Origin of the sequence: Bacillus cereus group sp. N8 (assembly GCF_016483685.1) — a bacterium.
Taxonomy (GTDB): Bacteria; Bacillota; Bacilli; order Bacillales; family Bacillaceae_G; genus Bacillus_A; species Bacillus_A proteolyticus.
This window is the reverse complement of sequence record NZ_JAEHBK010000024.1, coordinates 1-56,518: the sequence shown is the minus strand read 5'-3', so window position 1 is coordinate 56,518 and position 56,518 is coordinate 1. Positions and strand designations below refer to the sequence as shown.

Sequence of the window (56,518 nt, the reverse complement as noted above, 5' to 3'; positions counted from 1 at the left end):
AGACGATGACCGAAACATCCCTAATCCAAAACGATGGATCGTTAAATACGCAAAGAATCCCATTTGACTTATAACACTAAAAATAAATCCTACGCCCATCAACCAAAAAGAAATTGCTAAAATCTCTTTTCCGTCGAAATTTTGAAAAAATTTAGCGTACTTGTCCCATTCTAAAACAAATCCAATAAAGACTGTGCTAATCCCACCCAGAAACAACGTCGTAAAAAATAGTCGTACCCACTTGCGGCTATTCACAACACATCCCCCATTATTCTTATATTTCTAATTAAATTGTATCAATGACAATTTCAAAAAGCTAGCCATGTTAATGTATAAATTCCTTAAAGAGATTTATATTAAAAAAAGAGAACTGTGCTGAAAGGAGCTCCAATTTATGAAACGGCTGCTGCTCGTTTTGATTTCTTCTTTTCTATTTATCGCACTAGTGGCATGTGCACAAGAAAAAGAAGCAAAATCCGAACTTGATTATGATCAAACAAAAAAAATGATTGTTGATATTTTAAAAACAGACCAAGGAAAAAAAGCGATCCAAGATGTATTAACTGATGAAAAAATGAAACAAGCACTCATACTAGATGAAACAGTAGTAAAGAAAACGATTGAAGATGCAATGGTATCCGAAAAAGGGCAACAATTCTGGGAAAAGCTCTTTAAAGACCCTGAGTTCTCATCGAAATTTGCTAAAAGTATGGGAAAAGAACAAACAAACTTAATGAAAACTTTACTAAAAGACCCTGAATACCAATCAGGTGTTATAGAGATTATGAAAAATCCTGAAGTAGAAAAAATGATGTTACAAACAATGAAGAGTAAAGAGTATCGTCTATATTTACAACAAGTACTAACCGAAACTGCCGAAAGTCCACTCTTCCAGACTAAGATGATTGACATCATTAGTAAAGGTGTACAAAAAGCCGAAAAAGGCGGGTCTGATAAAAAAGGTGCAGGCGGTGAAGGTGGTTCTCAAGATGGGAACAAAGAACAACAATAAAAATTATAGTAATGAGTGGACAATGTATATATTGTCCACTCATTTCTACTTTATTTTTGCGCGACAGCTGTTTTATCAATAACTGTCTCAGCTATCGAACGATAAATAAGACCAGTAGTATGTGTATCTTCATATACTGACGGCGCAAAGTCCTCCTTATTCCAATCCGGTTGTTGAAGTGGAATTCGGCCAAGCACATCCGTTTGGAGTTCCGTAGCTAATTTATCTCCTCCACCTCTTCCAAACACATACTCTTTTTCACCAGTTGCTTTACTTTCAAAATACGCCATATTTTCAACAACGCCAAGAATACTATGTTCTGTACGTAAAGCCATAGCCCCAGCACGCGCTGCTACAAACGCTGCTGTTGGATGCGGCGTTGTTACAATAATCTCTTTGCAAGCTGGCAACATCGAATGCAGATCTAGAGCCACATCACCCGTACCTGGCGGTAAATCTAATACTAAGTAATCTAAATCACCCCATTCTACTTCTGTGAAAAAGTGATTTAACATTTTCCCAAGCATCGGTCCTCTCCAAATAACGGGTGCGTTATCTTCTACAAAGAATCCCATTGAGATTACTTTCACACCTAGACGCTCCACTGGTATTATCTTATCACCTCTTACGATTGGGCGTTTTTCGATGCCCATCATATCAGGTACACTAAAACCGTAAATATCCGCATCAATGATACCAACCTTTTTCCCTAAACGAGCTAAAGCAATTGCAAGGTTAACAGAAACAGTCGATTTCCCTACTCCACCTTTTCCACTTGCCACTGCTAAAAATGTTGTATTTGAGTTCGGTGATAATAAGGATTCACTTTTCTCTTCCTCTTGCGGTGGTGCAAACTGAGCTAATTCCTCTTCTGTAAATTCTGCAAAACGAAGTCCAACTGTTGTTGCCCCAAGTTCTTTTACTAACTTTACAATTCCAGACTGCAACTGCATTTGTTCCGCTGTACCTGTTTTTACAATTGCAATTTTAACACTTACATGTTCCTTCTCAGGCTTGACCGTTACCTCTTTAATTGCATTTGTTTCTTTTAACGTTTTATGTAAAAACGGATCTACAATCCCTTCCAACGCTTCCACTACCTGCTCTTTTGTTACCATAATTAGCCCAGCCCCCTGTATGAAAAATAACGTAATGTTAATTGAATTTATCTCTCTTTATTTTTGAAATAAATGCGTTTACATTTTCAGTATAACATATTTTCGGAAAACTTCGTTAACGAGAGAAACTCGAAAAATCCTCCTTATTCCGGAGGATTTCCTTTTTCTGTGAAGTAACGTAATATACCACGATATATTGCAGCTGCTACTTTTTGCTGATACTTCTCCGAATTTAGCATATACCTTTCATTCACATTCGACAAAAAGCCAGCCTCAATCAAAGCACCCGGTTTTTTAGCATACTTCAATAAGTACACGTGAGGAATTGTTTTAGCAGAACGATTCGTATTTTCTAAGCTTGTTCTCAATTCAGCCTGTATAAATTTCGCAGCCCGTTCATTTTCAATTAAAGAACGGTAATAAAACGTTTGTGCGCCTTTAGATCCACCGCTAGTTAGAGCGTTTAAATGAATGCTTGCAAAAAAGTCTACATCAGGCTTATTAATAATCTCTACACGCCTTTTTAAGTCCTCTGCTTTACGCCTACTATATGACTTTGTATCTTTGTTAGCTAAATCATAATCTCCTTCACGAGTTAAAATAACTAACGCACCTTGTTCTTGTAAATAATCTTGTACTTTTTTTGTAATTTCAAGCGTAATATCTTTTTCTACAATATCCTTTCCACCAACAGCCCCTCCGTCTGGACCACCATGCCCAGCGTCTAGTACGATCACTTTCCCTGATAAGGGCAAATTCCAGGCTCGCCACGATTTTGTAATTTGAAATTCTTGTTTGACTAAAAAAAACAAAACAACCGCAGCGAGCGCAAAAGAGATAATTCGAATTCTCTTCATACCTTTCCTCCTCCAGCTAGTCCCTCTAATTACTTATATGGGACAAGAGGAAAGTTTATGCTTGTCTTAGTGTAGCTTTAATCGATATCTTCGTTCACCTTTTTCATACCCTTCCTGCCACCACAGGCCGATAAACTGCTGGCAAGATTCAAAAAGTAATTCCTCGTCTTGCAGTTTAATTTCACGCATAGTCATACTTGTTAAAAATTGAAATAATGTTTCAGTTAATTGTTGCTCTTCTTCCAAGGCTCTATATTTCACATCAAAGAATGATTCACCATAATAACCAAATTTACTGTATCTCGCTCCTAATAAATAAGATTCTATCCCTAGTTCAATACAATAATCTTCATACTGACGATGAAGTTCTTGCATCTGAAAGGCATCACGAATATTTGAGCGCAATGTTTTTAATGATAATTCTCGCAGCATCTTCCGCTCGTATTTCAACTGCTTTTCTTTTTGTTTTTCTTGTAAGCTGACAATGACATTCATAGTACTTATAAACCTCCCTAATACGTATTAGTCTAAACTTCTAAAGAAGAAGCATACGCAAGGCGGTGGCACTAAAATATTCCAAACTACAAAAATTACAAAAGAGGAATTAAACATAAAAAAACCCCAACCAAAATGGTTGGGGTTTGTAGTTCGCAAAAATTAACGTTTTGAGAACTGAGGTGCACGACGTGCGCCTTTAAGACCGTATTTTTTACGCTCTTTCATACGTGCGTCACGAGTTAATAGACCTGCACGTTTTAATGTTAGACGGTATTCTGGATCAGCTTTTAATAAAGCGCGAGAAATACCGTGACGAATAGCACCAGCTTGACCAGTGTATCCACCACCATTTACGTTTACAAGTACATCGTAGTTACCTAAAGTTTCTGTTGCAACTAGAGGTTGTTTCACTACTTCACGTAATGCAGCAAATGGGATATAGTTTTCAAAATCACGACCGTTAATGATAACGCGTCCTTCGCCTGGAACTAGGCGCACGCGCGCTACTGAACTCTTACGACGTCCAGTGCCATAGTATTGAACCTGTGCCAAAGTAAGCCCTCCTTTAATTAATTATCCGCGAAGTTCGTAAACTTCTGGTTTTTGTGCTTGGTGTGGATGCTCTGCTCCAGCATACACGTTTAATTTCTTAGATACTTGACGTCCTAAACGTCCTTTTGGAAGCATCCCTTTAATTGCAAGCTCTAACATTTGTACAGGGTAGTTTGTACGCATTTCTAGAGCTGTTCTTTGCTTAAGTCCACCTGGGTGGTTAGTGTGACGGTAGTAAATTTTATCGTTTAATTTATTACCTGTTAAATGAATTTTCTCAGCGTTAATAATAATTACATGATCACCCGTGTCAACGTGTGGTGTAAATGTAGGTTTGTTTTTACCACGTAAAATGGATGCTACTTCAGTAGATAGGCGACCTAAAGTTTGACCTTCAGCATCAACCACATACCATTTACGCTCAACTTCGTTAGCTTTTGCCATAAAAGTCGTACGCATGTGTTTCCCTCCTCGTTATCTTTTCCATAGAAAAAATCTATTGTTTATCTTAAACACGATTTCCTTCCGGGGCTAATCGTGGTTTTAGAAACAATACCATATGTTATGATATACTTTTGAGTTTCTAATGTCAAGCAAATGTTACACCAGGATTAGTTGTTATAGTTTACCTGCCATAAGTAAAGTCCATGGCCTGGAGCCATCTTTCCAGCAAACTGGCGATTTTGTTTCGCTAAAATCTCTGGAATGCTATCAGGATCAAGCTTTCCTTGCCCTACGTTAAGTAACGTACCAACAATAATTCTGACCATATTATATAAAAATCCATTACCTACAAAACGAAAAATTAATTCATCGTCTTGCTCAATTAACTCAATTTCATAAATTGTTCGCACTTTATCTTTTTTGTCAGTTTTTGCCGAACAAAAAGAAGTGAAATCATGCGTTCCAATAAAATAAGGAATCGCTTTTCTTATAGAGTTTATTTCAAGTGGATATGGATATTGATATACATAATTTCTACGGAATACATCCGCAGTCTTTGATAATAATACACGATAACGATATTCTTTTTTCTCGACACCGTAACGCGCATGAAATTCTTCTGTTTTTTTCTCTACCTGTCTGATAACAATATCATCTGGCAACATCGTGTTTAAAGCATTACTCCATTGCCACTCTGCAAGAGACAAAGGGGTATCAAAGTGTATCACTTGTCCTTTTGCATGAACGGTAGAATCTGTTCTACCCGATGCTTGAACACGAACAAGTTCTCCTTTATGCAATTTCTGCAATGCTTTCTCTATCTCTTGTTGAACAGTACGATGCTGCGGCTGAATTTGATAACCACAAAAATGCATGCCATCATATGCAACCGTACATTTTATTCTATCCATTTCTTTATTCTCCATTACGATCGCACCCATGCCAAAATACAAGCTAAACAAAGTAAGCTTATAATCGTTACTGTATCACTTGTTTTCCAGCGTAGTTGCCTAAATTTAGTACGTCCTTCGCCACTTTGATATCCACGCGCTTCCATCGCAATCGCTAAGTCCTCTGCACGCTTAAAAGCACTAATAAATAACGGAACGAGTAGTGAAATAATAGCTTTCATCCTATCTTTTATCGGTCCCCCGGCGAAATCAATGCCACGTGACGCTTGTGCTTTCATAATTTTACTCGTTTCATCCATTAATGTCGGGATAAAACGTAGTGAAATTGACATCATTAATGCGATTTCATGAACAGGAACTTTTATACGCTTCAACGGCTTTAATAACGTCTCCAACCCATCTGTAATTTCAATAGGTGTCGTCGTTAACGTTAATAATGTCGTCATTAAAATAATAACGAAGAATCGTATAGAAATGTATATCCCTTGCTCTAATCCTTTTTCATGTATCGAAAACCAACCAAGCTGGAATAGTACTTCCCCTTCTTTATTTGTAAAAATATGCAGGAAAAATGTAAAAAGAAAAATCCATAGAATTGGTTTTAAGCCCGAAAGTACATAACGAATCGGCACTTTTGCAAAAAATAAAGCAATGAGTGCATACAAAAATAAAAATCCATATGAAATCGCATTATTTGCTAAAAAAACAACAAATACATATAAAAAGACAATCAACAGCTTCGTACGAGGATCAAGTTTATGAATGACTGACTGACCTGGAATGTATCTCCCAATGATCAACTGCTGCATGATTCATGACCACCTTTTCGTAACACCTGTACAACTTCATGAGTAAGATCCTCTAAAGATAAGGTAGCCTTCGAAATTGAAATACCAAACTTTTCTTCAATTGCACGTTTATACTTTAAAGACATCGGAAGATCCACACCAATTTTCTCTAATTCATCTCCATGTGAAAATACTTCCTCTGCTCTTCCTTGCAAAAAGACCGTTCCTTTATGCATGACCACAATTTGATCTGCATACTTAGCAGCATCCTCCATATTGTGGGTGACAAGAATGACTGTAAGCCCCTGTTCCTTATGAAGCTTGTAAAACATCTCCATGAGCTCGTGCTGTCCTTTAGGATCAAGCCCTGCTGTAGGTTCATCTAATACAAGCACTTCGGGTTCCATCGCAAGTACGCCTGCTATTGCAACGCGCCTCATTTGCCCACCGCTTAACTCAAACGGAGAACGTGCTAATAACTCTATGTCCAATCCAACAAGCTGGATTGCATCTTTCGCCTTTTGTTTTGCCTCTTCTTCAGATACACCAAAATTAGTAGGTCCAAAACAAATATCCTTCTCAACTGTCTCTTCAAATAGCTGATGTTCTGGGAACTGAAAGACAACCCCTACTTTTTTTCGTAGTGGTTTAAGTTTCTTTTCTTTCTTCCCTGCTGAAATTAAATGTTCGCCAATTTGAACCGTACCATTTGTCGGCTGTAATAAACCATTTAAATGTTGAATCATCGTCGACTTTCCTGAACCAGTATGACCAATAATGGCATAATAGCCCCCACTTGGAAACGACACGTCTACATCATAAAGTGCGCGTCTTTCAAATGGAGTTTTATATTGATAACGATGTTCTACTTTTTGGAATGTAATCTCCAAAGTTCGTTCACCAAGCTTTCCATTGTAAGATGCGTATTTTGCAAGTGAATTTCATTTCTTTTTAATAATTCTGCTATTTTCACCGAAAAAGGTACATCTAATCCAATCTCTTGGAGCATATGAGAGGATTTGAAAATTTGCTCTGGAGTACCTTCCTCTAATATTTCTCCCTTGTTCAAAATAATAATACGGTCTGACTGTGCCGCTTCTTCTAAATCGTGCGTAATCGATAACACCGTAATACCCTTTTGATTAACAAGTTGTCTAACCGTTTCTACTACTTCAAGTCTCCCCTGAGGGTCTAACATTGAAGTTGCTTCATCTAGTATTAAAATAGATGGCTGAAGTGCTAAAACACCTGCTATTGCGACTCGCTGTTTTTGTCCGCCAGATAACGAATGGGGTTCATCATTAAGAAAATCTTCCATACGGACCAGTTGCAGGGCTTGTTCTAATCTTTCTATCATCTGCTCCCTTGGCATTCCGATATTTTCTAGACCAAATACAACGTCATCTTGTACTGTCGTTCCAACAAATTGATTATCAGGATTTTGAAATACCATCCCAATTTGTTTTCGAACATCCCATACCGTTTCCTCTGATAAAACCACTGTATCATTTACAGTAATGGTCCCTGATTCCGGTAAAAACAAACCATTCAATAATTTTGCAAGTGTAGATTTACCTGAACCATTTTGTCCAATAACAGATACCCATTCTCCTTCATATAAGGAAAATGAAACACCTTTTAATGCATAAGAGGCTGCCCCAGGATATTGAAATGATATATTTTCTGTCCGAAGTTTCTCTTTTTTCAATACAAGGCACCCTTTCCTTCGCCAAGTTAGCCTATTTTTTATATTTAAAAAAAAAGGGCCATGACCAGTTACTTGAAAAGAACTGTCCTGCCCTTTTAATCATCATTATACTAACTCGATAATTACCATTGGTGCTGCGTCTCCGCGACGTGGACCAATTTTTGCAATACGAGTGTATCCGCCTTGGCGCTCAGCATAGCGTGGAGCTACATCAGCGAATAATTTTTGAAGTGCATCTTGACCAGTCTCAGCGTTAGCAACTTCATTGCGAATGAAAGCTGCTGCTTGACGACGAGCATGAAGATCTCCGCGTTTACCTAAAGTGATCATTTTTTCCACTACAGAACGAAGTTCTTTTGCACGAGTTTCTGTCGTTTGGATGCGCTCGTTGATAATTAAATCAGTAGCTAAATCACGTAACATAGCTTTACGTTGCGCACTTGTACGGCCTAATTTTCTGTATGCCATTCGTAGTTCCCTCCTTTGTTGATGGGTTTAAATCCTCAGTCGTCTTTACGTAAACCTAAACCTAATTCCTCAAGTTTATGTTTAACTTCTTCTAAGGATTTACGTCCTAAGTTACGAACTTTCATCATATCTTCTTCTGTTTTGTTCGCAAGCTCTTGTACAGTATTAATTCCTGCACGTTTTAGGCAATTATAAGAACGAACAGAAAGATCTAGTTCTTCGATAGTCATCTCAAGAACTTTCTCTTTTTGATCTTCTTCCTTCTCGACCATAATCTCAGCATTTTGTGCTTCATCAGTTAAACCAACAAAGATATTTAAATGCTCAGTTAAGATTTTGGCACCTAAAGAGATAGCTTCTTTTGGCCCGATGCTTCCATCCGTCCATACATCAAGCGTAAGCTTATCATAATTAGCCACTTGTCCGACACGTGTCTTTTCCACTTGGTAAGTTACACGTGATACTGGAGTATAAATAGAATCAATAGGAATTACTCCTATTGGTTGATCTTCGCTTTTATTTGCATCAGCTGGCGTATACCCACGGCCACGCTTTGCAGTTAAACGCATGCGGAAATGCGCATTTTTTGCTAACGTTGCAATGTGTAAATCTGGATTTAAGATTTCTACATCACTATCGTGAGTAATATCAGCAGCTGTGACAATACCTTCGCCCTGCACATCAATTTCCAACGTCTTCTCTTCTTCAGAGTAGATTTTAAGAGCTAACTTTTTCAAGTTTAAGATGATCGTCGTAACGTCTTCTACTACGCCCTCAACTGTTGAAAATTCATGTAATACGCCATCGATTTGGATAGCAGTAACAGCGGCACCAGGGAGTGAGGATAAAAGAATACGACGTAAGGAGTTACCCAAAGTAGTACCATATCCACGCTCAAGCGGTTCAATTACGAATTTACCATATTTAGCATCTTCGTTAAGTTCAACCGTTTCGATTTTCGGCTTTTCGATTTCAATCATTAACTAAACCCTCCTTCAAAACGTCGAAACCCCGGTTAAACAAAGGGATACCCCCTGTCTAACCGAAAGTCCCCCTTAGGCAGTTCCCGATTGTGCACAACAAGCGATGTTTCTGTACGAAATTTCTCGATAATGCATCATATCCATTATAGACAAAAGGGAAAATTCTATACAGAAAAATTACACACGACGACGTTTTGGTGGACGACATCCATTATGAGGAACTGGAGTAACATCTCTAATTGCTGTTACTTCTAGACCTGCAGCTTGAAGAGCACGAATTGCAGCTTCACGACCAGCACCAGGACCTTTAACAGTAACCTCTAATGTTTTTAAACCGTGCTCCATTGCAACTTTAGCAGCAGCTTCAGCAGCCATTTGCGCAGCGAATGGAGTAGACTTACGAGATCCACGGAAACCAAGTGCACCAGCACTAGACCAAGAAAGTGCGTTACCATGAGTATCTGTAAGTGTTACGATTGTGTTGTTGAAAGTAGAACGAATATGAGCTATACCAGCTTCAATATTCTTTTTCACACGTTTTTTACGAGTGTTTGTTTTACGTGCCATTGTTAGTTCAACCTCCTTTACTTATTATTTCTTTTTATTTGCTACTGTACGACGTGGACCTTTACGTGTACGAGCATTGTTTTTAGAGTTTTGACCACGAACTGGTAAACCACGACGGTGACGAAGACCACGGTAAGAACCGATCTCCATTAGACGTTTAATGTTAAGAGATACTTCACGACGAAGGTCTCCCTCAACTTTAATACGATCGATGATATCACGGATACGTCCTAGTTCGTCTTCCGTTAAATCACGAACTCGTGTTTCTGAAGAAATACCAGCTTCAGTAAGAATTTTTTCAGCAGTTGTGCGACCAATGCCGAATACGTAAGTTAAAGAAATAACAACGCGTTTGTCTCGAGGAATATCTACACCTGCGATACGTGCCATTCTGAATGCACCTCCTTCTGATTAACCTTGTTTTTGTTTATGTTTAGGGTTTTCACAAATAACCATTACTTTTCCACGTCTACGAATAACTTTACATTTTTCGCAGATTGGTTTAACTGACGGTCTTACTTTCATGTCTCGAACCTCCTTAAAGATTACGGAGTGCTATATTATTTAAAACGGTACGTAATACGACCACGATTTAAATCGTACGGAGATAATTCTACCGTAACTTTGTCTCCTGGTAAAATACGAATGAAGTTCATACGGATTTTACCAGAAACGTGAGCCAATACGACATGCCCATTCTCTAATTCTACTTTGAACATAGCATTTGGCAACGTTTCAAGAACGGTACCTTCGACTTCAATTACATCATCTTTAGCCATTCAATAGTTCTCCCTTCTTCAAATCAGTAACATTTTACACTGCTCTGAAATCCCGGAGAGCCAGCTACTTATAAAGTGGTAAGGATTTCGTATCCTGCTTCTGTAAGAGCAATCGTGTGCTCAAAGTGGGCACACCATTTACCATCTACCGTTACCACTGTCCAGTCATCAGATAGTGTTTTTACATATCGTCTTCCTTGATTCACCATCGGCTCAACACAGATGACCATTCCCGGCTTTAATCTAGGGCCTCTATTTGGTGGACCATAGTGCGGGATTTGAGGGTCCTCATGTAAGTCTTGCCCGATTCCGTGACCAACATACTCCCTAACGATCGAGAACCCATTCTCTTCAGCATGGGTTTGAACCGCATGTGAGATATTTGATAATCTTTCGCCTGGTTTTACTTGTTCTAGACCAAGATACAACGATTTTTCTGTGACATCAAGTAGCTTTTGAACAGATTCAGAAATGTTTCCAACTGGATACGTCCATGCAGAATCTCCATGGTACCCATTGTATTTCGCACCAATATCGATACTGATGATATCGCCCTCTTCGAGCTTGCGCTTCCCTGGAATTCCGTGTACAAGCTCTTCATTTACAGAAGCACATATGCTCCCCGGAAATCCGTTGTATCCTTTAAAAGATGGCGTAGCACCATATTTTCGAATCGTCTTTTCCGCTATTTGATCGAGCTCTTTCGTTGTAATTCCTGGAGTAATGTGCTGTTTCAACTCTTGATGAGTTAAAGCAACGATCCTGCCGGCTTCTCGCATGATTTCTATCTCGCGAGGAGTTTTGCAGATGATCATTACGCTAAGCCTCCGATGAGAACATCGATATCAGCAAATACTTTATTGATATCTTGCTCACCATTAATGCTTTGTAAGTAACCAAGCTCCTCGTAGAAATCAAGCAAAGGTTTTGTTTGCTTAATATTTACATCTAAGCGATTTGCCACAGTTTCTTCATTGTCATCAGAGCGTTGATATAATTCGCCACCACATTTATCGCACACATCAGCTTTTGCTGGTGGATTGAATTCTAAGTGGTAAGTCGCACCGCACTCTTTACAAATGCGACGGCCTGTAAGGCGTTTTAATAACAACCCTGAATCCACATTAATGTTTAAAACATAGTCGATTTTTTTGCCAAGATCTTTCATAATCTCTTCAAGAGCTGATGCTTGTGCAACAGTTCGTGGGAAACCGTCTAGTAAGAAACCTCTTACGCAGTCTTCTTGACTTAAACGTTCACGAACGATTCCGATTGTAACTTCATCTGGAACAAGCGCACCTTTATCAATAAAAGATTTTGCTTGTAGACCCATTTCAGTTTCAGCCTTCATAGCTGCACGGAACATATCTCCTGTTGAAATGTGAGGGATGTTATACTTGGCAACAATCTGTTCGGCTTGTGTACCTTTACCAGCACCAGGAAGCCCCATTAAAATTAAGTTCATCCTTGTTCCCCCTCAGAGTACATGAGCATGTAGGGAAGACAATTCTTCCCACTTACTCACTGCTTGATAAACCCTTTGTAATGGCGTTTTACCAGTTGGCTTTCTAGCTGCTTCATTGTTTCTAAAGCAACGCCGACAACGATTAACATACTCGTTCCACCAATCTGTGCAGATGGGGGAAGATTTCCCAGTTTCGTAAAGATAACTGGTAAGATTGCAATCGCTGCTAGGAAAATTGATCCTACAAAGGTCAAACGATACAAGATTTTTGTTAGATATTGTTCCGTATTCTTACCCGGACGAATACCTGGAACATATCCACCTTGTTTGTTTAGATTCTCTGACATTTGCTCTGGATTAACCTGAACAAACGCATAGAAATATGTGAAGGCTACAATGAGCGCAACATATATGATCATTCCCACTGGGTGAGAATAGTTAAAGTTTGCAATGATCCACTGCGATACATCATGATTCGGGAAGAACTGTGCAATAGTTGGAGGCGTAATTAAGAATGAAACAGCAAAAATGACTGGAATAACACCCGCACTATTTACCTTAAGCGGTAAATGTGTGTTTTGTGCTCCAGCATGATTCCCATTTCCTCCTGTTACACGCTTCGCATATTGAATTGGGATCTTTCTAACAGCCTGTTGAATGAAAATAACACCAACAATAACTGCTAGCACAGCTAGTAAGATCAATGCAACTTTAACGATACTCATGAACAATTGATCTCCGATATTTTGAAACTGTTGTTGATACACTTGAGATATAACACTTGGGATCGCTGCGGCAATACCGCCAAAGATAAGGATGGAAATACCATTACCTACACCTTTAGCTGTAATCTGTTCACCTAACCACATTAAAAATGCAGTACCAGCAGTCAGTACCGTAGCAATGTATAAATAAGTGCTCCAACCAGGATTCAAAATTAATTGCCCACCTACCATACCGTTAAAACCGATTGACATACCAAACCCCTGAATGAACGCAAGAACAATTGTAAAGTAACGCGTGAATTGCGTTAGTTTACGACGGCCCATTTCACCTTGCTTCGACCATTCCGAAAATTTAGGAACAACATCCATCTGCAATAATTGCACGATGATGGATGCTGTAATATACGGCATGATTCCCATCGCGAAGATGGAGAAGTTTTTCAAGGCGCCACCGCCAAATGTATTTAGGATACCTAAGGCATTTAATTGATCTTGTGCTTTCAGTACGTCTCCATTTGTAAATGGCACTGGGATAAACGTGCCAATCCTGAATACGACTAACATCGCTAAAGTGAATAATATTTTACGTCTTATCTCAGCAACGCGCATAAAGTTGGAGATTGTACGAAACATTAGATCACCTCAACTGATCCGCCAGCTGCTTCAATTGCTTCTTTAGCACTTGAAGAGAACTTGTGCGCTTTAACAGTTAATTTTTTCTCTACTGCTCCGCTTGCAAGAATTTTAACACCGTCGTTTAACTTGCTGATAACGCCAGTTTCCAGCAATAATTCAGGTGTTACTTCTGTACCATCTTCAAAACGATTTAACGTTGATAAGTTTACAATAGTAAACTCTTTACGGTTAATGTTTGTGAAGCCGCGTTTTGGTAAACGACGGAATAATGGAGTTTGACCACCTTCGAAGCCAAGACGAACACCGCCGCCAGAACGTGCGTTTTGTCCTTTATGACCTTTACCAGCAGTTTTACCGTTACCAGAACCGATACCACGACCGACACGGTTACGTACTTTACGAGAACCTTCTGCAGGTTTTAATTCATGAAGTTTCATTCCCAGGCACCTCCTTATATTAATGAGTTATCCTTAAGCTTCTTTTACAGTTATAAGGTGAGAAACTTTGTTGATCATACCAAGAATAGCAGGAGTTTCTTCCTTAACTACAGTTGAATTCAACTTTTTAAGACCTAAAGCTTCTACCGTCGCACGTTGATCTTGTGGACGACCAATTACACTACGAGTGAGGGTAATTTCTAACTTTTTCGCCATTTGTTTTCCCTCCTTAACCTAGTAGCTCTTCTACAGATTTACCGCGTAATTTTGCAACATCTTCAGCGCGCTTAAGTTCGCTTAATCCGTTCACAGTAGCGCGAATCATGTTGATTGGTGTGTTAGAACCAAGAGATTTCGAAAGAATATCTTGTACACCAGCTAATTCAAGTACCGCACGAACAGGTCCACCAGCAATAACACCAGTACCTTCAGCAGCAGGTTTTAAGAATACTTCACCAGCTCCAAAGTGACCGTTGATTGTGTGTGGAATTGTTGTACCAACTAATGGTACAGCGATTAAGTTTTTCTTAGCGTCTTCGATAGCTTTGCGAATTGCGTCTGGTACCTCTTGTGCTTTACCAGTACCGAATCCAACATGACCGTTTTTATCGCCAACTACAACTAGTGCAGCAAAGCGGAAACGACGACCACCCTTAACAACTTTCGCGACACGATTTATCGTAACTACACGTTCTTCAAGTTCTAATTTACTTGGGTCAATGCGATGCATCAATTTTCCCTCCTTTGACCATTAAAATTGTAATCCAGCCTCACGAGCAGCTTCAGCTAGAGCTTTAACACGGCCATGGTATAAATAACCACCGCGATCGAATACTACTTCTTTAACGCCTTTCTCTACAGCACGCTTAGCAACTGATTCTCCAACTTTCGTAGCAGCTTCAGTATTGCTAGTACCGTTAAGAGCAAGGTCTTTATCAAGAGTAGATGCACTTACTAACGTTACACCATTTACATCATCAATAACTTGAGCGTAAATATGTTGGTTAGAACGGAACACGTTTAAACGTGGACGTTCTGCAGTACCAGTAAGCTTAGCACGTACACGTGCATGTCTTTTCTTACGAGTCGCATTTTTATCAGCTTTAGTGATCATTCTTGTCACTCCTTTCTCTCACCTAACGGGTTTACTTAGCAGTTTTACCTTCTTTACGACGAACAACTTCGCCTTCGTAACGAATACCTTTACCTTTATATGGCTCAGGAGCACGTACAGCACGGATGTTAGCAGCAAATTCGCCAACACGTTGCTTGTCGATACCTTTGATTACGATTTTAGTTGGTGCAGGTACTTCAACTTCAAGACCTGCTTCCGGAGTCATTTCTACTGGATGAGAATAACCTACGCTTAAAACAAGTTTATCTCCTTGTTTTTGAGCACGGTAACCAACACCGACTAATTCAAGTCCGCGTGCGAAACCTGCAGTTACACCTTCAACCATGTTTCCGATTAAAGCACGAGTTGTACCGTGTAATGCACGGTGTTCCTTCTGTTCAGATGGACGCTCAACTGTTAGTGTATTTTCTTCAATTTTGATAGACATATCAGCATTGAATTTACGAGTTAATTCACCTTTAGGGCCTTTTACTGTTACAGTATTGTCTTCTGCAATTGTAATAGTAACACCTGCAGGGATTTCAAGAATCTTTTTACCAATACGAGACATGTGGTCACACCTCCGTTCGTTTTAAATATATATTACCAAACGTATGCTACTACTTCTCCACCAGTTTGTAATTGACGAGCGTCTTTGTCTGTCATTACTCCCTTAGATGTAGAAACAAGAGCGATACCTAATCCGTTAAGTACACGTGGTACTTCATCAGCTTTAGCGTAAACGCGTAAGCCAGGTTTACTGATACGTTTTAATCCAGTGATTACACGTTCATTGTTTGCACCATATTTCAGGAAAATACGAAGGATACCTTGTTTGTTATCCTCGATGTATTCTACATCACGAATGAAACCTTCACGTTTTAAAAGTTCAGCGATCTCTTTTTTGATTTTAGAAGCAGGAACCTCTAATTTCTCATGACGTACCATGTTCGCATTACGGATGCGAGTAAGCATGTCTGCAATTGGATCTGTCATCACCATGTGTTTTACCTCCTTCCCATTTGTGGGTTTTACCAACTAGCTTTTTTAACACCAGGAATTTGACCTTTATATGCAAGTTCACGGAAACAAATACGGCAAAGCTTAAATTTGCGGTATACAGAATGCGGACGACCGCAGCGTTCGCAACGTGTATACTCTTGTACTTTAAACTTAGGAGTACGCTTTTGTTTCGCTATCATAGATTTTTTAGCCACGTTTTCGCCTCCTCTACTTAGCGTTGGCTTCCATTATTTTTGGAATGGCATACCGAATTGTGTTAAAAGTTCACGAGCTTCTTCATCAGTTTTCGCTGTAGTAACGATTACGATGTCCATACCGCGGACTTTGCTTACTTTATCATAATCGATCTCAGGGAAGATAAGTTGCTCTTTAACACCTAATGTGTAGTTCCCACGACCATCAAATGATTTCTTAGAAACACCACGGAAATCACGTACACGTGGTAAAGAAACTGATACTAATTTGTCGAAGAACTCATACATGTGCTCGCCGCGTAAAGTTACTTTCGCACCGATTGGCATACCTTCACGAAGACGGAAACCAGCGATTGATTTTTTAGCACGAGTTACAACAGGCTTTTGACCTGCGATTTGTGTTAATTCTTCTACTGCATTGTCTAAAGCTTTTGAGTTAGATACCGCGTCACCAACACCAGTGTTGATTACGATCTTTTCGATTTTCGGTACTTCCATCACAGATTTATAGTTAAACTTGCTCACTAGAGCAGGAGTAATTTCCTTTTGGAACTTCTCTTTAAGGCGATTCAATGAAGTGACCTCCTTTCTTAAGAAAATTATTTATCTAATAATTCACCAGATTTTTTTGCAATACGAACTTTTTTACCATCTTCTACTTTGAAGCCTACGCGAGTAGGTTCACCTGTTTTCGGATCTAAAATCATAACGTTAGAAACGTGAATAGGTGCTTCTTTAGTAATAATTCCACCTTGTGGATTTAATTGAGATGGCTTAGAGTGTTTTTTAACGATGTTAACACCCTCAACGATAACACGGTTTTGCTTTGGGAAAGCCACAAGGATAACGCCTTGTTTTCCTTTGTCTTTTCCAGTGATTACCTGTACTTTATCACCTTTTTTTACATGCATCTTAATTCTGCACCTCCTTAGCAAGGCAATACCTTAAATTATAGAACTTCTGGAGCTAAAGAAACGATCTTCATGAAGTTGCTATCACGTAATTCACGAGCTACTGGTCCGAAGATACGAGTACCACGTGGGCTCTTATCGTCTTTAATGATAACCGCTGCGTTTTCATCAAATTTGATATAAGAACCGTCCGGACGACGAGCTCCGCTCTTCGTACGTACTACTACTGCTTTAACAACGTCACCTTTTTTAACAACGCCACCTGGTGTTGCTTGTTTTACCGTAGCAACGATAATATCACCAATGTTAGCATATTTACGACCAGAGCCGCCTAATACTTTAATTGTTAAAAGTTCACGTGCACCAGAGTTGTCAGCAACTTTCAAACGAGATTCTTGTTGGATCATGTTATGAAACCTCCCTTCGGACTAAAAATTCCGATTCGTCTATTTAGATAATAACCGCTTCTTCAACGATTTCAACTAAACGGAAACGCTTAGTAGCAGAAAGCGGGCGAGTTTCCATGATTTTAACGATATCGCCAAGTTTCGCTTGGTTTTGCTCATCATGGGCTTTGTACTTTTTAGAATACTTAACACGTTTTCCGTACAAGGAATGAGTTTTGTAAGTTTCAACTAAAACTGTAATCGTTTTGTCCATTTTATCAGACACAACACGACCAGTATAAACTTTGCGTTGGTTACGTTCGCTCACTATGCAAACCTCCCCTCAATTTATCGATTAATTCCGATCTCTCTTTCACGAACTACAGTTTTCATACGAGCAATCGCTTTACGCACTTCACGGATGCGAGTTGGATTCTCTAATTGTCCTGTAGCAAGTTGGAAGCGAAGATTGAATAATTCTTCCTTTAAAGCTTTAACTTTTGTTTCGATTTCGGCAGTGGTTAGTTCACGAATATCATTAGTTTTCATTAGATTCACCACCATTTTCTTCACGTTTTACGAATTTACATTTCACAGGTAACTTGTGAGCTGCAAGACGTAATGCTTCGCGTGCTACCTCTTCAGATACACCCGCGATTTCAAACATAATTTTCCCAGGTTTTACTACTGCTACCCAGCCTTCTGGTGCCCCTTTACCGGAACCCATACGTACTTCTAGAGGTTTTGCAGTGTAAGGTTTAGAAGGGAAAATTTTAATCCATACTTTACCGCCACGTTTCATGTAACGAGTCATTGCACGACGAGCAGCTTCGATTTGACGGTTTGTAATCCATGAAGCAGCTTGTGCTTGTAAACCGAATTCACCGAAAGCAATTTCAGTTCCACCTTTTGCACGACCACGCATTTTACCACGATGCTCTCTACGATATTTTACGCGTTTTGGCATTAACATATTATTTTCCTCCTTCCTCAGAAGCTTTCTTTTTTGTAGGAAGGACTTCTCCACGGTAGATCCATACTTTTACGCCTAATTTACCGTATGTTGTATCAGCTTCAACTGCTGCATAGTCAATATCAGCGCGAAGTGTATGAAGTGGAACAGTTCCTTCACTGTAAGATTCTGCACGAGCGATATCAGCTCCGCCAAGACGACCAGAAACCTGTGTTTTAATACCTTTAGCACCTGCACGCATAGCACGTTGAATAACTTGCTTTTGTGCACGACGGAATGATACACGGTTTTCTAATTGACGAGCGATGTTTTCGCCTACTAATTTAGCGTTAAGATCAGCTCTCTTAACTTCTAAAATATTGATGTGTACACGCTTGCCTGTTAATTGGTTAAGAGCTTTACGAAGTGCTTCAACTTCTGTACCACCTTTACCAATTACCATACCAGGTTTTGCAGTGTGAATTGTAACATTTACACGATTTGCTGCACGTTCGATTTCTACTTTAGCAACAGCAGAATCTTTTAAGCGTACAGTAATGTACTCACGGATTTTGATGTCTTCATGTAATAATGTAGCGTAATCTTTCTCAGCGAACCAACGAGATTCCCAGTCACGGATAACACCGACACGAAGACCAATTGGATTAACCTTCTGACCCATCGATTATCCCTCCTTCTTTTCTGATACCACAACTGTGATGTGGCTTGTGCGTTTGTTAATTTGGCTTGCACGACCCATTGCACGTGGACGGAAACGTTTCAACGTTGGACCTTCGTCAACGAAAACTTTTTCAACAACTAAGTTGTTAATATCCATCTCATAATTGTGCTCTGCATTTGCGATTGCAGATTTTAAAACTTTTTCTACAACTGGAGAAGCAGTTTTTGGTGTGTGGTTAAGGATAGCAATCGCTTCACCCACTTGCTTACCTCGGATTAAGTCTACTACTAAACGAACTTTACGAGGAGCAATACGAACTGTTCTCGCTACTGCTTTAGCTTGCATTGAAGTGCCTCCTCTCATTATCTTCTAGTTTTCTTATCGTCAGCAAGGTGACCTTTATACGTACGAGTTGGTGCGAATTCACCTAACTTATGGCCAACCATATCCTCAGTGATGTACACAGGTACGTGTTTACGACCATCATATACAGCGATTGTGTGTCCGATGAACTGAGGGAAGATAGTTGAACGGCGAGACCAAGTTTTAACAACTTGTTTTTGCTCAGATGCAACTAATTTTTCCATTTTGCTCATTAAGTGATCATCGACAAATGGTCCTTTTTTTAAGCTACGAGCCATTTTGGTGCCTCCCTTCGTGATTGGCGTACGGTTCTTGAAACGAACCGTACTACAATCCCATTATTTTTTACGACGACGAACGATAAATTTATCAGACGCTTTGTTTTTCTTACGAGTCTTGAATCCAAGAGTTGGTTTACCCCATGGAGACATTGGAGACTTACGTCCGATTGGAGAGCGTCCTTCACCACCACCGTGTGGGTGATCAACCGGGTTCATTACAGAACCACGAACTGTTGGGCGCTTACCTAACCAGCGAGAGCGACCTGCTTTACCGATTTTGATAAGTTCGTGTTGTTCGTTACCAACTTGACCGATTGAAGCGCGACAAGCAGATAATACAAGACGTACTTCACCAGAAGTTAAACGTACAAGTACGTATTTTCCTTCTTTACCAAGTACTTGAGCAGATGTACCAGCAGAACGAACTAATTGTCCGCCACGACCAGGTTTAAGCTCGATGTTATGAACAACAGTACCTACTGGAATGTTGATTAATGGTAATGCGTTACCGATTTTAATGTCAGCTTCAGGGCCAGACATAACTTCCATACCTACTTCTAAAGTTTTAGGAGCAAGAATGTAACGTTTTTCACCGTCAACGTAGTTAATTAATGCGATATTCGCAGAGCGGTTTGGATCGTATTCGATCGTAGCAACGCGTCCTGGAATTCCATCTTTGTTACGCTTAAAGTCGATGATACGGTATTGACGCTTATGTCCGCCACCTTGATGACGTACAGTAATTTTACCTTGGTTATTACGACCAGCCTTTTTGCTTAAAGGAGCAAGTAAAGACTTTTCCGGTCTGTCAGTCGTGATTTCAGCGAAATCATTCGTAGTCATGTTACGACGACCGTTAGTAGTTGGATTATACTTTTTAATTCCCATCTCAATTTCCCTCCTTCTTTAGTAAGAATTAAACGCCTTGGAAGATTTCGATTTCTTTGCTGTCAGCAGTTAGCTTAACGATTGCTTTACGACGACGGCTAGTAAAACCAGCGTGACGACCAACACGTTTTGCTTTCGGCTTGTAGTTCATGATGTTTACTTTGTCTACATTAACACCAAAGATCGCTTCGATAGCGTCTTTAACCTCTGTTTTATTAGATTTAACGTCCACGTCGAACGTGTATTTTTTTTCAGCCATCATTTCCATAGAACGTTCAGTGATAACTGGGCGCTTAATGATATCACGAGGATCTCTCATTATGCAAGCACCTCCTCTACTTTTTCCACTGCCGCTTTTGTCATGATTAGCTTATCATGATGAAGCACATCTAGCACATTTACGCCATCAGCAGTGATTACTGTTACTCCAGGGATATTGCGAGCAGATAACTCTACAGATTCGTTTGCATCAGCAGTTACGATAAGAGCTTTCTTCTCAACAGTTAATCCTTTAAGTACTGCTACCATGTCTTTTGTTTTTGGTGCATTTAACACTAGGTCTTCAAGAACTACAATGTTGTTCTCAACTACTTTAGTAGCTAATGCAGATTTGATCGCTAAACGACGAACTTTCTTAGGAAGTTTGTACGCATAGCTTCTTGGTGTAGGTCCGAATACCGTACCACCACCACGCCATTGAGGAGAGCGGATAGAACCTTGACGAGCACGTCCAGTTCCTTTTTGACGCCATGGTTTACGACCACCACCGCGAACTTCAGAGCGAGTTTTTACTTTGTGTGTACCTTGACGTAAAGATGCACGTTGCATCATTACAGCTTCGAAAAGTACAGCTTCATTTGGTTCGATACCGAAAATAGCTTCAGCTAATTCGATTTCACCAACCTGTGAACCAGTTTGGTTATATACAGTAACTTTTGGCATTGGAATTCCTCCTTCCTATTGTGAATTATTTGCTAACCTTCACAGCGCCTTGAACAACTACAAGAGATTTCTTAGCACCTGGAACGTTACCTTTTACTAGTAATAAGTTGCGCTCAGTGTCAACTTGAACGATTTCTAAGTTTTGGATAGTAACTTGGTCTCCACCCATACGTCCAGCAAGTTTTTTACCTTTGAATACACGGTTCGGAGCAACTGGCCCCATTGAACCTGGACGACGGTGATAGCGAGAACCATGAGACATAGGTCCGCGAGATTGTCCGTGGCGTTTGATAACACCTTGGAAACCTTTACCTTTAGAAATTCCTGTTACGTCAACGATTTCACCTGCAGCGAAAACTTCAACTTTTACCTCTTGACCAACCTCTAATCCGTCCACGTCTGCATCGCGGATTTCGCGAATGAAGCGCTTAGGAGTTGTAGATGCTTTAGCAGTGTGGCCTTGTTCAGGTTTGTTAGTTAACTTTTCACGTTTGTCTTCAAATCCTAACTGAATTGCGTTGTAGCCATCAGTTTCAGTTGTTTTCTTTTGAAGAACAACGTTTGGATTAGCAGCGATTACCGTTACTGGGATTAACTCACCGTTCTCAGCAAATACTTGAGTCATACCGATCTTTCTTCCTAAGATTCCTTTGGTCATGAGTTACACCTCCTACATTTTTAAGTTATATAATTTATAGTTTGATTTCGATATCTACACCAGACGGTAAGTCTAAACGCATTAATGAATCTACTGTTTGTGGAGTAGGACTCACGATATCGATTAAACGTTTGTGTGTGCGCATTTCGAATTGCTCACGAGAATCTTTGTACTTATGAACAGCACGAAGAATTGTGTAAATAGTCTTCTCAGTTGGTAATGGGATCGGACCAGAAACTGTTGCCCCAGAACGCTTAGCTGTTTCTACAATTTTCTCAGCTGATTGATCAAGAATACGGTGATCATAAGCTTTTAAACGGATACGAATTTTTTCTTTTGCCATTATTTTCCCTCCTTCGTTCGCCTATTTCTAAAATAGACCTTCTCCATGGAAATTTCCCCACACCATGCCATGGCAAAGCGGCCGGGTGTGTCAGCAACCTTCCACTTCATCGCAGTCAAAGACCAACATTGTCTATTATACAATGTTATTCGTCTAGATGCAAGCATCTTTTTGTTTGCATCTGCTTTTCTCTACTTTTGCTATTATACATGGCACTTTAAAGAATTTCAAGTTTTCATCTCACAGAATTCATTTTACAGTTTCTGGATTTCGGTTTTATTGATTTTGTATTACTATAGAAGAAACTCGTCAAAATATAAAAATATCATTTCATTCATTATATAAATACAAACAAAAAACCCAAGGGAAAATCCCTTGGGTTTTTTTATATCAGTTAAGATTACTCAACGATAGTAGCAACTACACCGTAACCTACTGTACGTCCACCTTCACGAATAGAGAATTTAGTTCCCTCTTCGATAGCGATTGGAGCGATAAGTTCGATAGTCATTTCGATGTTGTCACCAGGCATTACCATTTCAGTACCTTCTGGTAATTGGATGATACCAGTTACGTCAGTTGTACGGAAGTAGAACTGAGGACGGTAGTTAGCGAAGAATGGAGTATGACGTCCACCTTCTTCTTTAGATAATACGAAAACTTCAGCTTTGAATTTAGCGTGTGCTTTTACAGAGCCAGTTTTAGCAAGAACTTGTCCACGTTGGATGTCTTCACGAGCAACCCCACGAAGAAGAGCACCGATGTTGTCTCCAGCTTGAGCTTGGTCAAGAAGCTTACGGAACATTTCTACACCAGTTACAGTTGTAGAAGCATTCTCTTCAGCAAGACCGATAATTTCTACTACGTCACCAACTTTAACGATTCCGCGCTCTACACGACCAGTTGCAACTGTACCACGACCTGTGATAGAGAATACATCCTCGATAGGCATTAAGAATGGTTTGTCAGTTTCACGTTCTGGAGTTGGGATGTAAGCATCAACTTCAGTCATTAATTCGATGATTTTTTCTTCCCACTCAGCTTCTCCTTGAAGAGCTTTAAGAGCAGAACCTTTGATTACAGGAATATCGTCGCCTGGGAATCCGTATTCAGATAATAGGTCGCGAACTTCCATTTCTACTAATTCTAATAATTCTTCGTCGTCTACCATGTCGCATTTGTTTAAGAATACAACGATGTAAGGAACACCTACTTGACGAGAAAGAAGGATGTGCTCACGTGTTTGAGGCATTGGGCCATCAGCAGCAGATACTACTAAGATACCGCCGTCCATTTGAGCAGCACCAGTGATCATGTTTTTAACATAGTCAGCGTGACCTGGGCAGTCAACGTGTGCATAGTGACGAGTTTCAGTTTCGTACTCAACGTGTGCAGTTGAGATTGTGATTCCGCGCTCTCTTTCTTCTGGAGCAGCGTCGATTTGATCGTATCCGCGTGCTTCAGCACCACCAGCTTTTGCAAGAACTGTAGTGATCGCAGCAGTTAATGTAGTTTTACCATGGTCAACGTGGCCGATTGTACCGATGTTAACATGGGGTTTAGAACGTTCGAATTTAGCTTTAGCCATTCTAAATTCCTCCTTAGTTTATATGGGTTATTTTATATTTAGACTAGAAAGTGAAACTTACGTCCCACTTTCTAAGCTTACATAAGTAGTTATACTTGAACAATCGATAAAAATCAATTATTCACCTTTATTTTTTTTAATAATTTCTTCAGAAACAGACTTCGGTACTTCTTCATAATGATCAAATGTCATTGAGAATGTTCCGCGTCCTTGAGTGTTAGAACGTAATGCCGTTGCATAACCGAACATTTCAGAAAGTGGAACCATAGCGCGAACAACTTGAGCGTTACCGCGAGCTTCCATACCTTCTACACGTCCACGACGAGATGTTACGTCGCCCATAATGTCACCCATGTACTCTTCAGGAATTACAACTTCAACTTTCATCATTGGCTCAAGAATTACTGGGCTACATTTAGAAACCGCAGCTTTAAGTGCCATAGATGCAGCGATTTTGAACGCCATCTCAGATGAATCGACATCATGGTAAGAACCGTCAACTAACGCAGCTTTAATGTCAACTAGTGGATAACCAGCTAGTACACCATTTTTAAGTGAGTCTTCAAGACCCGCTCCAACAGCTGGGATGTATTCACGTGGAACTACACCACCGACGATTTTGTTTTGGAATTCAAAACCTTTACCTTCTTCATTAGGTTCAAACTCAATCCAAACGTGACCGAATTGTCCACGACCACCAGATTGACGAGCGAACTTACCTTCAACTTTCGCAGCAGCGCGGAAAGTCTCACGGTATGCTACCTGAGGAGCACCAACGTTTGCTTCCACTTTGAATTCACGACGCATACGGTCAACGATGATATCAAGGTGAAGTTCACCCATACCAGCGATGATTGTTTGGCCAGTTTCTTGGTCAGTGTGAGCACGGAATGTTGGATCTTCTTCAGAAAGCTTAGATAATGCTGTACCCATTTTATCTTGGTCAGCTTTAGATTTTGGTTCGATAGCTACAGAGATAACTGGCTCTGGGAATTCCATAGACTCAAGGATAACAAGACTCTTCTCATCACAAAGAGTATCACCAGTAGTAGTATCTTTTAAACCTACAGCAGCAGCGATATCACCAGCGTAAACTGTTGAAATCTCTTCACGGCTGTTAGCGTGCATTTGTAGGATACGACCTACACGCTCACGCTTACCTTTAGTTGAGTTTTTCACGTATGATCCAGAGTTTAACACACCAGAGTACACACGGAAGAACGTTAACTTACCAACATAAGGGTCAGTCATGATTTTGAATGCTAAAGCTGCGAATGGTTCTTCATCGCTAGACTTACGTTCGATTTCTTCCTCTGTATCCGGAAGAGTACCTTTGATAGCTGGTACATCTAATGGAGACGGTAGGTAGTCGATAACTGCGTCTAACAGAATTTGAACACCTTTGTTTTTGAATGCAGAACCACAGATTACTGGGAAGAATTCTACAGAAGTTGTAGCCTTACGGATACCAGCTTTAAGCTCTTCTATAGTGATTTCTTCACCTTCTAGGTACTTCATCATCATTTCTTCATCAAGCTCAGCTACCGCTTCAATAAGTTTTCCACGGTATTCTGCAGCTAATTCTTTGTGCTCTTCAGGAATTTCGACACGCTCGATGTCTGTTCCTAAATCGTTACCGTACATGTAAGCACACTCTTCAACAAGGTCAATGATACCATTGAACTCGTCTTCAGCACCGATTGGTAACTGAATTGGATGTGCGTTTGCTTGTAAACGATCGTGGATTGTTCCTACAGAGTATAAGAAATCTGCACCGATCTTATCCATTTTGTTAACGAATACGATACGAGGTACACCGTAAGTAGTAGCCTGACGCCAAACAGTTTCTGTTTGTGGTTCTACACCAGATTGTGCATCAAGTACTGCTACCGCACCATCAAGTACGCGTAAAGAACGTTCTACTTCTACTGTGAAGTCTACGTGTCCTGGAGTGTCAATGATGTTTACACGGTGACCTTTCCATTGAGCTGTAGTTGCAGCAGAAGTAATTGTGATACCACGCTCTTGCTCTTGCTCCATCCAGTCCATCTGAGATGCACCTTCATGAGTTTCACCGATTTTATGAATACGTCCTGTGTAATACAGAATACGCTCAGTTGCTGTTGTTTTACCAGCATCGATGTGAGCCATGATACCAATATTACGAGTGTTTTCTAAAGAGAACTCTCTAGTCATTTGGTGTCTTGCTCCTTCCATATATGGATTGGATTATTTTATTTTAAGTAGCAAAAAAGCCACTTTATATTGTTACATATGCCAGTGTCTTGTACCCTCATTATGTAAAACGAGCGCCCAACGAAAGGGAGAGGCATTCTCCCTCTCCACACTTCCATAAGCGACAAATAAAGCGGTTTATGCTTACATTTATTTTACGTTGAATCCTACCAACGGTAATGAGCAAATGCTTTGTTAGCTTCTGCCATTTTATGAGTGTCTTCACGTTTCTTAACAGATGCACCAGCATTGTTAGCTGCATCTAAGATTTCGTAAGCTAGACGCTCTTCCATAGTTTTTTCACCACGAAGACGAGCATAGTTTACTAACCAGCGAAGACCTAAAGTTGTACGGCGTTCTGGACGAACCTCAACTGGAACTTGGTAGTTAGCACCACCAACACGACGAGCGCGTACTTCAAGAACAGGCATGATGTTCTTAAGAGCTTGCTCGAATACTTCCATTGGTTCTTTATCTGAACGTTCACGAACGATATCGAAAGCGTTATAAAGAATTGTTTGAGATTTACCTTTTTTACCGTCAACCATCATTTTGTTGATTAGGCGTGTTACTAGTTTCGAATTGTACATTGGATCTGGTAACACGTCACGTTTCGCAACAGGTCCTTTACGAGGCATATTGAGTTCCTCCTTTCATTATAAGTTTATTATTTTTTAGCAGGTTTTGGTCGCTTAGTACCATATTTAGAACGTCCTTGCATACGTTTGTCAACACCAGCTGTATCAAGCGCTCCACGAACGATGTGGTAACGTACCCCTGGTAAATCCTTTACTCGACCACCGCGAATTAATACTACGCTATGCTCTTGTAGGTTATGACCGATACCTGGGATGTAAGCTGTAACTTCAATACCGTTTGTTAAACGTACACGAGCGTATTTACGTAACGCTGAGTTAGGTTTCTTTGGAGTCATTGTACCAACACGAGTACATACACCACGTTTTTGAGGTGCAGAGATATCAGTTGATTTTTTCTTTAAAGAGTTAAAACCTTTGTTTAACGCAGGTGATTTAGATTTCCATACTTTATCAGTACGACCATTTCTCACTAATTGGTTAATAGTAGGCATTTGATTATCCTCCCTTCGCATGTTTGTATGACCACATATCCAGGTGGTTCATTATTAGTTGAAAACAAAGTTTTTGCAAGGAAGAGCAAATGCTCTCTCCTCACAAAAACAGTTTTAACTTATTATTCCTATTGCTGAAGCTCCCACTTGAATCCCCGAAACTTTTCCAAGCTTACGAACTGATTCAACTTTGGTTATGGGTATGTTATGTTGCAAGGCGGTACGAATGATAACATGGGTTAACCGCACGTCAGCATCTTCCGCAATAACAACTTCTTTAACTATACCATTTTTGATTGCTTCCAATGTTCGTTTATGACCAACGACTACATTTTCAGCATTTGACACTTTTTGATAAGACATATAAATATCCTCCAAAGCATCGTTCAGGAGCAACCTTGATTATAGTAACATTTTGACTCATACAATGTCAACTAGGATTAGATGTTTTTATACAAAATTTACGACGGAAAATTTTACTGTTCCACATAAATCTCATCGTTTTCTACATTCATGTCATCTTGTGTTGTTTTTACAAGATCCACTTTGCGATAACGATTCATACCTGTTCCAGCAGGAACAAGTTTACCGATAATAACGTTCTCTTTCAATCCTAGAAGCTCATCACGTTTACCTTTAATTGCTGCATCAGTTAAGACACGAGTTGTTTCTTGGAATGATGCTGCAGATAAGAATGAATCAGTTTCAAGTGAAGCTTTTGTAATACCAAGTAAAACAGGTCTAGCTGTCGCTGGCTGTTTACCTTTTAGTAACACCTTCGCATTCGCATCAGTAAACTGATGGATATCTAGTAATGTTCCTGGTAATACATCTGTTTCACCCGCATCACTTACACGAACTTTACGTAGCATTTGACGTACCATTACTTCTACGTGTTTGTCACCAATTTCTACCCCTTGCATACGGTATACTTTTTGAACTTCACGTAATAGGTATTCTTGAACTGCCGTAATGTCCGTTACTTTTAGTAATTCTTTCGGATCAATAGAACCTTCTGTTAACTCTTTACCGTGGCTAATTGGCTGTCCTAGAATTACTTTCAGACGAGCACCGTAAGGAATAGCATACGTACGAGCTTCAACCTCACCCTGTACAACTACTTCTTGACGATCTTTAACATCGTTGATCGCTGCGATAACACCGTCGATTTCACTGATAACTGCCTGACCTTTCGGATTACGAGCTTCAAAGATCTCTTGGATACGAGGTAAACCTTGTGTGATATCATCTCCGGCAACCCCACCTGTATGGAACGTACGCATCGTTAACTGTGTACCTGGCTCACCGATAGATTGAGCTGCGATAATACCTACCGCTTCTCCTACTTCTACGTCTGTACCAGTTGCTAAGTTACGACCGTAACACTTCTTACATACACCATGGCGAGTATTACACGTAAACGCTGAACGAATGTTTACAGTTTCGACACCCGAATTTTCAACAATATGAGCGATATCTTCAGTAATCAATTGATTTTCAGCAACTAATACTTCACCTGTTTCAGGATGTTTTACAGTTTTTCTTGCAAAACGTCCAACAAGACGATCATATAATGACTCAATTACTTCATTACCCTCTTTAATCGCACCGATTAGTAAACCGCGATCTGTTCCACAATCATCTTCACGAACAATTACATCTTGTGCAACGTCTACAAGACGACGTGTTAAGTAACCAGAATCGGCAGTCTTAAGTGCTGTATCGGCAAGACCTTTACGAGCACCATGCGTAGAGATGAAGTACTCAAGTACTGTTAAACCTTCACGGAAACTTGATTTGATCGGAAGTTCAATGATACGACCAGATGGATTGGCCATCAGACCACGCATACCAGCAAGCTGAGTAAAGTTAGATGCGTTACCACGGGCACCGGAATCACTCATCATGAAGATTGGGTTGCGTTTATTCAAGGACTTCATCAGTTTTCCTTGGATAACATCTTTTGCATTACTCCAAATAGAGATAACGCGATCGTAACGTTCTTCTTCCGTGATTAAACCGCGACGGAATTGTTTAATTACATTATCTACTTTTGCTTGTGCTTCGTGGAGAATTTCATCTTTTTCACCTAATACAAGAATGTCAGATACCCCAACTGTAATACCAGCTTTTGTAGAGTATTTAAATCCTAAGTTCTTCATACGGTCAAGCATGCGAGACGTCTCTGTAATCTTGAAACGCTTGAATACTTCCGCAATGATGTTACCAAGGATCTTCTTGCTAAATGGCGCCACTTCTTCGCGACTAGCAATAATTTCTTTAATGTTCGCACCTTTTTCAACGAAATATTCCGCTGGTGTTTCTTTTTCAAGGTTTGAATTTGTTGGTTCATTAATATAAGGGAACGACTCTGGTAAGATTTCGTTAAATATTAATTTACCAACTGTTGTTAATAGAAGCATACTCTTTTGCTCTTCAGTAAACGTTACATTATTTACTGAACTTGCAGCAACTGCAACACGTGTGTGCAGATGTACATATCCGTTTTGGTATGCAAGTATTGCTTCGTTTGCATCTTTGAAGACCATACCTTCACCGATTGCACCTTCACGCTCAAGCGTTAAGTAGTAGTTACCTAATACCATATCCTGAGATGGAGTAACAACTGGTTTTCCGTCTTTTGGATTCAAGATGTTTTGTGCTGCTAACATAAGAATACGAGCTTCTGCTTGTGCTTCTGATGATAACGGAACGTGAACCGCCATTTGGTCACCGTCAAAGTCCGCGTTGTATGCAGTACATACAAGTGGGTGAAGACGGATTGCACGACCTTCTACTAGTGTAGGTTCAAACGCCTGGATACCAAGACGGTGAAGTGTTGGTGCGCGGTTTAGAAGTACTGGATGTTCTTTGATCACAGATTCTAAAACGTCCCAAACTTCAGGTTGTACACGCTCGATTTTACGTTTCGCACTCTTAATGTTGTGTGCTAATCCTTTTTCCACTAACTCTTTCATAACAAAAGGTTTGAACAGTTCAAGTGCCATTTCTTTCGGTAATCCACATTGGTACATCTTTAAGTTCGGTCCTACAACGATTACAGAACGGCCAGAGTAGTCAACACGTTTACCTAATAAGTTTTGACGGAAACGTCCTTGTTTACCTTTAAGCATGTGAGATAGTGATTTTAATGGACGGTTACCTGGTCCAGTAACTGGACGGCCACGGCGACCATTATCGATTAATGCGTCTACAGCTTCTTGTAACATACGTTTTTCGTTTTGAACGATGATGCTTGGTGCACCTAAGTCCAATAGACGTTTTAAACGGTTGTTACGGTTAATTACACGACGGTATAAGTCGTTTAAATCAGAAGTAGCAAAACGTCCACCATCCAACTGTACCATTGGGCGTAGTTCCGGTGGGATAACTGGAAGAACATCTAGGATCATCCAAGATGGGTGATTTCCAGAGTTACGGAATGCTTCTAATACTTCTAGACGTTTAATAGCACGAGTACGTCGTTGTCCTTGTGCTGTTTTTAATTCTTCTTTTAAGAAGTCTACTTCTTTATCTAAATCGATGTCTTGTAATAGCTTTTTAATCGCTTCTGCACCCATAGCAGCTTGGAATGTGCTGCCATATCGATCACGATATGCACGGTATTCTTTTTCAGAAAGTAATTGCTTCTTATCAAGTGGTGTATCTCCACTTTCTGTTACAACATAAGAAGCGAAATAAATTACTTCTTCAAGCGCGCGAGGGGACATGTCTAAGACAAGTCCCATGCGGCTCGGGATACCTTTGAAATACCAAATATGAGATACAGGAGCAGCTAATTCGATATGACCCATACGTTCACGACGAACTTTTGCACGCGTTACTTCAACGCCACATCGATCACAAACTACACCTTTATAACGTACACGTTTATATTTTCCGCAATGACATTCCCAGTCCTTTTGTGGTCCGAAAATACGCTCACAGAACAAGCCGTCTTTCTCAGGCTTTAACGTACGATAGTTAATCGTTTCTGGTTTCTTAACTTCACCGTATGACCAAGAACGAATCTTGTCAGGTGAAGCAAGTCCAATCTTCATATATTCAAAGTTATTTACATCTATCAAGGGGCCTACCTCCCTTTTAGTCTACAGGTTATCCCAATTATTCCTTAGTTGTCTCAACTTCGACATTCAATTTATCTGCTGATTGATGATCATCGTCATCTTCCGTATCACGCATTTCAATTTCTGTATCGTCGCTAGACATCATTTTAACGTCCATACCTAAACTTTGCAGTTCTTTAATCAATACTTTGAATGATTCTGGAACGCCTGGTTCTGGAACATTTTCGCCTTTAACAATTGCTTCATACGTCTTAACACGTCCAATAACATCATCAGACTTCACTGTTAAGATTTCTTGAAGAGTATAAGCAGCACCGTAAGCTTCAAGTGCCCAAACCTCCATCTCACCGAAACGCTGTCCACCGAACTGAGCTTTACCTCCAAGAGGTTGCTGCGTTACAAGTGAGTATGGTCCAGTAGAACGAGCATGAAGTTTATCGTCAACCATGTGCGCAAGTTTGATCATATACATGACACCAACAGATACACGGTTATCGAATGGTTCACCAGTACGTCCGTCATACAGGATTGTTTTCGCGTCATTTGCCATACCAGCTTCTTCAATTGTGCCCCATACATCTTCCTCACGAGCACCATCGAATACTGGTGTTGCAATGTGAATACCAAGATATCTTGCTGCCATACCAAGATGAAGCTCTAATACCTGACCGATATTCATACGAGATGGTACCCCTAATGGGTTTAACATGATATCGATTGGCGTACCGTCTGGTAAGTAAGGCATATCTTCTTCTGGTAAAATACGAGAGATAACACCTTTGTTACCGTGACGTCCGGCCATCTTGTCACCTTCAGAAATTTTACGTTTTTGAACGATATATGCACGTACAAGTTGATTCACGCCTGGTGGCAATTCATCGCCATCTTCACGGTTGAATACTTTTACGTCTAAGATAATACCGCCACCACCGTGTGGTACACGTAGTGATGTATCACGTACTTCACGTGCTTTTTCACCGAAGATTGCATGTAATAGACGTTCTTCTGCCGTTAATTCTGTTACACCTTTTGGTGTTACTTTACCAACAAGTAGGTCTCCATCTTTTACTTCAGCACCGACGCGAATAATACCGCGCTCGTCAAGGTTACGAAGTGCATCTTCTCCAACATTCGGGATATCACGTGTAATTTCTTCTGGTCCAAGCTTCGTATCACGAGCTTCTGACTCATATTCTTCAATATGAATAGAAGTGTACACATCATCTTTTACAAGGCGCTCACTCATGATGATCGCATCCTCGTAGTTATAACCGTCCCATGTCATGAAGCCAACAAGCACGTTACGTCCAAGTGCTAATTCGCCTAGTTCCATAGAAGGACCATCCGCAAGGATTTCACCTTTTACAACTTCATTTCCAACACTTACGATTGGACGTTGGTTGTAACAAGTTCCTTGGTTAGAACGAATGAATTTCTGCATTTTGTAGCGATCTAAGTCGCCTTTTACTGTTTGACCGTCAACTTCTACATAACGACGTACCCAAATTTCACGTGCTTCTACGCGCTCAACAACACCAGGGTGTTTACAGATTACTGCAGCACCTGAGTCTTTTGCTGATACGTACTCCATACCTGTACCTACAATCGGAGATTCCGGATTCATTAACGGAACCGCCTGACGTTGCATGTTCGCTCCCATAAGTGCGCGGTTAGAGTCATCGTTTTCTAAGAACGGAATACAAGCTGTCGCTGCCGACACTACTTGTTTTGGAGATACATCCATGTAGTCGATGCGCTCTTTATTTGTGACAATGTTTTCACCACGGAAACGAGCTACGATATCTTCATCAAGGAATTCCCCTTCTTCAGATAATTTCATATTCGCTTGGGCTACAACATAATTATCTTCTTCATCTGCTGTTAAATAATCAACATGCCCTGTTACAAGACCAGTTTCTGGGTCAACACGACGGTATGGTGTTTCGATGAAACCAAACTCATTTACTTTCGCGAACGAAGATAATGAGTTAATCAAACCGATGTTTGGTCCCTCTGGTGTTTCAATTGGACACATACGACCATAGTGAGAGTAGTGAACGTCACGTACTTCAAAGCCTGCGCGCTCACGCGTTAAACCACCGGGTCCTAATGCAGATAGTCTTCGTTTGTGAGTTAACTCTGCTAATGGGTTTGTTTGGTCCATGAACTGAGATAACTGAGAACTTCCGAAGAACTCTTTAATAGATGCAATAACAGGACGAATATTGATTAATGCCTGTGGTGTAATTGCATTTGTATCTTGAATCGACATTCTCTCACGAACAACACGTTCCATACGAGAAAGACCGATACGGAATTGGTTTTGTAATAGTTCTCCTACTGAACGCAGACGACGGTTCCCTAAGTGGTCAATATCATCTGTATCCCCTACTTTGTATAGTAAGTTGAAGAAGTAACTAATAGAAGCCAGAATATCACCTGGTGTGATGTGTTTTACATCGCGAGTAATATTTGCATTCCCAATTACGTTGATAGAACGTTCGCCTTCTGATTCTGGAGCATAAATCTTAATAGATTGCAGCTCAACATCGCCTTCTACCACTCCACCCATTGGTTTCGCTGTTTTGAATCCAATGTTCTTCTCTAAGTAAGGTAAAATGCGATCCAGTGTACGACGATCTAAGATTGTTCCTTCTGCCGCTAAAATTTCACCAGTTTCTGGATCCACTAATGTTTCAGCTAAACGTTGGTTAAACAATCTGTTTTTAATGTGTAGCTTTTTGTTGATCTTATAGCGACCTACATTTGCTAAATCGTAGCGCTTTGGATCAAAGAAACGAGACACAAGTAAGCTCTTTGCATTTTCTACTGTTGGTGGTTCACCAGGACGTAGACGCTCATAAATTTCAAGCAATGCTTTTTCTGTGCTATCTGTGTTGTCTTTTTCTAACGTATTGCTTAAGTATTCGTTATCACCTAAAAGCTCGGTGATTTCTTGATCAGAGCCAAACCCTAATGCGCGTAACAAAACAGTTACAGGAAGTTTACGCGTACGGTCAATACGCACATATACAACATCCTTAGCATCTGTTTCATACTCTAACCAAGCTCCGCGGTTTGGAATTACAGTAGCAGTAAAACCACGTTTTCCGTTTTTATCCACTTTGCCACTATAGTATACGCTTGGAGAGCGAACTAACTGGGAAACGATAACACGTTCTGCACCGTTAATTACGAATGTTCCAGTCTCTGTCATGAGTGGGAAATCTCCCATGAACACATCTTGTTCTTTTACTTCACCAGTTTCCTTGTTGATTAGACGCACTTTTACACGAAGTGGTGCTGCATACGTCACATCACGCTCTTTGCATTCGTCTACAGAGTATTTAGGTTCACCTAAGCTGTAGTCGATAAATTCAAGCGATAGATTTCCCGTAAAGTCTTCGATCGGAGAAATGTCTTGGAACATTTCTCGCAAACCCTCATCAAGAAACCACTGATAAGAAGAGGTTTGAATTTCGATAAGATTTGGTAACTCTAATACTTCACTAATACGGGCATAACTTCTTCGTTGGCGGTGGCGTCCGTATTGAACTAGTTGACCTGTCAACTGCTTCACCCCTCAAATCATGAGTATTATAAATGCACAAAAAAATTTGTGCAAAATCACAAATAAATACAACTACTGCTATTAGCGTAGTTTTTTCTCTTAAAGATAGATACGTTGAGTCTTTCTACCTGCTCAAAAAAGAAAAATGGCTTCTTTAAGAAAACCATCATTCTGTTTCATAATCTGCTGATTTTACTATCTTTTCCAAGAGAAACAAAAATATACATCTTTCTCAACGCAGAAAATCATATATTGGCATTGTATAATGTTAACATAGCCAAAAATAACCGTCAACGCTTTTTTGATTTTATGATATAATATCCTTTTTTCTTTTCTACAACTTCAACTTCAGAAAATACTTCTTCTAGTTTCTTCAGCGCAGATGGTGCACCTTGTTTCTTTTGAATAACAATCCACAATTCTCCACCTGAAACCAAATACTCCACAGCCTTTTCTAAAATCTCGTGCACGACATCTTTACCAGCACGAATTGGAGGGTTAGATAGAATAGCAGCATACTTGCCATCTACATTTTCATAGACGCTACTTTGAAAAATACGTATATTCTCGATTCTGTTATTAGCGGCGTTTTCTTTCGCAAGCCCAAGCGCCCTTTCGTTCACATCCACCATGTGAACGTCGCGACCTTGAAACTCTTTCGCTAACGACAAACCAATAGGACCGTATCCACAACCTACGTCTAATATATCACCTTTAATATCCGGCATTTGAAACGCTTCAATTAAAAGACGAGAACCAAAGTCCACTTCGTTTTTCGAGAACACCCCGTGGTCAGATAAAAAAGTAAATCGAGATTCACGAAGTGTAAATTCCCATCGTTTACGATCACTTTTACTAGAAGGGTCGTTAGAAAAATAATGGTCTGCCATATGGCCACCTCTTTTCTTTACAGTTAAAAAAAAAGCTCGCATGAGAGCGAGCTTTTTTTAAAGCATCAAAAGTTAATTACTTAACTTCTACAGCAGCGCCAACTTCTTCAAGTTTAGCTTTCATTTCTTCAGCTTCCTCTTTAGAAACGCCTTCTTTGATTGCTTTTGGAGTGTTGTCAACTAATTCTTTAGCTTCTTTTAAGCCAAGACCAGTGATTTCACGTACAGCTTTGATAACTTTGATTTTTTGAGCGCCAGCACTTGCAAGTACTACGTCAAATTCAGTTTTCTCAGCAGCAGCTTCACCAGCGCCACCAGCTACAGCTACAGGAGCAGCAGCAGTTACGCCGAATTCTTCCTCGATAGCTTTTACTAAGTCGTTAAGTTCTAATACAGTCATAGATTTAACTGCTTCAATGATTTGTTCTTTAGTCATTGTAAATATCCTCCCTTAAATAGGTTTGTATTGTTTTATAGATAACAAGTAATTATCTTTTAAAAAATTAAGCGCCTTGCTCTTCCTTTTGCTCTGCAACTGCTTTAGTAGCAAGTGCAAGGTTACGGATTGGAGCTTGAAGAACGCTAAGAAGCATAGAAAGTAAGCCTTCACGTGATGGAAGAGTAGCGATAGCTTTAACCTCATCAAGTGTCACAAGTTTACCTTCGATTACGCCCGCTTTAATTTCTAAAGCTTCATGTTTTGTAGCGAAGTCGTTTAATACTTTCGCAGGAGCAACTACATCCTCGTTACTGAACGCGATTGCGTTTGGTCCTGTTAAGAATTCGTTTAACTCAGCCATTTCAGCAGACTCTGCAGCACGACGAGTTAAAGAGTTTTTGTAAACTTTGAACTCAACGCCAGCCTCACGTAAGTTTTTACGTAATTCTGTTACTTCAGAAACTGTTAAACCACGGTAGTCAACAACGATTGTAGATTTACTCTCACGAAGTTTTTCAGCGATTTCAGTTACAACTTGTTGTTTAGTTTCGATTACTTTGCTCATGTTATTACACCTCCTGTAGATTATATAGAAGATGTACCGAAAGTGCACTAAAAACCTCCATGCCCAACTTGTAGACATGGAGGCATATAGTCACAGAAAAAAGATTCCGCTTCGTATATTAACACCTAGGTAGGAAATTAAGTCGAATGACACCTACTGTCTACGGTACACTATTTAAATTCACAACATAAATAATTATATTAAAACTTCTTTATGAAGTCAACTTCCAATTTTTACGCAAGTGTAGAAACGTCTACGCGTACGCCAGGTCCCATTGTAGAAGCAACAGTTGCATTCTTCATGTAAGTACCTTTTGCAGCAGCTGGCTTAGCTTTTTGTAGCGTTTCAGCAATTGTTTTGAAGTTTTCTACTAGTTTAGCATCTTCGAAAGATACTTTACCGATTGGAACGTGGATGTTACCAGCTTTATCAACGCGGTATTCAACTTTACCAGCTTTGATTTCGTTAACAGCTTTAGTTACATCGAAAGTAACTGTTCCAGTTTTAGGGTTTGGCATTAAACCTTTAGGTCCTAATACGCGACCAAGTTTACCAACTTCACCCATCATGTCAGGAGTTGCTACTACTACATCGAAATCGAACCAACCTTGTTGGATTTTACCGATGTAATCAGCATCGCCTACGAATTCAGCGCCAGCAGCTTCAGCTTCTTTTGCTTTTTCGCCTTTAGCGAATACTAATACACGTTGTACTTTACCAGTACCGTGTGGAAGAACAACTGCGCCACGAATTTGTTGGTCAGCTTTCTTAGGGTCAACGCCTAAACGGAATGCAGCTTCTACAGTTGCATCAAATTTAGCTGTGTTTGTTTTCTTTACTAATTCTACTGCTTCTGTTGCAGAGTAAGCAGCTGCACGATCAACAAGCTTCGCAGCTTCTACGTACTTTTTACCTCTTTTAGCCATTTTTATTTCCTCCTCGAATGTGGTTTTAGCGGAATAACCTCCCACGTTTACGCCTTTTTTTCAGGGTTAACCTGAGGATGCGCGCCATCCTTTTATTTAAAAAACGATAATCATTTACGATAATAAAGGTTGCGAATTGGAATTCCAGACCCGCAACCTTTTTTAAAAACAAATCGAATTAGTCTTCGATAACGATGCCCATACTGCGTGCAGTACCTTCAACCATACGCATTGCAGCTTCTACGCTAGCAGCGTTTAGGTCAGGCATTTTAGTTTCAGCGATTTCGCGTACTTTATCACGCTTAACAGTTGCCACTTTATTACGGTTTGGTTCACCAGAACCAGACTCAATACCAGCTACTTTCTTAAGAAGAACAGCAGCAGGAGGAGTTTTAGTAATGAAAGTGAATGAACGGTCCTCAAATACCGTAATTTCAACAGGGATGATAAGACCAGCTTGATCTGCTGTACGAGCGTTAAACTCTTTACAGAAGCCCATGATGTTAACACCTGCTTGTCCTAATGCTGGACCAACTGGTGGAGCTGGGTTAGCTTTACCTGCAGGAATTTGAAGCTTTACCATTTTAATTACCTTTTTAGCCACGAGACACACCTCCTTAAGTCCGTGATGTGGTCAATTGGACAGTGATTTGCCCTCCCACGTCATATTTTATCTGTAACGATAAAATCTTTCAAAAAACGTCTCCGATAACGAAGACGTACTGACTTAAAAGATATTATCACTTTTTACAATTCATTTCAAGTTTCATTTTATAATTTTTCAATTTGATGGAAGTCAAGTTCAACTGGAGTCTCGCGACCAAACATGTCTACAAGCACACTAACTTTCTTCTTCTCCACATCAATTTCTTCAATAGCACCTGTATAATCTGCGAATGGACCCTCATTTACACGTACTGTCTCATGAAGTTCAAAGTCGAAATCAACCACTTCGTTGTCCATTCCCATATGTTTCATAATGGTAACAACTTCCTCTTCTAATAGAGGAGATGGTTTAGATCCAGAACCCGAAGAACCAACAAAACCTGTTACACCCGGTGTATTACGAACAACATACCAAGAGTCATCAGTCATGATTAGTTCCACTAACACGTAACCTGGGAACACTTTTCTTTTCATTAATTTTTCTTTACCATTTCTCATTTCTACTTCTACTTCTTCCGGGACAACAACACGGAAAATTTTATCTTGCATACCCATTGATTCTACACGTTTCTCTAGGTTTGCTTTTACTTTATTTTCATATCCAGAATAAGTATGGACAACATACCAACTTTTTTCCATTCATTTAGGACGAGCGTCCTTCCCTCCCTGACGTACATTTTTTTGCGCAAATGAAAAAACCCGTTCACCGGGCTTTTACACAGTTCTTATAAATAACATTATATCATGGATAAGTGCTTCTTATTCAAGAATTAACCAAGAATTAACCGAATTAAAGAAGAAATGCCCATATCAACTACTGCGAAGAAAATCGCAAAGAACACAACTGTAGCGATAACAGTCGCTGTTGAGCGGAGTAATTCATCTTTTTTAGGCCAACTTACTTTTTTCATTTCGCGACCTACATCGCCGAAAAAGTTCGTTAAACGCATCTACGGGACCTCCAGTTTATTATTTCAATTATTTATTTTGTTTCCTTGTGAACTGTATGCTTATTGCATGTTTTACAAAACTTCTTTATCTCAAGTCGCTCTACTGAGCTCGTATCTTTCATCGTAGAGTAGTTTCGATTTTTACACTCTTCACATGAGAGTACAACGTTTTTCCTCATTAGTTACACCAGCCTTGTAACGTTATGTCCCTAAAAATGTATCATACAACAAAAGACAATGTCAATGTCATGACTCTCACTCTCTTTACAAAAAGAAAACAGGTGAATTAATTTACACCTGCGGTATTTTCTATGAATTTAAATTTGTACTCTCTCTCATTTCCATATATCGTTCCAACTTCCTTTTCACACGCTGCAATGCATTATCAATGGATTTCACATGCCTGTTTAACTGTTCTGAAATTTCTTGATAGGAACGCCCATCTAAGTATAAAGAGAGTACTTTTCTTTCTAAATCGCTTAATAATTCAGATATTTTTGATTCTATGTCGGTATATTCTTCCTGACTTATAATCATTTCTTCAGGATCAGTTACTTTCGCTTCCGAAATAACATCTAACAGTGTTCGATCAGATTCCTCATCGTAAATCGGCTTATCTAAAGACACATACGAATTTAATGGAATATGTTTTTGCCTTGTTGCTGTTTTAATAGCGGTAATAATTTGTCGAGTGATACACAGTTCAGCAAATGCTTTGAACGAAGATAGCTTGTCCTCTTTATAATCACGAATAGCTTTAAACAATCCAATCATACCTTCTTGAACAATATCTTCTCGATCGGCACCCACCAAGAAATACGATCTTGATTTCGCGCGAACAAAGTTCTTATATTTGTGTATTAAATATTCTAGAGCGTCAGTATTACCTTTTCGAACTAACTCAACGATTGCCTCATCCTCTAAATCACGAAATGTAACGTCGCCTACACTTACGAAGCCTGCTTCCACCTTGATCCCTCCGACCGCTATTTATTTAGCAATATTATACAGTAAAAAGATAAAGAGCGTCAATGCTTCAACGCTCTCCTCTTCTTAATTTTTCTAACTTTTCTGTAATATCCTTACTAAATATCTTTCGCATGGCTGGTTGATTTTCTTTCGTGTCTTTCGTGCGTCTTCTTACTTGTTGCTCCATCGCTTGTACTTCTAACTCTAATTCACGCGCAGATTTCCGAAGGGCACCTTGCGCAAATATAACCCATTGTTCCGTATAATCAGAAGTCGCAACATATATTTGTGTATTAATATTTCTAAGCTCGATTGCAAGTTTCTCTATCTTTTCGTCCGCAGTTTGATTCTTACGCGTGAATATTACTTCCACCCGCGATTGTTTCATCTTTTTTTCAATTCCATGGACTGTATAGGCATCAAAGACTATCATTACTTTCGTTCCTGTATAACCTTGATAATCCGCCATCTTATCAATAAGCGCGTCTCTTGATGATTGCAAATCTACATCCCGTAGTTCCTTCAAGTCTCCCCAAGCCCCGATAATGTTGTAACCGTCAACGATTAAAATATCGTTCATTTTTTATTTACCAATTTCGTGACGTTTACGATATACCTCATACATTAACAAACTTGCGGCTACTGAAGCATTTAAGGATGTAACTTTACCAACCATTGGTAAAGTAATTAGGAAATCACATTTTTCACCAATAATACGACTCATACCTTTTCCTTCACTACCGATTACTAATCCGATTGGCATTTTACCATCTAAATTACGGTAATCTGTTTTCCCTTTGGCATCTGTACCAGCAATCCAAAGTCCACGTTCTTTTAATTCATCAATTGTACGAGATAAATTTGTTACACGCGCAACAGGAATATATTCAATTGCCCCAGTCGACGCTTTCGCAACTGACGCTGTAAGTCCTACTGCTCTTCTTTTCGGAATAATAATTCCATGAGCTCCCGTCGCATCAGCTGTACGCATAATAGAGCCTAGATTATGCGGATCTTCAATTTCATCTAAAATTAAGAAGAACGGATCTTCATTACGTTTTTCTGCTAGTTTAAATAAATCTTCTAGCTCAGCATATTGATATGCAGCTACTTGAGCAATTACACCTTGATGATTCCCCTCAACTAATTGATCTAATTTCTTCTTCGGTGCATGTTGCAAAATAACTTTATTTTCTTTCGCTAATGCCAGTACAATCTGTACTTGCCCTTTGGCAGCACCTTCTGCGATCCAAATTTTATTAATATCTCTCCCTGATCGTAACGCTTCAATTACAGGGTTACGTCCGATAATATATTCACTACTCATGATGATGTGCTCCCTTCCTTTTCTTCTAAAACAGCAATTGCCTTATATACAATTTCGTCTAATCTTTCACGATTATTTAATAAGTGATGATAACCGATTAGAGCTTCCAAAGCTGTACTATATCGGTATGTTTGTACATCCGTATTCTTCGGAACAGTACCCGAATTCGCATTGCGCCCTCTTCTTAGTACTGCCTCTTCTTCCTCTGTCAAAAATGCCGTCTCTAATAAATGATAAACAACTTTCGCCTGTGCTTTTGCCGAAACAAAGCTCGTCCCTAAGCGATGTAATTGATTAGGGCGAACTGTTCCTTTTTGAAGAAGGTGATAGCGGATATATTGTTCGTATACCGCATCACCCATATATGCTAACGCTAAGCTGTTCAATTGCTTTGCATCAATCATTTTTATCCTCTTTTCCATCTTGTACCTTGAGCGGTATCTTCTAAAATAATATTACGTTCTTTTAAATCATCACGGATTTGATCAGATAATGCGAAATCACGATTTTTACGAGCTTCAATACGCTTTTGGATAAGCGCCTCAATTTCTTCATCAAGTAATTCTTCTTGCGCTAATTCTAATCCTAAAATATCAAATAATGTTTCAAGTTGTTTCACGTATGCTCCAATTACAACTTTAGAAGTATGTTCTTCTAATAAATATTGATTTGCGTGATTTGCTACATTATATAATTCAGTAATCGCATTAGCCGTATTGAAATCATCATCCATTGCTTCTTCAAATGCAGCCTGGAATTTTTCCATTTCAGCTAACCATTTCTCATTATGATCTGTTAAATCTGCACTACTCTCCATACGATGCTTTAAATTACCGTAAGCTGTTTTAATTCTTTCTAGCCCATTATTCGTACTTTGTAATAACTCTTCGCTAAAGTTAATTGGATGACGGTAATGCACTGATAACATAAAGAATCTAATTAACTGCGGATCATATTGCTTAATGATATCGTGAACTAAAATAAAGTTTCCAAGTGACTTAGACATTTTCTCATTATCAATATTAATATATCCATTATGCATCCAGTAACGTGCAAATGTTTTTCCAGTCAACGCCTCAGACTGTGCGATTTCGTTTTCATGATGAGGGAATGCCAAGTCTTGACCACCAGCATGAATATCAATTGTATCCCCCAAATATTTACGCGCCATCGCTGAGCATTCAATATGCCATCCTGGGCGTCCTTTCCCCCATGGGCTTTCCCAGAAGATTTCTCCTTCTTTCGCAGCCTTCCATAAAGCAAAGTCAAGAGGGTCTTGTTTCTTTTCTCCTACCTCAATACGTGCACCGTGACGTAAGTCTGCGATTGGTTGATGCGATAATTTACCGTAACCCTCGAATTCTTTCGTTCTAAAGTACACATCACCTTCTGATTCATATGCATACCCTTTATTCACAAGTTCTTGAATAAATTCAATAATGATATCCATATTTTCCGTTACACGCGGATGAACCGTCGCATGTTTGCAACCTAGCGCTGTTACATCTTCAAAGTACGCTTCAACAAAACGATCAGCAATTGTCGGTACATCTTCACCTAATTCGTTTGCCGCCTTAATTAATTTATCATCCACGTCAGTAAAGTTAGATACATACTGCACTTCATATCCTTTATATTCTAAGTAACGACGTACTGTATCAAATACCATAGGTGGTCTTGCATTCCCAATGTGAATGTAGTTATACACTGTAGGTCCGCACACATACATCTTTACCTTATTTTCTTCTAATGGCATAAACTCTTCTTTTTGACGCGTTAACGTATTATAAATGTGAATAGTCATTTTTATCCTTCCTTTCTACCTTCACTTCAAGTTGCTTTCTCAATTTATCAAGTTCTGCTTCCATAACCTTTAATTTATCAAAAATCGGATCCGGAAGATCAGAATGATTTAATTCTTGACCAATCTTTACTCCATTTTGAATAACGACTCGGCCAGGTATACCTACAACTGTAGAATGCGCAGGAACTTCCTTTAACACGACAGATCCTGCTCCAATTTTAGAATTCTCTCCAACAGTAATAGAGCCTAGTACTTTAGCACCTGTTGCAATTAATACATTATCCTGAATTGTAGGATGCCTCTTTCCTTTTTCTTTACCTGTACCACCTAATGTGACACCTTGATAAATTGTTACATTTTCGCCAATTTCACACGTTTCGCCAATTACAACCCCCATTCCATGATCAATGAAAAAACGACGACCAATAGTTGCTCCTGGATGAATCTCAATGCCAGTAAAAAAACGACTAACCTGCGAAATCCAACGTGCCATAAAGAAAAAATTCCTTTTATAAAAAGCATGTGCAATTCGATGGGCCCAAACTGCATGTAATCCAGAGTAAGTTAAAATGACTTCGAAATAACTTCGTGCCGCTGGATCCTGTTCAAAAACGACTTCAATATCTTCCCGAAGCCTCTTAAACATCGATGTTCCCTCCCCTTTATGGGCTGCTTTTTTCGAGTGAACTAAATCCCCTAAATCCCCACTTACTCCTAAATCTTTATACAAGGGGATAAAACTTATACTCACACCCATTTACATGGTATAAAAAAAAGACGCCTCTGTCATATAGACAGAGACGCCTTATAAGCGCGGTTCCACTCTGTTTAGGCTAAAGAAGCCTCAAACTCATCCATGATAACGGTTTACACCGCTTCTGTTTACTTTGCGCCCTAAGACGTTCCGCGAAATGCTTCGCTGTTCAACAGAAGACTCGAAGGGGCATTTCAAAAATCCGCTTATAAACCACTTCCAGCCTAAGGGTGGTTCTCTCTGTAAAAAGCCTGATTTTCTACTTCTCCTTCTCGTCGCTTTTCCTTATTAGATTTTAGGTATACTTATTATATTGCTAAACCTAGAAAATGTTAACCAATTACTTTTTGAATACGATTTAAAACTTTTTCTTTTCCAAGAAGAGCAATCGCATTAGGAAGTTCTGGACCATGTGTTTGTCCAGTAGTAGCAACACGGATTGGCATAAATAAGTTTTTACCTTTATGTCCTGTTTCCTTTTGAACTGCTTTAATAGCCGCCTTAACTGCTGCTGGCTCCATTGCTTCTAGAGCTTCTAATTGATTGGCAAATGTACGAAGTACTTCAGGTACTTGTTCACCTTTCAATACTTCTTGTCCTTCTTCTTCATGATCAACATGATCTTTAAAGAACATTTCAGAAAGCTCTACAATTTCAGCTCCAAAACTCATTTGGTCATGATATAAAGCAATTACATCACGAACCCAAACTTGTTCTTGTTCGCTTAAGTTTTCACCTACGCGACCCGCTTTTACTAAATGCGGTAAGCTTAGTTCAACAACCGCATCTAAATCTTGCTTTTTCATATATTGGTTGTTCATCCATTTTAGTTTTTGAGAATCAAATAATGCAGGTGATTTTGATAAACGAGCTGCATCAAACATTTTGATAAACTCATCTTGAGAGAAAATTTCTTCTTCTCCTACTGGTGACCAACCTAATAGTGCAATAAAGTTAAAGATTGCTTCTGGAAGATACCCAAGCTCTTTATATTGCTCAATAAATTGAATAATAGATTCGTCACGCTTACTTAGCTTTTTACGGCTTTCATTTACAATTAAAGTCATATGACCGAACCTCGGGATATCCCAACCGAAAGCTTCATAAATCATCATTTGTTTTGGCGTGTTTGAAATATGATCATCACCACGAAGTACGTGTGTAATTTCCATTAAGTGATCATCTACTGCTACCGCAAAGTTATAAGTTGGAATTCCATCTTTTTTCACGATAACGAAATCGCCAAAATCATTTGAATGGAATGCAACTTCATCTTTTACGATATCTTTAAACGTGTAATCGCGATTAGTTGGTACACGGAAGCGAATGCTTGGAATGCGGCCTTCAGCCTCAAACTCTTTCATTTGCTCTTCAGTTAAATCACGGTGATTTCCTGCATAACGCGGTGTTTCACCACGAGCGATTTGACCTTCACGCTCTGCTTCTAGCTCTTCTTCTGTCATATAACATTTGTAAGCTAAACCACGCTCTAATAAATCTACATATAATTTTTTATAAAGATCTAAACGCTCTGTTTGACGATATGGTCCGAATTCACCACCAACATCAACACCTTCATCCCAGTCCATACCGAGCCATTTCAAGTATTTTAATTGGCTTTCTTCTCCACCAGCAACATTACGTTTTACATCAGTATCTTCAATACGAATAATAAACTTACCATCTTGATGACGAGCAAATAAATAATTAAATAATGCCGTACGCGCATTTCCGATATGTAAGTGTCCTGTTGGACTTGGCGCATAGCGCACTCTCACTTGCTTTTCCATAATTGGTACACCTTCCAATCTTAATGTCAACACATTCTATAATTGTACACCAAAAAAACGTGATTATCCATCTTACGAATTAAAAACCACTATTTTTTCTGTAATAAAACAACCGCTTGAGAAGCAATCCCTTCTTCTCTACCTGTAAATCCTAATTTTTCTGTTGTTGTTGCCTTTACATTAATATTATCAATAGACGTTTCTAATAGTTCACTAATGCGTTTACGCATACATTCAATATGCGGTGCCATTTTTGGCTTTTGGGCAATAATTGTACAATCTAGGTTCCCTAGCTCATAACCTTGTTCACGCACAAATTCCCAAACCTTTTGTAACAATACAGCTGAATCCGCATCTTTAAAGGCAGGATCTGTATCAGGAAAATGCTTTCCAATATCTCCTGCTGCAATTGCCCCTAGACATGCGTCAGCAATCGTATGTAACAATACATCTGCATCCGAGTGACCGATTAATCCTTTTTCATGAGGAATTGTAATTCCGCCGATAATTAACGGTCTACCTTCCGCAAATTCATGTACATCAAAACCTTGTCCAATTCGAAACATTCTTTACATCCTCCTCAATCTAAACTACTTTATGAATTCTATATTATATTGCTATCCCTATAAAGAAAAGCTCGGCAACTGCCGAGCTTTTCTTTACTATAATACCATCACTTCTATTTCTTCTGAACATGAAGGAAACTTTCAGCAATTAGTAAATCCTCTGGAGTCGTCACTTTAATATTATAGTAACTCCCCTGTACTACGCCTACTTGCTTCCCGACACGTTCTACGAGACTTGCATCATCTGTACCAAGAAAACAACTTTGCTTTGCACTTCTATGGGCCTCTAATAAAAGAGGAACAGAAAATCCTTGCGGTGTTTGAACCGCTTGAAGCTGAGAACGTTCTACCGTTTCAACAACAACACCCTGTTCTACTTTCTTAATGGTATCCTTCACTGGCACCGCACAAATGGAAGCACCATATTTCTCTGCTGTAGTTAATACATCTTGTATCATTTTATTCGTTACGAACGGGCGCGCACCATCGTGTACGAGAACATACTCGACTCCGCTCACATGCTGAAGCGCATTATATACGCTATCTTGCCTTTCAGCCCCGCCTTGAATAAATTGCACCTGTTTTTCAACTGGGTACTTCTGCATTAACTCCTCAAAATACGGGCGTTCTTCTTCGTTAATTGCCATAATAATACTTTTGCATGCTCTATCTTTTTCAAAAGCACGTAATGAATGCACAATAATCGGCACTCCATTTATAAGTAAGAATAACTTATTTTTGTCAGCACCCATCCGTTTTCCTTGTCCCGCTGCTGGAATAATTAATGTATACATATTAATAATCCTCTACTTATAATGCTTTTTCTAATAATTTACGTTTGGCGAAAATCATACGACCAGCCGATGTTTGCAACACACTCGTAACAAGTACATTAAGTTGCGAGCCGACATATTCTCTACCGTCTTCTACTACAATCATCGTGCCATCATCTAAGTATGCAACACCTTGATTTTGTTCTTTACCGTCTTTCACAACATAAACACTTAATTCTTCACCAGGGAGTACAACTGGTTTAATTGCATTCGCTAAATCATTAATGTTTAACACAGTTACTCCTTGTAATTCAGAAACTTTATTTAAGTTGAAATCATTCGTTACTACAGTTCCACCAGTGACTTTCGCTAACTTTACAAGTTTGCTATCAACTTCTTGGATATCCTCGAAATCGCCTTCATAAATTTCTACCGGAATTGGCATCTCTTTTTGAATACGATTTAAAATGTCTAATCCTCTGCGACCACGATTACGCTTTAAAGCATCGGAAGAATCGGCAATATGCTGAAGCTCTTCTAATACGAATTGTGGAATCACAATTGTTCCTTCTAAAAATTTCGTTTGACAAATATCAGCAATACGTCCATCAATAATTACACTCGTATCGAGAATTTTCCAATGAGTTGTAGATTTTTCTACCTCTACCTCTTCGTTCTCGCTATTGTTTTTCTTCTTACCTCCGCGTTGGGGTAATGTAAATAACCCTAGCAATTCATTCCTCTTTTTAAATCCTACTTGGAATCCTAAATACCCAAGCAAAAGAGTAAAGAACACTTGCAACACTGTGCTAATAACTGGAATTGTAAATTCACGAATTGGTATTAAAATTAAATATGCAACAATAAGACCAGAGATCAACCCTAATGTACCAAATAAAACATCTGCTACAGGCGCCTTTACAAGTGCCTCTTCAATATGCTTAATAAGTTGAACAATATAATCTACAAGCCAAAATGTTGTTAAAAATAAAATAATTGCACCAATAATTGCACGAACATACGATCCCTCCAATAAAGGAACAGCACCGATGTCTAATACATTAATAACTTTTGGGATTAAGTAAATCCCTAACGCTCCCCCGATCACTAAAAAGAAGAGCTGTACGATCCGTTTTAACATCCAACCACCTCCTACTCATTATTAACCATTGTTTTGCTAATCAAAACGCCGAATGCAAAAGCGGACGTGTTTTTTTGTAAATAGTTTTATTTACAAATATACCATATCATATACCAAAAATGTTCTAGTGTCGTTATATTATGGAATCAATGTAATATTCTTAATTGTGTCTACTCATATAGAGATGCTCTTGAATTCTTTTTAGGCCCTCTCGTATTTTCTTCGCCCTAACTTCTCCAATTCCTTCCACATCATCCAATTCATTAATAGTTGCACGACAAACACCTTGCAATGTTTTAAATCGATTAATTAAATTTTCAATGATAAGTGGTGGAACACGAGAAATTTTGCTTGTGATTCGGTATCCCCTCGGTGTCACACTTTCTTCTAAGCTCGTTTGCCCTGGATAGCCAAGCAATTTAACTAAATCGCTATCCTCTAAAAGCTGTGTATTTGCAAGATCTTGTAACTTTTTCAAAATTTGATGGTGATCCTGCGTTTTTTCTTGATAATAATCCTTAATTAATAACGCTGCCTCTGCTTCTAAGTCGGCCAGTAATTCTGTAAGTTGTAAACGAATTAACCTTCCTTCCGTTCCTAACTCATGAATGTAGCTCAATATTTCATTTTTAATACGCAGTACCATTTCAACACTATGTAAAACGTGAACTACTTCGGACATTGTAACGACCTCTTCAAATTCTAGAATGCCCAAATTCGTAATCCCATCATTCCATACAGCTTTATATTTTTCTAACGTTTGAATAGCTTGGTTTGCTTTTGTTAAAATTACACCTATATCTTTTAGTGTATAACGTAAATTCCCTTGATATAGTGTAATTACGTTACGTCTTTGTGAAATAGCAACAACAAGGCTAGCCGTCTGCTTCGCTACACGCTCTGCCGTTCGGTGACGCATACCTGTTTCAATAGAATCAATGGATGGATCTGGAACTAATTGTGCATTTGCAATTAAAATTTTGCTCCCAGTTTCATTTAAAATAAGTGCTCCATCCATTTTTGCTAATTCATATAAACTAGCCGGGGAGAATGCACAATTAATGTGAAATCCTCCATCAACAATACTTTTAATCTGCTCATTATACCCAAGAACAATTAGCCCTCCAGTTTGCGCACGAAGTACGTTATCTATCCCTTCGCGTAGTGGTGTTCCCGGGGCAACAAGCTGTAGAATGTTAATCATACTTTTAACACGTTGCTTGTTTTCCTCCATAGCCTAGCCTCCTAATGTCAAACGAAGCGCTTCTCCTAAATTAGAAACACCTACTACCTCAATCCCATCTGGAATTGTCCATCCTCCCAAATTTTTTCTAGGAATAATAGCACGTTGAAATCCTAATTTCGCTGCTTCTTGTACACGTTGTTCAATTCTTGATACTCTTCTTACTTCTCCAGTTAGGCCTACTTCTCCTATTACCGCATCGGTTGGTGCAGTAGCTTTATCTCTGAAACTTGAAGCAATACTTAAGGCGACAGCTAAATCGATTGCTGGTTCATCTAATTTCAAGCCACCCGCAACTTTTAAATATGCGTCTTGATTTTGCAACAATAAACCTGTTCTTTTTTCTAGCACTGCCATAATAAGTGAAACGCGGTTATGATCAATTCCCGTCGCCATTCTTCGAGGATTCCCAAAACTAGTAGGGGAGATTAATGCTTGTATTTCTACTAAAACCGGTCTTGTTCCTTCCATTGAAGCGACCACTGTGGATCCTGCAACTCCAACTGGTCGTTCCTCAAGGAAAATTTCAGAAGGATTTAGTACTTCTGCAAGACCTAGTTCCTTCATTTCAAAGATACCCATTTCATTTGTGGAACCAAAACGGTTCTTCACAGCTCGCAAAATACGATATGTATGGTGACGATCTCCTTCAAAGTAAAGAACTGCATCAACCATATGTTCTAGCATACGTGGTCCTGCAATTGCCCCCTCTTTTGTCACATGTCCGACGATAAAAATAGGAATCCCTTTCGTCTTTGCAAGTTTCATTAATTCCGCCGTACATTCACGTACTTGTGCTACACTCCCTGGGGCTGACGTCACTTCAGGTAAATGTATCGTCTGAATGGAGTCAATAACAACAAAAGCTGGATTCATCTCTTCAATGTGGGCTGCAATTCGCTGTAAATCAGTCTCTGCTACAACAAATAGATTACTACCCTTTACATCCAAACGATCTGCACGAAGTTTAATCTGCTTTGCTGACTCCTCACCTGATATGTATAGTACATCATATGAAGAATCTGCTAATTGCGATGAAATTTGTAATAACAATGTTGATTTTCCAATCCCAGGGTCTCCACCAATAAGTACTAAGGACCCATCTACAATCCCACCACCGAGTACACGGTTAAACTCTTGGAATTTCGTTTCAATACGCGCCTCTGACTTTGTTTCTACTTCTGTTAGACGTCTTGGTTTTGTTACTTCTGATTGGATTGCATTGGCATAATTAAGGCGCCTTGATGATACAACCGGTTCCATCTCTTCAACAAGTGTATTCCATTGACCACATCCAGGACATTTCCCCATATATTTTGGTGACTGATAACCACATTCTTGACATGTAAACTTCGTTTTCTTTTTAGCCATATCTTTTTATAGTTCACTTCACTTTCATCTATAAACGTTTATCCTTCTCGTACAAGAAAGAGGGCTATCGCGTAGCCCTCTTTGTTTGTCTATACTTATTTTACCTTTTCCACACTATGAATGACAAATGATTCTCCTTCTACATCAAAGATAACTTTTTGTCCTTTCTCAATAGCGCCTTTTAACAGTTCTTCTGACAGTCTATCTTCCACATGCTTCTGAATTGCCCTACGAAGTGGACGAGCACCGTACTCACGATCAAATCCTTTATCAGCAATCGCTGCAATCGCTCCTTCTGTTAGGTGTAATTCAATCTCTTGTTCTTTTAAGCGCTTCACTAACTGATTAACCATAAGTGTTACAATCTCTTGAATATGTTTTTTCTCAAGCATATGGAACACGATAATTTCATCAATACGGTTTAAGAATTCTGGACGGAATGCCTTTTTCAGTTCATCCATTACTTTACCTTTCATATCTGAATAATCGCGGCTCTCATCTTGTACGTTAAAGCCAAGATGTTTATTACGTTTTAACGCTTCTGCACCGACGTTAGACGTCATAATAACAATTGTATTACGGAAATCAACTGTACGCCCTTTAGAATCCGTTAAACGACCATCTTCTAATACTTGTAGTAAAATATTAAACACATCAGGATGGGCTTTCTCTACCTCATCTAATAGGACAACTGAATATGGCTTACGACGAACTTTCTCTGTTAATTGTCCACCTTCTTCATATCCAACATATCCTGGAGGAGATCCAACTAAACGAGAAGTAGAATGCTTCTCCATGTACTCAGACATATCGATACGAATCATCGCATCCTCATCACCGAACATAGATTCCGCTAACGCTCTTGCAAGTTCCGTTTTACCTACACCTGTTGGTCCTAAGAAAATAAATGAACCAATTGGGCGCTTCGGATCTTTTAACCCTGCTCTTGCACGACGAACAGCTTTTGCCACAGCTACGACTGCTTCATCTTGACCAATTAAACGATCATGTAAAATTGATTCTAAGTTTAATAATTTATCTGTCTCTGTTTGTGCAAGTTTAGAAACTGGGATACGTGTCCATGTGGAAACGACATTTGCAATGTCTTCTACTGTTACTTCTGAATTTTCTTTTCCTTGTTGCTCTTTCCACTGGCGTTTTGTATCTTCTAACTTTTCACGTAAACGTTGTTCCATATCACGTAAGGAAGCAGCTTTTTCAAATTCTTGACTTTGTACAGCTGCATCTTTTTCTTTTCTAATTTCCTCAAGCTTCACTTCAAGCTCTTTTAAGTTCGGCGGTGTTGTGTAAGAACGTAAACGTACTTTTGATGCAGCCTCATCAATTAAATCAATTGCTTTATCAGGTAAGAAACGATCTGTAATATAACGATCTGAAAGTTTTACAGCCGCATCGATTGCATCATCTGTAATAGATACACGGTGATGCGCCTCGTAACGATCACGTAAGCCTTTCAAAATTTGAATTGATTCCTCTAAACTCGGCTCATCAACATGGATTGGCTGGAAACGTCTCTCTAAAGCTGCGTCTTTTTCAATATATTTACGATATTCATCTAAAGTTGTCGCCCCAATACATTGCAATTCACCACGAGCTAAAGATGGTTTTAAAATATTTGACGCATCAATTGCACCCTCTGCTCCACCTGCACCAATTAATGTATGAAGCTCATCAATAAATAGAATAATATTGCCTGCTTGACGAATTTCATCCATCACTTTCTTTAAACGGTCTTCAAATTCACCACGATATTTCGTTCCAGCTACAACTGTCCCCATATCTAATGTCATAACACGCTTATCTCTTAAAGTTTCAGGAACTTCATTATTTACAATTTGCTGTGCTAATCCTTCTGCAATTGCTGTCTTACCTACACCAGGTTCTCCAATTAATACTGGATTGTTTTTTGTTCTACGGCTTAACACTTCAATTACACGTTGAATTTCTTTACTACGTCCAATAACAGGATCTAAACGATTTTCACGTGCAACAACTGTTAAGTCGCGCGCTAAACTGTCAAGTGTAGGTGTATTTGCATTTGTTGACGAACCGCCTTGGTGACCTGAACTAGCTTCGTTACTTCCAAGGAGTTGCAGTACTTGTTGCCTTGCCTTGTTTAGACTTACACCTAAATTGTTTAAAACACGTGCCGCTACCCCTTCACCTTCACGGATTAAACCAAGTAAAACATGTTCTGTTCCAACGTAGGAATGGCCCAGCTTACGCGCTTCATCCATAGACAACTCAATAACCTTTTTAGCACGAGGTGTGTAATGTACTGTTTGTGAAGCTTCTGTTCCACGCCCAATTAATGCTTCTACCTCTTTTTGAACTTTCTCTGGACTTAATCCAAGAGCAATTAACGCTTTTGCTGCAATCCCTTCGCCTTCGCGTACAAGCCCAAGTAAAATATGTTCTGTACCAATATTATTATGCCCAATGCGAATTGCTTCCTCTTGAGATAAAGCTAATACTTTCTGTGCTCGTTCTGTAAATCTTCCAAACATCATAGAAATCGCCTCCTACTTGCGCTTAGTTTTGTTCAATACGTAATCGCTCACGGATTAAGGTTGCTCTTCGGTAATCTCTTTCTTCTGGCCCTAAAGGCCCTCCTGCATATTGCTGCAAAATGCCTGGCTGAGTAAGGACCATTAACTCAGTCAAAATATTTCTCGATATCCCTTTTATATATCCTAGGTCAATACCAAGTCGTACATCTGATAAACAAGTAGCCGCTTCCGCTGATTGGATTAAACGACTATTGGAGAGTATACCGTAAGAACGATATACTTTATCTTCAAGCTCAATGCTCGAATTTTGTACGATTAATTCTCTAGCTATTTTTTCTTGTTGTATAATTTGTTGAATGACACTCTTTAAATCTGCAATAATATCTTCTTCTGCTTTACCTAGTGTCATTTGATTGGACACTTGAAATATATTACCTAACGCTTCGCTACCTTCACCGTATATTCCTCTTACTACTAGCCCTAATTTTTGAATTACCTGTATAATACGGTTAATCCTTTTCGTTAAAACGAGTCCCGGTAAATGAATCATTACAGAGGCCCTTAATCCTGTACCAACGTTAGTAGGACAACTCGTAATATATCCAAGTGATTCATCAAAAGCGTATTCAACTTCTTCCTCGATCCAATCATCTATTTGATTGGCACTCTGAAGCGCCTTTGATAACTGTAACCCTGAGAATAAGCACTGAATCCTAACGTGATCCTCTTCATTAAGCATGATACTAATATGTTCACTTTCTGATAGTAAACATGCTCCGTATTCTGTTCCTGCAAGATTCGGACTAATTAAATGCTTCTCAACTAAAACCCTCCTTTGAAGAGGATTTAATCCATTCATTTTTAATAGCTCAAACTTCCCAAAAGGTTCTACCGGTTTATTTACAAACTGCTTCTTAAATAATTCATGAATCTGTTTAGCTTCTTTCTCGTTTTGCATAGTAGAGAATTGATATTTTTTTAAATTACGAGCCAAACGAATTCGACTACTTAAAACAATATCAGAATCAGGGCCATCTCCCTTCATCCACGGACTAATTGCTTCGTTCATAATTCTGTCCAGTGACATAGAACTATTCCCCCTCTCTATGCTCACTAAGCTGATTTTCAAGACCTCGAATTTCATCTCGTATTTCAGCAGCTTTCTCAAACTCCTCTTTTTGTACAGATTGCTTCAGAGTGAGTTTTAGTTCATCTAATTCTTTCTTTAAGTGGATATTTCCTTCTATACGCTCTGGAATTTTTCCACAATGATCTGTATGTCCACCGTGTAGACGTTTTAATAATGGTTTTAAATGCTCTTTAAATGTATCGTAGCAAGAAGCACAACCAAAGCGTCCCACTTTTGTAAATTGTTCATATGTCATCTTACAATCTGGACATCTTAGTATATTTGTATTTGAAAATGTATTTTGTCCTTCTTCAAACATTGCTGATTCACCATGTAATAATCCAGCTAATAGTTCATTGAATGAAAAATTAGACTGCTGTGATTGAAAGAAAGACGTATAGCCACTTTGTTCTGCACATTGCTCACAAAGATGAACTTCCGCCTTTTTCTCGTTGATTACTTTTGTATAATGTAAAGTTGCTGGTCTTATATTACAATTTTGACAAATCATCGCTATCCCCACCTTTACAACAGGAACGATCTATCTCATGATACTTTTCATACATTACTAGATTGTTCTCTTGCCTTAATCCATTTAATAAAAGCACATGTTGCCTTTCAAAATCTCTACAATATTAAACTGCATTATCTTAGTTATCATTTTTTACAAAAGTTATATTTATTTATATTTCAGTGTTCTTAACATTGCGCATAATATTCGAGCCCTAAGTTCATCTCGAGAAGGAACATCCATTAATAATACAGAACGATCTAGTACACTTAACATAAGTTTAGCTTCACGATTTGTTATGATGCCCTCTTCTATTAAACGTATAACCATACTTTCTGCATTTCCTTGTGCAACGCTATGATCAATCATATGAAGCATTTGATCAATAATGTCTATATCGTCATGCAGTTTGACTTTTATAATGCGAATGTAACCTCCTCCACCTCGTTTACTTTCTACTACGAATCCTCTTTCTAACGTAAAACGGGTATTGATTACATAGTTGATTTGAGACGGAACACAATCGAATCGATCCGCGATCTCATTCCTCTTGATTTCAATCACATTATTATTACTTAAGTCAATAACTTGCTTTAGATATTTCTCAATGATATCAGATATATTTCTCATTTATCCGCCACCTTTATTGACTTTGACTATCTTTGACTTTAATTATATACGTATTAAAAAAATTTGCAACTCTTTTGCTTATTCACTATCCTAGCCACATTTCACAATCTTTAATCAAAAGGACGATTCTTTAAGTAAAGATTTTTTAAATTACTATGAATTATAAAAGAAAACACGAAAAAACACGAGTCAAATGACTCGTGTTTTAGTTGCTTGGCGACGTCCTACTCTCACAGGGACAAGGTCCCAACTACCATCGGCGCTAGAGAGCTTAACTTCCGTGTTC

General features: G+C 39.2%; 72 protein-coding genes and 2 other annotated features (1 of these 74 cut by a window edge). Of the genes, 1 reads left to right on the top strand and 71 read right to left on the bottom strand.

Annotation, left to right across the window (positions count from 1 at the left end; translation table 11 throughout):
* Positions 1 to 255 carry the start of a KinB signaling pathway activation protein KbaA gene (kbaA, locus tag JDS80_RS24110; protein ID WP_199640153.1) on the bottom strand. It extends 357 nt beyond the left edge of the window, so 255 of the gene's 612 nt are visible here — the first part of the coding sequence; it begins with the start codon at positions 253 to 255; its stop codon lies off the left edge, out of view.
* A 139-nt stretch (positions 256 to 394) separates the two neighbouring features.
* Between kbaA and gerD the strand changes: the two genes are divergently transcribed.
* Positions 395 to 1,012, top strand: coding sequence for a spore germination lipoprotein GerD (gene gerD, locus JDS80_RS24105; protein ID WP_199640152.1), 618 nt, complete (start codon positions 395 to 397; stop codon positions 1,010 to 1,012).
* Positions 1,013 to 1,062: 50 nt separating this feature from the next.
* On the opposite strand, the gene JDS80_RS24100 is transcribed toward gerD, so the two are convergent.
* The 70 genes from JDS80_RS24100 to ctsR form a co-directional block, all read right to left on the bottom strand.
* The gene (locus tag JDS80_RS24100; RefSeq protein WP_199640151.1) at positions 1,063 to 2,130 is read right to left on the bottom strand and encodes an Mrp/NBP35 family ATP-binding protein; all 1,068 of its coding nucleotides are present in this window, start codon (positions 2,128 to 2,130) and stop codon (positions 1,063 to 1,065) included.
* A 143-nt stretch (positions 2,131 to 2,273) separates the two neighbouring features.
* On the bottom strand, positions 2,274 to 2,987 hold the full coding sequence (gene cwlD / locus JDS80_RS24095) for an N-acetylmuramoyl-L-alanine amidase CwlD (RefSeq protein ID WP_071747336.1): 714 nt from the start codon (positions 2,985 to 2,987) through the stop codon (positions 2,274 to 2,276).
* Between the two features lie 66 nt (positions 2,988 to 3,053).
* A complete protein-coding gene (locus tag JDS80_RS24090; RefSeq protein WP_001101006.1) occupies positions 3,054 to 3,482 on the bottom strand; it encodes a YbaK family protein in 429 nt (142 codons plus the stop codon).
* A 162-nt stretch (positions 3,483 to 3,644) separates the two neighbouring features.
* Positions 3,645 to 4,037, bottom strand: a complete 393-nt coding sequence (gene rpsI / locus JDS80_RS24085) for a 30S ribosomal protein S9 (RefSeq protein WP_000079986.1) — start codon at positions 4,035 to 4,037, stop codon at positions 3,645 to 3,647.
* A 21-nt stretch (positions 4,038 to 4,058) separates the two neighbouring features.
* A complete protein-coding gene (gene rplM, locus JDS80_RS24080) occupies positions 4,059 to 4,496 on the bottom strand; it encodes a 50S ribosomal protein L13 (protein ID WP_001260795.1) in 438 nt (145 codons plus the stop codon).
* Between the two features lie 152 nt (positions 4,497 to 4,648).
* Positions 4,649 to 5,392 (bottom strand): tRNA pseudouridine(38-40) synthase TruA, encoded by a 744-nt coding sequence (gene truA / locus JDS80_RS24075; RefSeq protein WP_002094769.1) that lies wholly within the window; start codon positions 5,390 to 5,392, stop codon positions 4,649 to 4,651.
* Between the two features lie 14 nt (positions 5,393 to 5,406).
* Positions 5,407 to 6,201, bottom strand: a complete 795-nt coding sequence (locus tag JDS80_RS24070) for an energy-coupling factor transporter transmembrane component T family protein (RefSeq protein WP_001186537.1) — start codon at positions 6,199 to 6,201, stop codon at positions 5,407 to 5,409.
* Positions 6,189 to 7,070: an energy-coupling factor ABC transporter ATP-binding protein gene (locus JDS80_RS24065; protein WP_071747338.1), complete on the bottom strand. Its 882-nt coding sequence runs from the start codon at positions 7,068 to 7,070 to the stop codon at positions 6,189 to 6,191. Before JDS80_RS24065 ends, JDS80_RS24070 begins: the two co-directional genes overlap by 13 nt.
* On the bottom strand, positions 7,046 to 7,888 hold the full coding sequence (locus JDS80_RS24060; RefSeq protein WP_071747339.1) for an energy-coupling factor ABC transporter ATP-binding protein: 843 nt from the start codon (positions 7,886 to 7,888) through the stop codon (positions 7,046 to 7,048). Before JDS80_RS24060 ends, JDS80_RS24065 begins: the two co-directional genes overlap by 25 nt.
* Positions 7,889 to 7,993: 105 nt before the next feature.
* Entirely contained in the window at positions 7,994 to 8,356 is a 363-nt protein-coding gene (gene rplQ, locus JDS80_RS24055) for a 50S ribosomal protein L17 (RefSeq protein WP_000331490.1), read from the bottom strand.
* Between the two features lie 35 nt (positions 8,357 to 8,391).
* Complete coding sequence (locus tag JDS80_RS24050) at positions 8,392 to 9,336, bottom strand: DNA-directed RNA polymerase subunit alpha (RefSeq protein ID WP_000569644.1); 945 nt, start codon at positions 9,334 to 9,336, stop codon at positions 8,392 to 8,394.
* 180 nt (positions 9,337 to 9,516) lie between these two features.
* Positions 9,517 to 9,906 (bottom strand): 30S ribosomal protein S11, encoded by a 390-nt coding sequence (rpsK, locus tag JDS80_RS24045; RefSeq protein ID WP_000101797.1) that lies wholly within the window; start codon positions 9,904 to 9,906, stop codon positions 9,517 to 9,519.
* 24 nt (positions 9,907 to 9,930) lie between these two features.
* Entirely contained in the window at positions 9,931 to 10,296 is a 366-nt protein-coding gene (gene rpsM / locus JDS80_RS24040) for a 30S ribosomal protein S13 (RefSeq protein ID WP_000090790.1), read from the bottom strand.
* A 21-nt stretch (positions 10,297 to 10,317) separates the two neighbouring features.
* Positions 10,318 to 10,431 (bottom strand): 50S ribosomal protein L36, encoded by a 114-nt coding sequence (gene rpmJ / locus JDS80_RS24035; RefSeq protein WP_000868344.1) that lies wholly within the window; start codon positions 10,429 to 10,431, stop codon positions 10,318 to 10,320.
* A 35-nt stretch (positions 10,432 to 10,466) separates the two neighbouring features.
* The gene (gene infA / locus JDS80_RS24030; protein WP_001029884.1) at positions 10,467 to 10,685 is read right to left on the bottom strand and encodes a translation initiation factor IF-1; all 219 of its coding nucleotides are present in this window, start codon (positions 10,683 to 10,685) and stop codon (positions 10,467 to 10,469) included.
* Positions 10,686 to 10,753: 68 nt separating this feature from the next.
* A complete protein-coding gene (gene map / locus JDS80_RS24025; RefSeq protein ID WP_000582542.1) occupies positions 10,754 to 11,500 on the bottom strand; it encodes a type I methionyl aminopeptidase in 747 nt (248 codons plus the stop codon).
* A complete protein-coding gene (locus JDS80_RS24020) occupies positions 11,500 to 12,150 on the bottom strand; it encodes an adenylate kinase (RefSeq protein ID WP_001048996.1) in 651 nt (216 codons plus the stop codon). The genes map and JDS80_RS24020 overlap by 1 nt, the downstream gene beginning before the upstream one ends.
* Before the next feature lie 56 nt (positions 12,151 to 12,206).
* Complete coding sequence (gene secY / locus JDS80_RS24015) at positions 12,207 to 13,508, bottom strand: preprotein translocase subunit SecY (protein ID WP_000490151.1); 1,302 nt, start codon at positions 13,506 to 13,508, stop codon at positions 12,207 to 12,209.
* Positions 13,508 to 13,948 (bottom strand): 50S ribosomal protein L15, encoded by a 441-nt coding sequence (gene rplO, locus JDS80_RS24010; RefSeq protein ID WP_000766083.1) that lies wholly within the window; start codon positions 13,946 to 13,948, stop codon positions 13,508 to 13,510. The genes secY and rplO overlap by 1 nt, the downstream gene beginning before the upstream one ends.
* Positions 13,949 to 13,981: 33 nt before the next feature.
* Positions 13,982 to 14,164 (bottom strand): 50S ribosomal protein L30, encoded by a 183-nt coding sequence (gene rpmD, locus JDS80_RS24005; RefSeq protein WP_001085231.1) that lies wholly within the window; start codon positions 14,162 to 14,164, stop codon positions 13,982 to 13,984.
* Between the two features lie 13 nt (positions 14,165 to 14,177).
* The gene (gene rpsE, locus JDS80_RS24000; protein WP_000554646.1) at positions 14,178 to 14,678 is read right to left on the bottom strand and encodes a 30S ribosomal protein S5; all 501 of its coding nucleotides are present in this window, start codon (positions 14,676 to 14,678) and stop codon (positions 14,178 to 14,180) included.
* 21 nt (positions 14,679 to 14,699) lie between these two features.
* Complete coding sequence (rplR, locus tag JDS80_RS23995; protein WP_000628818.1) at positions 14,700 to 15,062, bottom strand: 50S ribosomal protein L18; 363 nt, start codon at positions 15,060 to 15,062, stop codon at positions 14,700 to 14,702.
* Positions 15,063 to 15,093: 31 nt separating this feature from the next.
* Positions 15,094 to 15,633, bottom strand: coding sequence for a 50S ribosomal protein L6 (rplF, locus tag JDS80_RS23990; RefSeq protein ID WP_000086551.1), 540 nt, complete (start codon positions 15,631 to 15,633; stop codon positions 15,094 to 15,096).
* 32 nt (positions 15,634 to 15,665) lie between these two features.
* On the bottom strand, positions 15,666 to 16,064 hold the full coding sequence (gene rpsH / locus JDS80_RS23985) for a 30S ribosomal protein S8 (protein WP_000245511.1): 399 nt from the start codon (positions 16,062 to 16,064) through the stop codon (positions 15,666 to 15,668).
* 29 nt (positions 16,065 to 16,093) lie between these two features.
* Positions 16,094 to 16,279: a 30S ribosomal protein S14 gene (gene rpsN, locus JDS80_RS23980; protein WP_001085700.1), complete on the bottom strand. Its 186-nt coding sequence runs from the start codon at positions 16,277 to 16,279 to the stop codon at positions 16,094 to 16,096.
* A gap of 33 nt (positions 16,280 to 16,312) precedes the next feature.
* Positions 16,313 to 16,852, bottom strand: a complete 540-nt coding sequence (gene rplE, locus JDS80_RS23975; RefSeq protein ID WP_071747340.1) for a 50S ribosomal protein L5 — start codon at positions 16,850 to 16,852, stop codon at positions 16,313 to 16,315.
* A 26-nt stretch (positions 16,853 to 16,878) separates the two neighbouring features.
* Positions 16,879 to 17,190, bottom strand: a complete 312-nt coding sequence (gene rplX, locus JDS80_RS23970; protein ID WP_000558200.1) for a 50S ribosomal protein L24 — start codon at positions 17,188 to 17,190, stop codon at positions 16,879 to 16,881.
* Between the two features lie 38 nt (positions 17,191 to 17,228).
* Positions 17,229 to 17,597: a 50S ribosomal protein L14 gene (gene rplN, locus JDS80_RS23965; protein ID WP_000615912.1), complete on the bottom strand. Its 369-nt coding sequence runs from the start codon at positions 17,595 to 17,597 to the stop codon at positions 17,229 to 17,231.
* A gap of 43 nt (positions 17,598 to 17,640) precedes the next feature.
* Positions 17,641 to 17,904, bottom strand: a complete 264-nt coding sequence (gene rpsQ, locus JDS80_RS23960) for a 30S ribosomal protein S17 (RefSeq protein WP_000004106.1) — start codon at positions 17,902 to 17,904, stop codon at positions 17,641 to 17,643.
* Positions 17,905 to 17,924: 20 nt separating this feature from the next.
* Positions 17,925 to 18,125, bottom strand: a complete 201-nt coding sequence (gene rpmC, locus JDS80_RS23955) for a 50S ribosomal protein L29 (protein WP_000855718.1) — start codon at positions 18,123 to 18,125, stop codon at positions 17,925 to 17,927.
* Positions 18,115 to 18,549 carry a 50S ribosomal protein L16 gene (gene rplP, locus JDS80_RS23950; RefSeq protein ID WP_000928969.1) on the bottom strand — a complete coding sequence of 145 codons (435 nt, stop codon included), beginning with the start codon at positions 18,547 to 18,549 and terminating at the stop codon, positions 18,115 to 18,117. The genes rpmC and rplP overlap by 11 nt, the downstream gene beginning before the upstream one ends.
* 1 nt (position 18,550) lies before the next feature.
* A complete protein-coding gene (rpsC, locus tag JDS80_RS23945) occupies positions 18,551 to 19,210 on the bottom strand; it encodes a 30S ribosomal protein S3 (protein WP_000529958.1) in 660 nt (219 codons plus the stop codon).
* A gap of 3 nt (positions 19,211 to 19,213) precedes the next feature.
* Positions 19,214 to 19,555 (bottom strand): 50S ribosomal protein L22, encoded by a 342-nt coding sequence (gene rplV / locus JDS80_RS23940; protein WP_001148024.1) that lies wholly within the window; start codon positions 19,553 to 19,555, stop codon positions 19,214 to 19,216.
* A 17-nt stretch (positions 19,556 to 19,572) separates the two neighbouring features.
* Positions 19,573 to 19,851, bottom strand: coding sequence for a 30S ribosomal protein S19 (rpsS, locus tag JDS80_RS23935; RefSeq protein WP_000124454.1), 279 nt, complete (start codon positions 19,849 to 19,851; stop codon positions 19,573 to 19,575).
* 60 nt (positions 19,852 to 19,911) lie between these two features.
* The gene (gene rplB, locus JDS80_RS23930) at positions 19,912 to 20,742 is read right to left on the bottom strand and encodes a 50S ribosomal protein L2 (protein ID WP_000511584.1); all 831 of its coding nucleotides are present in this window, start codon (positions 20,740 to 20,742) and stop codon (positions 19,912 to 19,914) included.
* A 28-nt stretch (positions 20,743 to 20,770) separates the two neighbouring features.
* Positions 20,771 to 21,061, bottom strand: coding sequence for a 50S ribosomal protein L23 (gene rplW, locus JDS80_RS23925; protein WP_001205557.1), 291 nt, complete (start codon positions 21,059 to 21,061; stop codon positions 20,771 to 20,773).
* Positions 21,061 to 21,684: a 50S ribosomal protein L4 gene (gene rplD, locus JDS80_RS23920; protein ID WP_001127261.1), complete on the bottom strand. Its 624-nt coding sequence runs from the start codon at positions 21,682 to 21,684 to the stop codon at positions 21,061 to 21,063. The genes rplW and rplD overlap by 1 nt, the downstream gene beginning before the upstream one ends.
* A 25-nt stretch (positions 21,685 to 21,709) precedes the next feature.
* Positions 21,710 to 22,342 carry a 50S ribosomal protein L3 gene (gene rplC / locus JDS80_RS23915; protein WP_000160209.1) on the bottom strand — a complete coding sequence of 211 codons (633 nt, stop codon included), beginning with the start codon at positions 22,340 to 22,342 and terminating at the stop codon, positions 21,710 to 21,712.
* Positions 22,343 to 22,376: 34 nt separating this feature from the next.
* Complete coding sequence (gene rpsJ / locus JDS80_RS23910; protein WP_001040595.1) at positions 22,377 to 22,685, bottom strand: 30S ribosomal protein S10; 309 nt, start codon at positions 22,683 to 22,685, stop codon at positions 22,377 to 22,379.
* A 400-nt stretch (positions 22,686 to 23,085) separates the two neighbouring features.
* Positions 23,086 to 24,273 carry an elongation factor Tu gene (gene tuf / locus JDS80_RS23905; protein WP_048374300.1) on the bottom strand — a complete coding sequence of 396 codons (1,188 nt, stop codon included), beginning with the start codon at positions 24,271 to 24,273 and terminating at the stop codon, positions 23,086 to 23,088.
* Positions 24,274 to 24,390: 117 nt separating this feature from the next.
* Positions 24,391 to 26,469 carry an elongation factor G gene (gene fusA, locus JDS80_RS23900; RefSeq protein ID WP_000196380.1) on the bottom strand — a complete coding sequence of 693 codons (2,079 nt, stop codon included), beginning with the start codon at positions 26,467 to 26,469 and terminating at the stop codon, positions 24,391 to 24,393.
* A 206-nt stretch (positions 26,470 to 26,675) separates the two neighbouring features.
* Positions 26,676 to 27,146: a 30S ribosomal protein S7 gene (gene rpsG, locus JDS80_RS23895; RefSeq protein ID WP_001137492.1), complete on the bottom strand. Its 471-nt coding sequence runs from the start codon at positions 27,144 to 27,146 to the stop codon at positions 26,676 to 26,678.
* Positions 27,147 to 27,175: 29 nt separating this feature from the next.
* Positions 27,176 to 27,598, bottom strand: coding sequence for a 30S ribosomal protein S12 (gene rpsL / locus JDS80_RS23890; RefSeq protein ID WP_001142341.1), 423 nt, complete (start codon positions 27,596 to 27,598; stop codon positions 27,176 to 27,178).
* 114 nt (positions 27,599 to 27,712) lie between these two features.
* Complete coding sequence (locus JDS80_RS23885; protein ID WP_000121833.1) at positions 27,713 to 27,961, bottom strand: 50S ribosomal protein L7ae-like protein; 249 nt, start codon at positions 27,959 to 27,961, stop codon at positions 27,713 to 27,715.
* Positions 27,962 to 28,074: 113 nt separating this feature from the next.
* Positions 28,075 to 31,686, bottom strand: a complete 3,612-nt coding sequence (rpoC, locus tag JDS80_RS23880; RefSeq protein WP_000567946.1) for a DNA-directed RNA polymerase subunit beta' — start codon at positions 31,684 to 31,686, stop codon at positions 28,075 to 28,077.
* Between the two features lie 37 nt (positions 31,687 to 31,723).
* Positions 31,724 to 35,257, bottom strand: coding sequence for a DNA-directed RNA polymerase subunit beta (rpoB, locus tag JDS80_RS23875; RefSeq protein WP_071747341.1), 3,534 nt, complete (start codon positions 35,255 to 35,257; stop codon positions 31,724 to 31,726).
* A gap of 290 nt (positions 35,258 to 35,547) precedes the next feature.
* Positions 35,548 to 36,147: a class I SAM-dependent methyltransferase gene (locus JDS80_RS23870; RefSeq protein ID WP_071747342.1), complete on the bottom strand. Its 600-nt coding sequence runs from the start codon at positions 36,145 to 36,147 to the stop codon at positions 35,548 to 35,550.
* A 76-nt stretch (positions 36,148 to 36,223) separates the two neighbouring features.
* Positions 36,224 to 36,583 (bottom strand): 50S ribosomal protein L7/L12, encoded by a 360-nt coding sequence (gene rplL, locus JDS80_RS23865; protein WP_000159737.1) that lies wholly within the window; start codon positions 36,581 to 36,583, stop codon positions 36,224 to 36,226.
* A 67-nt stretch (positions 36,584 to 36,650) separates the two neighbouring features.
* Complete coding sequence (gene rplJ / locus JDS80_RS23860; RefSeq protein ID WP_000048724.1) at positions 36,651 to 37,151, bottom strand: 50S ribosomal protein L10; 501 nt, start codon at positions 37,149 to 37,151, stop codon at positions 36,651 to 36,653.
* A 39-nt stretch (positions 37,152 to 37,190) separates the two neighbouring features.
* Positions 37,191 to 37,335 (bottom strand) — a sequence feature (ribosomal protein L10 leader region).
* Positions 37,336 to 37,384: 49 nt separating this feature from the next.
* Positions 37,385 to 38,077 (bottom strand): 50S ribosomal protein L1, encoded by a 693-nt coding sequence (rplA, locus tag JDS80_RS23855; protein ID WP_199640150.1) that lies wholly within the window; start codon positions 38,075 to 38,077, stop codon positions 37,385 to 37,387.
* A 178-nt stretch (positions 38,078 to 38,255) separates the two neighbouring features.
* Positions 38,256 to 38,681, bottom strand: coding sequence for a 50S ribosomal protein L11 (gene rplK, locus JDS80_RS23850; RefSeq protein WP_001085872.1), 426 nt, complete (start codon positions 38,679 to 38,681; stop codon positions 38,256 to 38,258).
* Positions 38,682 to 38,848: 167 nt separating this feature from the next.
* A complete protein-coding gene (gene nusG / locus JDS80_RS23845) occupies positions 38,849 to 39,382 on the bottom strand; it encodes a transcription termination/antitermination protein NusG (RefSeq protein WP_000415796.1) in 534 nt (177 codons plus the stop codon).
* Positions 39,383 to 39,513: 131 nt separating this feature from the next.
* Positions 39,514 to 39,693, bottom strand: coding sequence for a preprotein translocase subunit SecE (gene secE, locus JDS80_RS23840; protein ID WP_001241321.1), 180 nt, complete (start codon positions 39,691 to 39,693; stop codon positions 39,514 to 39,516).
* 32 nt (positions 39,694 to 39,725) lie between these two features.
* On the bottom strand, positions 39,726 to 39,872 hold the full coding sequence (rpmG, locus tag JDS80_RS23835; protein ID WP_199640149.1) for a 50S ribosomal protein L33: 147 nt from the start codon (positions 39,870 to 39,872) through the stop codon (positions 39,726 to 39,728).
* A 130-nt stretch (positions 39,873 to 40,002) separates the two neighbouring features.
* Positions 40,003 to 40,662 carry an RNA polymerase factor sigma-70 gene (locus tag JDS80_RS23830; RefSeq protein ID WP_000387197.1) on the bottom strand — a complete coding sequence of 220 codons (660 nt, stop codon included), beginning with the start codon at positions 40,660 to 40,662 and terminating at the stop codon, positions 40,003 to 40,005.
* 67 nt (positions 40,663 to 40,729) lie between these two features.
* The gene (locus JDS80_RS23825) at positions 40,730 to 41,242 is read right to left on the bottom strand and encodes an NYN domain-containing protein (RefSeq protein WP_071747343.1); all 513 of its coding nucleotides are present in this window, start codon (positions 41,240 to 41,242) and stop codon (positions 40,730 to 40,732) included.
* 3 nt (positions 41,243 to 41,245) lie between these two features.
* Positions 41,246 to 41,989: a 23S rRNA (guanosine(2251)-2'-O)-methyltransferase RlmB gene (rlmB, locus tag JDS80_RS23820; protein WP_071747344.1), complete on the bottom strand. Its 744-nt coding sequence runs from the start codon at positions 41,987 to 41,989 to the stop codon at positions 41,246 to 41,248.
* On the bottom strand, positions 41,986 to 42,393 hold the full coding sequence (locus JDS80_RS23815; protein ID WP_000564269.1) for a Mini-ribonuclease 3: 408 nt from the start codon (positions 42,391 to 42,393) through the stop codon (positions 41,986 to 41,988). Before JDS80_RS23815 ends, rlmB begins: the two co-directional genes overlap by 4 nt.
* A gap of 2 nt (positions 42,394 to 42,395) precedes the next feature.
* Complete coding sequence (gene cysS / locus JDS80_RS23810) at positions 42,396 to 43,793, bottom strand: cysteine--tRNA ligase (RefSeq protein WP_071770663.1); 1,398 nt, start codon at positions 43,791 to 43,793, stop codon at positions 42,396 to 42,398.
* Positions 43,774 to 44,439 (bottom strand): serine O-acetyltransferase, encoded by a 666-nt coding sequence (cysE, locus tag JDS80_RS23805; RefSeq protein ID WP_002113299.1) that lies wholly within the window; start codon positions 44,437 to 44,439, stop codon positions 43,774 to 43,776. Before cysE ends, cysS begins: the two co-directional genes overlap by 20 nt.
* 147 nt (positions 44,440 to 44,586) lie before the next feature.
* Positions 44,587 to 44,832 (bottom strand) — a binding site (T-box leader).
* A gap of 47 nt (positions 44,833 to 44,879) precedes the next feature.
* Positions 44,880 to 46,337, bottom strand: coding sequence for a glutamate--tRNA ligase (gltX, locus tag JDS80_RS23800; RefSeq protein WP_199640148.1), 1,458 nt, complete (start codon positions 46,335 to 46,337; stop codon positions 44,880 to 44,882).
* Positions 46,338 to 46,426: 89 nt separating this feature from the next.
* Positions 46,427 to 46,903, bottom strand: a complete 477-nt coding sequence (gene ispF, locus JDS80_RS23795) for a 2-C-methyl-D-erythritol 2,4-cyclodiphosphate synthase (protein ID WP_199640147.1) — start codon at positions 46,901 to 46,903, stop codon at positions 46,427 to 46,429.
* Between the two features lie 113 nt (positions 46,904 to 47,016).
* Positions 47,017 to 47,697, bottom strand: coding sequence for a 2-C-methyl-D-erythritol 4-phosphate cytidylyltransferase (gene ispD / locus JDS80_RS23790; protein ID WP_199640146.1), 681 nt, complete (start codon positions 47,695 to 47,697; stop codon positions 47,017 to 47,019).
* Between the two features lie 16 nt (positions 47,698 to 47,713).
* Positions 47,714 to 48,817: a PIN/TRAM domain-containing protein gene (locus JDS80_RS23785; protein WP_199640145.1), complete on the bottom strand. Its 1,104-nt coding sequence runs from the start codon at positions 48,815 to 48,817 to the stop codon at positions 47,714 to 47,716.
* Positions 48,818 to 48,977: 160 nt separating this feature from the next.
* Positions 48,978 to 50,051, bottom strand: coding sequence for a DNA integrity scanning diadenylate cyclase DisA (gene disA / locus JDS80_RS23780; RefSeq protein ID WP_199640144.1), 1,074 nt, complete (start codon positions 50,049 to 50,051; stop codon positions 48,978 to 48,980).
* A 3-nt stretch (positions 50,052 to 50,054) separates the two neighbouring features.
* The gene (radA, locus tag JDS80_RS23775; protein WP_199640143.1) at positions 50,055 to 51,431 is read right to left on the bottom strand and encodes a DNA repair protein RadA; all 1,377 of its coding nucleotides are present in this window, start codon (positions 51,429 to 51,431) and stop codon (positions 50,055 to 50,057) included.
* Positions 51,432 to 51,526: 95 nt separating this feature from the next.
* Entirely contained in the window at positions 51,527 to 53,962 is a 2,436-nt protein-coding gene (gene clpC / locus JDS80_RS23770) for an ATP-dependent Clp protease ATP-binding subunit (protein WP_199640142.1), read from the bottom strand.
* 22 nt (positions 53,963 to 53,984) lie between these two features.
* Positions 53,985 to 55,049 (bottom strand): protein-arginine kinase McsB, encoded by a 1,065-nt coding sequence (locus tag JDS80_RS23765; protein ID WP_199640141.1) that lies wholly within the window; start codon positions 55,047 to 55,049, stop codon positions 53,985 to 53,987.
* Positions 55,050 to 55,053: 4 nt separating this feature from the next.
* The gene (locus JDS80_RS23760; RefSeq protein WP_199640140.1) at positions 55,054 to 55,602 is read right to left on the bottom strand and encodes a protein-arginine kinase activator protein McsA; all 549 of its coding nucleotides are present in this window, start codon (positions 55,600 to 55,602) and stop codon (positions 55,054 to 55,056) included.
* A 168-nt stretch (positions 55,603 to 55,770) separates the two neighbouring features.
* Positions 55,771 to 56,232 carry a transcriptional regulator CtsR gene (gene ctsR / locus JDS80_RS23755; protein WP_001244553.1) on the bottom strand — a complete coding sequence of 154 codons (462 nt, stop codon included), beginning with the start codon at positions 56,230 to 56,232 and terminating at the stop codon, positions 55,771 to 55,773.
* Positions 56,233 to 56,518: the final 286 nt, after the last annotated feature.

Coding starts and splice junctions, on each gene's coding strand:
- rplP (WP_000928969.1), bottom strand. CDS start 18,549: ATGTTAATGCCAAAACGCGTAAAATATCGTAGAGAGCATCGTGGTAAA.
- JDS80_RS24020 (WP_001048996.1), bottom strand. CDS start 12,150: ATGAACTTAATTTTAATGGGGCTTCCTGGTGCTGGTAAAGGTACACAA.
- rplB (WP_000511584.1), bottom strand. CDS start 20,742: ATGGGAATTAAAAAGTATAATCCAACTACTAACGGTCGTCGTAACATG.
- JDS80_RS23815 (WP_000564269.1), bottom strand. CDS start 42,393: ATGATTGATGCAAAGCAATTGAACAGCTTAGCGTTAGCATATATGGGT.
- rplQ (WP_000331490.1), bottom strand. CDS start 8,356: ATGGCATACAGAAAATTAGGCCGTACAAGTGCGCAACGTAAAGCTATG.
- JDS80_RS23760 (WP_199640140.1), bottom strand. CDS start 55,602: ATGATTTGTCAAAATTGTAATATAAGACCAGCAACTTTACATTATACA.
- radA (WP_199640143.1), bottom strand. CDS start 51,431: ATGGCTAAAAAGAAAACGAAGTTTACATGTCAAGAATGTGGTTATCAG.
- rpsK (WP_000101797.1), bottom strand. CDS start 9,906: ATGGCACGTAAAACAAACACTCGTAAAAAACGTGTGAAAAAGAATATT.
- rplM (WP_001260795.1), bottom strand. CDS start 4,496: ATGCGTACGACTTTTATGGCAAAAGCTAACGAAGTTGAGCGTAAATGG.
- cysE (WP_002113299.1), bottom strand. CDS start 44,439: ATGTTTAAGAGGCTTCGGGAAGATATTGAAGTCGTTTTTGAACAGGAT.
- tuf (WP_048374300.1), bottom strand. CDS start 24,273: ATGGCTAAAGCTAAATTCGAACGTTCTAAACCCCATGTTAACATCGGT.
- rpmJ (WP_000868344.1), bottom strand. CDS start 10,431: ATGAAAGTAAGACCGTCAGTTAAACCAATCTGCGAAAAATGTAAAGTT.
- gltX (WP_199640148.1), bottom strand. CDS start 46,337: ATGGAAAAGCAAGTGAGAGTGCGCTATGCGCCAAGTCCAACAGGACAC.
- gerD (WP_199640152.1), top strand. CDS start 395: ATGAAACGGCTGCTGCTCGTTTTGATTTCTTCTTTTCTATTTATCGCA.
- JDS80_RS23870 (WP_071747342.1), bottom strand. CDS start 36,147: ATGGCAGACCATTATTTTTCTAACGACCCTTCTAGTAAAAGTGATCGT.
- rpsS (WP_000124454.1), bottom strand. CDS start 19,851: ATGGCTCGTAGCTTAAAAAAAGGACCATTTGTCGATGATCACTTAATG.
- JDS80_RS24050 (WP_000569644.1), bottom strand. CDS start 9,336: ATGATTGAAATCGAAAAGCCGAAAATCGAAACGGTTGAACTTAACGAA.
- rplL (WP_000159737.1), bottom strand. CDS start 36,583: ATGACTAAAGAACAAATCATTGAAGCAGTTAAATCTATGACTGTATTA.
- rpmG (WP_199640149.1), bottom strand. CDS start 39,872: ATGAGGAAAAACGTTGTACTCTCATGTGAAGAGTGTAAAAATCGAAAC.
- cwlD (WP_071747336.1), bottom strand. CDS start 2,987: ATGAAGAGAATTCGAATTATCTCTTTTGCGCTCGCTGCGGTTGTTTTG.
- JDS80_RS23885 (WP_000121833.1), bottom strand. CDS start 27,961: ATGTCTTATCAAAAAGTGTCAAATGCTGAAAATGTAGTCGTTGGTCAT.
- cysS (WP_071770663.1), bottom strand. CDS start 43,793: ATGACTATTCACATTTATAATACGTTAACGCGTCAAAAAGAAGAGTTT.
- JDS80_RS24100 (WP_199640151.1), bottom strand. CDS start 2,130: ATGGTAACAAAAGAGCAGGTAGTGGAAGCGTTGGAAGGGATTGTAGAT.
- secY (WP_000490151.1), bottom strand. CDS start 13,508: ATGTTTCGTACAATCTCCAACTTTATGCGCGTTGCTGAGATAAGACGT.
- rpmC (WP_000855718.1), bottom strand. CDS start 18,125: ATGAAAACTAATGATATTCGTGAACTAACCACTGCCGAAATCGAAACA.
- clpC (WP_199640142.1), bottom strand. CDS start 53,962: ATGATGTTTGGAAGATTTACAGAACGAGCACAGAAAGTATTAGCTTTA.
- map (WP_000582542.1), bottom strand. CDS start 11,500: ATGATCATCTGCAAAACTCCTCGCGAGATAGAAATCATGCGAGAAGCC.
- ctsR (WP_001244553.1), bottom strand. CDS start 56,232: ATGAGAAATATATCTGATATCATTGAGAAATATCTAAAGCAAGTTATT.
- rplR (WP_000628818.1), bottom strand. CDS start 15,062: ATGATCACTAAAGCTGATAAAAATGCGACTCGTAAGAAAAGACATGCA.
- nusG (WP_000415796.1), bottom strand. CDS start 39,382: ATGGAAAAAAGTTGGTATGTTGTCCATACTTATTCTGGATATGAAAAT.
- rplF (WP_000086551.1), bottom strand. CDS start 15,633: ATGTCTCGTATTGGTAAAAAGATTCTTGAAATCCCTGCAGGTGTTACT.
- JDS80_RS24090 (WP_001101006.1), bottom strand. CDS start 3,482: ATGAATGTCATTGTCAGCTTACAAGAAAAACAAAAAGAAAAGCAGTTG.
- rplN (WP_000615912.1), bottom strand. CDS start 17,597: ATGATCCAACAAGAATCTCGTTTGAAAGTTGCTGACAACTCTGGTGCA.
- ispD (WP_199640146.1), bottom strand. CDS start 47,697: ATGTATACATTAATTATTCCAGCAGCGGGACAAGGAAAACGGATGGGT.
- JDS80_RS23825 (WP_071747343.1), bottom strand. CDS start 41,242: ATGAACGATATTTTAATCGTTGACGGTTACAACATTATCGGGGCTTGG.
- rplA (WP_199640150.1), bottom strand. CDS start 38,077: ATGGCTAAAAGAGGTAAAAAGTACGTAGAAGCTGCGAAGCTTGTTGAT.
- rpsJ (WP_001040595.1), bottom strand. CDS start 22,685: ATGGCAAAAGAAAAAATTCGTATCCGTTTAAAAGCTTATGATCACCGT.
- rplJ (WP_000048724.1), bottom strand. CDS start 37,151: ATGAGCAAAGTAATCGAAACTAAACAACAAGTTGTAACTGAAATCGCT.
- truA (WP_002094769.1), bottom strand. CDS start 5,392: ATGGATAGAATAAAATGTACGGTTGCATATGATGGCATGCATTTTTGT.
- rpsG (WP_001137492.1), bottom strand. CDS start 27,146: ATGCCTCGTAAAGGACCTGTTGCGAAACGTGACGTGTTACCAGATCCA.
- rplX (WP_000558200.1), bottom strand. CDS start 17,190: ATGCATGTAAAAAAAGGTGATAAAGTACAGGTAATCACTGGAAAAGAC.
- JDS80_RS23785 (WP_199640145.1), bottom strand. CDS start 48,817: ATGTTAAAACGGATCGTACAGCTCTTCTTTTTAGTGATCGGGGGAGCG.
- rplO (WP_000766083.1), bottom strand. CDS start 13,948: ATGAAACTTCATGAATTAAAACCTGCAGAAGGTTCTCGTAAAGTACGT.
- JDS80_RS24070 (WP_001186537.1), bottom strand. CDS start 6,201: ATGCAGCAGTTGATCATTGGGAGATACATTCCAGGTCAGTCAGTCATT.
- rpsC (WP_000529958.1), bottom strand. CDS start 19,210: ATGGGTCAGAAGGTTAATCCAATTGGTCTTCGTGTCGGTGTTATCCGT.
- rpsH (WP_000245511.1), bottom strand. CDS start 16,064: ATGGTGATGACAGATCCAATTGCAGACATGCTTACTCGCATCCGTAAT.
- rpsL (WP_001142341.1), bottom strand. CDS start 27,598: ATGCCTACTATTAACCAATTAGTGAGAAATGGTCGTACTGATAAAGTA.
- infA (WP_001029884.1), bottom strand. CDS start 10,685: ATGGCTAAAGATGATGTAATTGAAGTCGAAGGTACCGTTCTTGAAACG.
- rplC (WP_000160209.1), bottom strand. CDS start 22,342: ATGACCAAAGGAATCTTAGGAAGAAAGATCGGTATGACTCAAGTATTT.
- fusA (WP_000196380.1), bottom strand. CDS start 26,469: ATGACTAGAGAGTTCTCTTTAGAAAACACTCGTAATATTGGTATCATG.
- rplV (WP_001148024.1), bottom strand. CDS start 19,555: ATGCAAGCTAAAGCAGTAGCGAGAACAGTTCGTATTGCTCCTCGTAAA.
- rplD (WP_001127261.1), bottom strand. CDS start 21,684: ATGCCAAAAGTTACTGTATATAACCAAACTGGTTCACAGGTTGGTGAA.
- rpmD (WP_001085231.1), bottom strand. CDS start 14,164: ATGGCGAAAAAGTTAGAAATTACCCTCACTCGTAGTGTAATTGGTCGT.
- rpsE (WP_000554646.1), bottom strand. CDS start 14,678: ATGCATCGCATTGACCCAAGTAAATTAGAACTTGAAGAACGTGTAGTT.
- ispF (WP_199640147.1), bottom strand. CDS start 46,903: ATGTTTCGAATTGGACAAGGTTTTGATGTACATGAATTTGCGGAAGGT.
- rplW (WP_001205557.1), bottom strand. CDS start 21,061: ATGAGAGATCCTCGTGATATCATTAAGCGCCCAGTTATCACTGAACGT.
- rpsM (WP_000090790.1), bottom strand. CDS start 10,296: ATGGCACGTATCGCAGGTGTAGATATTCCTCGAGACAAACGCGTTGTT.
- JDS80_RS23765 (WP_199640141.1), bottom strand. CDS start 55,049: ATGTCACTGGACAGAATTATGAACGAAGCAATTAGTCCGTGGATGAAG.
- disA (WP_199640144.1), bottom strand. CDS start 50,051: ATGGAGGAAAACAAGCAACGTGTTAAAAGTATGATTAACATTCTACAG.
- secE (WP_001241321.1), bottom strand. CDS start 39,693: ATGCGTTTAACGAACTTTTTCGGCGATGTAGGTCGCGAAATGAAAAAA.
- rlmB (WP_071747344.1), bottom strand. CDS start 41,989: ATGAGTAGTGAATATATTATCGGACGTAACCCTGTAATTGAAGCGTTA.